Origin of the sequence: Rathayibacter festucae DSM 15932 (assembly GCF_004011135.1) — a bacterium.
Taxonomy (GTDB): Bacteria; Actinomycetota; Actinomycetes; order Actinomycetales; family Microbacteriaceae; genus Rathayibacter; species Rathayibacter festucae.
This window is the reverse complement of record NZ_CP028137.1, coordinates 3,568,836-3,625,150: the sequence shown is the minus strand read 5'-3', so window position 1 is coordinate 3,625,150 and position 56,315 is coordinate 3,568,836. Positions and strand designations below refer to the sequence as shown.

Sequence of the window (56,315 nt, the reverse complement as noted above, 5' to 3'; positions counted from 1 at the left end):
GTAGTACGCCCACTCGTCGGTGAGGGGCAGCACCAGGCGGATGCCGAGGGTGCCCGCGTAGGCGACGGCGAAGTCGATGGTGCGGAACGCCTCCTCGTTGTACTCGCCGAGGCGCGGCATCAGGGCCAGCGGGTCCTCGTCGTTCTGGCCCGTGGAGGTCATCATGTGCGAGCGGACGACGGTGACGCCCATCTGCGCGGCGGTGTCGAGGGCGTCCTTGATCCGGAAGTAGGTGGGGTAGTCGACGCCGCCGACGTTCTCGTCGAGGCCGAGCCAGTAGATGTTGGTGCCGCTGGCGCGGAACCGCTCGCCGTCGAGGGTCAGGGCGCTGCCGTCGCGCTGCACGAAGGCGGTGTTCTCGCTCGTCCAGTCGGCGGCGGCCGTCTCTGCCGAGGCCGTCGGCGCCGAGGCCGGCGCGAGGACGACGAGCGAGCCGGCCGTGACGGCCAGCAGCGCGGCTCCGGCGAGGGAGCGGCGCAACGGGACCCGCGAGAACGCGGAGGGGGTGCGGTGGGCACGTGTCATGGGTTAGCCAGGCTCCTTCGACCGGTGACGTGTCTCGGCGCCGCAGCTGATCGGGAGTCGATCACCGCGGCGACGTGCCCAGAGTCGCTGATGCTCCTGCCCCGCGTCAAGTACAAAGATTAATAATTTATGTAAAGATCGGGCATGGCGAAACAGCGTCGACGCGACCGTCCCCGAGACTCAGGCTCCGTGGGACCCGGGCTGCGCCGGTGCGCTCGTCGTGCCGCGCGCCACCACCACGACCGGCGGGCTGGCGATCGATCCGCTCGCCGACTCGGCGATCTCGCTCAGCAGCTCCTGGCCGGTCAGCATGCCGATCACCTGCACGTCGTGCGAGACCGCCGAGAGCGGCGGCTCGCTCAGCTGGCACTGCGCGGAGTCGTCCCAGGCCAGCAGCGACATCGCCCCTGGCACGTCGAGCCCGAGCTCCCGGGCCGCGTCGAGCGCGCCGATCGCCATCAGGTCGCTGTCCAGGATCACCGCGGTCGCCCGCTCCGGCTCCTCCGTCAGCGAGCGCAGCGCCCGCCCGCCGGATTCGCGCGAGTAGTCGCCCGAGCGCTCGACCGCCTCGAGGCCCCGCTCCGTGCACTCGCGGAGGAAGCACTCGCGCCGGATCCGCGTGTGCAGCAGCTCCTCCGGCCCGCCGACGTGCGCGATCCGCGCGTGGCCGAGGTCGGCGAGGAACTGCACCGCGTCGCGCATCGCGTCGTCGTCGTTCGTCCAGACCGCGCGCAGCTCGCGCGCCGCGGAGGGCGGGCCGACGATCACCGCGGGCAGCCCGAGCTCGCGCACCAGCGCCGGCCGCGGGTCGTCCACCTCGAGGTCGACGAGCACCACGCCGTCGACCTCGCCGTCGCGGGCCCAGCGCCGGTAGGTCTCGATCTCCGCGTCGCGGTCGGGCAGCACGTTCAGCAGCACCGAGTGCCCGGCCGGGCGGACCGCGTGCTCGACTCCCGCGATGAACTCGTGGAAGTACGGCTCGGCGCCCATGATCTCGGTGGCGCGGACGAGGGCGAGCCCGAGGGGCCGCGGCGGTCTCGGATCGGTCATGGCGGCTCTCTCTCGGACGGGCGGTACCAGCGTAGGCGCGGGCGCGGGCCGCGGCGCCCGGTCCCGTACGCTGGCGGTCGAGCGGTGAGGAGCAGGCATGGCGCGTCGTGAGGCGACCCCCGCGGCCCCGGGCAGCCGCGCCCTCGTCGTCGACCTGATCCGCTCCTCCGGGCCGATCAGCCGCGTCGAGCTCACCTCGGCGACCGGCCTGACCCAGCCGTCGATCTCGCTGATCGTGCGCAAGCTGCTGACCGACGGCATCGTCCGCGAGACCGGATCCACGGCCAGCGGCGGCAAGCCGCGGCAGATGCTCGAGATCAACACCCGGGCGCGGATCGGCGTCGGCGTCCAGCTCGGCTTCGAGTCGATCACCTTCGTGGCGACCGACGCCGGCGGCGGCGTGCTCGCGCGCCAGCAGATCCGCGGGGCGGCGCTCGCGGCCCCCGAGGAGGTCACCCGGCGGATCGTCGACGGCTACGCCGCGTTCGTCCGCGGCACCGGACTCGACCGCCGCACCATCGCCGGCGTCGCGGTCGTCGCCCCCGGCCCGATCGACCAGGCCGCCGGCCGCATCCTCGGCCCGCCCACCCTGCAGGGCTGGCGCGACTTCCCCCTGCGCGAGGAGCTCGGCGCCGGCTTCGGCATCCCGATCCTGCTCGACAACGACGCGGCCGCCGCCGCCATCGGCGAGTTCTGGAGCCGCGGCGTCTCGCGGCACGAGACCTTCGGCAGCATCTACATCGGCACCGGGATCGGCGCCGGCATCGTCCTCGACGGCGCGCTCTTCCGCGGCGCCAGCTCCAACGCCGCCGAGATCGGCCACATCACCATCGCCCCGGGCGGCCGGGAGTGCTTCTGCGGCAACATCGGCTGCCTCGAGCGCTACGCGGCGCCCTCCGTCGTGGTCGAGGACGCGGGAGCGGACCGCGGCTCGTTCGCCGACCTCGACCTCACGTTCGAGGTCGAGCAGAACGCCCGGGACTTCGACGTGCTGAGCCTCGCCGCGATCAACGGTCACCCCGCCGCGGAGGCGCTGCTGCAGCGATCCGCCGGGCACCTCGCCGACGGCGCCGTCACCCTCGCCAACCTCTTCGACCTCGACGCGCTCGTCCTCACCGGACCCGGCGTCGCGATCGCCGGCTCGATCTACACGCGGGCGCTGCGCTCTCGGCTGGAAGCCCGCCGCTTCGCCCGCCGCGCGCACCCGATCAGCGTCGAGCTGTCCGCGAACCCGCGCGACGCCGCGGCGATCGGCGCCTCCTCCCTCGTGCTGCAGAGCACGCTCTCGCCCGGCCACGGGCCCGTGCTGCACCAGCCGGTATGACCGAGGTCGTCACTCCGGGCGGCACGGTGCGCGGGCGGGTGATCGAGACGCCGGACGGCGCGGTGCACGCCTTCCTCGGCGTGCCGTACCTGCGGGTGGCCGAGCGCTTCCGGCCCGGCGTGGCGGTGGAGCCCTGGGCGGGTGTGCGCCCGGCGAACTCGCGCGGGCCTGTCGCGCCGCAGCCGTTCGCGGACGCGCCCGTCTCCGAGCGGGACTCGCTGCACCTGAACATCTGGACGCCCGATCCCGCCGCCCGCGACCTGCCCGTCGTCGTCTGGGTGCACGGCGGCCTGCACATCGTCGGATCGAACGCGGAGCCGCTCTCCGACGGCGCGCGCCTCGCCGCCGCAGGCCGGATGGTCGTCGTCTCCGTCAACCACCGCCTCGGCGCCCTCGGCTTCCTGACCCTCGAGCACCTGCTCGGCGCGGAGTACGCCGACTCCGCGAACCTCGCCCTGCTCGATGTCATCGGCGCGCTCCGCTGGATGCGCTCGGGCATCGCCGCGTTCGGCGGGGGCGCGTCGCGGGTGACGCTCGCCGGGCAGTCCGCGGGCGCGGTGCTGGTGTCGGCGCTGCTCGCCGCGCCCGCTGCCTCCGGTCTGTTCCGGCGGGCGGTGCTGCAGAGCGGCAATCCGGAGCGGATCGGGACTCGGGCGTACGGCGAGGGTGTCACCGCCGAGCTGCTCGCGCTCCTGGGGCTGGCGGACGACCCGTCGCGGCTGCTCACGCTGCCCTGGGAGGAGGTGGTCGCCGCCCAGCAGCGCCTGATCGAGCGGCGCTCGGCCGGGCACCCGAACCCGACGCCCGCCTTCCGCCCGAGCCTCGACGGCCGCGTGCTGCCCGCGGCGCCGGTGGACGCGGTCGCCGCCGGAGCGTCCTCGACGGTGGATCTGATCGTCGGCACGAACGTGAACGAGGGCTCCGGCTTCGTCGATCCCGGCGGCCCGGACCCGTCCCCGGAGCTCCTCGAGCGCGAGCTGGCGCTGCTCCTGCCGCACTGGCCCGCGTCGCGCGGCCGCCGGACGGAGGCGTTCGCTGCCGCCCTGCGCGCCGACCTCGGCCGCGAGGTGTCCGGCGCCGAGCTGCTCGAGGCCTGCCTCGCCGAGACGATCTACCGGCAGCCCAGCCAGCGCCTGATCGACGCCCGCGCCGGCGCCACCGGCTCCACCCGCGCGTACCTCTTCACCTGGGAGCAGCCCGCCTCGGCCGGACCGCGCCGCGCCGGCCACTCCCTCGAGCTGCCGTTCCTCTTCCGGCACCTCGACGACTCGGACGTCGCCCGCACCGAGGTCGGCGACGCCGCCCCCACGTCCCTCCGCGACACCCTCACCCGCCACTGGTCCGCCTTCGCCGCCACCGGCGCCCCCGGCCCCGACTGGCCCGAGTACGGCGCCGCCCGCGCGACCCTCCTCCTCGCAGTGTCGCCCCGCGTCGCCCACGCCCCTCGCGACGCCGTCCGCCGCCTGGCCGCGTCGTCCCGCCCGCCGACCCCCTGACCCCGCGCGCGCGGACACCCGCGTCAGAACAGGAGTCTGCAGACCCGCCCTGCGGACGACGGCGGGTCTCGATACGCCGCTGCGCGGCTACTCGACCAGCATGAGGCGGGCGGCTGACGGAAGGGCGACGCAGCCTCCGGCTGCTCCCCTCTCATGTTGATCGAGTAGCCCGCGCAGCGGGCGTATCGAGATCCCCCAGCGCCAGAAAGACGAGTCTGCAGACCCGCCCTTCTGGTGACGGCGGGTCTCGATACGCCGCTGCGCGGCTACTCGACCAGCATGTGGCGGGCGGCTGACGGAAGGGCGACGCAGCCTCCGGCTGCTCCCCCTTCATGCTGATCGAGTAGCCCGCGCAGCGGGCGTATCGAGATCCACGTGCACGAACATGAAGGGAACGCCGCCCCGCCCCTCACGCCAGCCCGGCGCCGCCGATCGCGAGCGTCACGATCACCGTGAGCACCGTCGTCCACAGTGCGATCGCGATGCCCTGCCAGAGCAGGACCCGGCCCTTCGCGACGCCGGCGCCGGCGAGCATCACCGCGGTGAAGTGGGTCGGCAGCAGCAGCGGGCCGAGCAGGCTCACGCCGGGCACGCCGTAGCGGGTGAACGCGCGCTGGAACTTCTCGCGGCGGGCCGTGGCGCGCTTCCGCGGCTTCCCGCCGGTGATCGCCGAGCGGACGCCCGCGCCGAGCAGCACGAGCAGCGCCACGCAGAGGAAGTTGCCCGCGGCGGCCGACACGGCGGCGACCACCGGGTGGATCCCGCCGATGATGCCGATCGTCGCGGCCCCTTCGCCCTCGATGAACGGCACGGCTCCGGCGAGCGCCACCACGAGCGGCTGGACGAGGTCGGGGACCTGCGCCGCGTCTCGGCGACCCGCGTCATCGTGGTCACCCGGCACGCGCGGCCCGGCGTGCTGCGCCGCGCGCTGGCCGTCGGGGTCAGCGGCTTCCTGCCCGAGTCGCGGCGGGTGGAGGACGTGGCGGAGGTGATCCGCCAGGTCGCCGCCGGCCGCCGCTACGTGGATCCCGAGATCGCCGCCGACGCTCTCGCGACCACGCGCAGCCCGCTCACCGACCGCGAGCTCGACGTCCTGAGCGCCGGCTCCCGCGGCGAGACCACCGGCGAGATCGGCAGGGCGCTGCACCTCTCCGCGGGCACCGTGCGCAACCACGTCTCGTCGATCCTGCGCAAGCTCGACGTCGACACCCGCCAGCGCGCCGTCATCGAGGCCCGCGAGAACGGCTGGATCTGACGCCTGAGCCCGGCGCTACCCCGTCCGATCTGCAGGCGATCCGCCCCTCCCGCCTCCCGCCCTCGCGCCGGTAAGCGGCTTCCGCGCCGCATCACCTGCAGAACGGAGGAGCACCTGCACAACGCGCGCACACCTGCGCACCGGACGCGCACCTGCACTGCGGAAGGCTGCTGTCCGATCTGCAGGCGATCCGCCCCTCCTGCCCCCGCCCTCGCGCCGGTAGACGGCTTCCGCGCCGCATCACCTGCAGAACGGAGGAGCACCTGCACAACGCGCGGGCACCTGCACACCGGAGGAGCACCTGCACACCGGCCCGGCACCCTCCCGGAGGGGTGCTGTCCGATCTGCAGGCGATCACGCAGGCACGAGACGCACGGACGCGGCGGAAACCCCGTTCCCGCGAGGATCGCCTGCAGATCGAACCGGCGCCGGGCTCAGAGCGCGACGACCACGCTCTTCAGCTCGCAGAACGAGCGCAGTGCCTCCTCGCCCAGGTCGCGCCCCATCCCGGACTCCCCCACGCCGCCGAACGACAGCGCCGGGTCGAAAAGGTTGTACGTGTTGACCCACACCGTGCCCGCGCGCAGCCGCCGCCCCATCCGGTGCGCCCGCGCCAGGTCGTTCGTCCACACTCCGGCGGCGAGCCCGTAGGTCTGGTCGTTGGCGAGGGACACCGCCTCGTCCTCGTCCTCGAACGGGATGATGCCGACGACCGGCCCGAAGATCTCCTCGCGCGCGATGGTCATCGTGTTCGTGACGCCCGTGAACAGCGTCGGCTCGACGTAGTAGCCCGGCCGGTCCGGCACGCCGCCGCCCACCGCGACGACCGCGCCCTCCGCCTCGCCCTGCGCGATGTAGCCGAGCACCTGCTGCCGCTGCTCCTCCGACACGAGCGGCCCGACGGTCACGCCGCCGGCCAGCCCGTCGCCGAGCGCGACCCTCCGCACCGCCGCGGTCAGGCGCTCCGTCGTCTCCTCGAGGATCGAGCGCTGCACCAGCAGCCGGCTGCCCGCCGTGCACATCTGGCCGGAGTGGCCGAACGACGCGCGCATCGCGGTCAGCACCACGGCGTCCAGGTCCGCGTCCTCGAACACGATGTTCGGGCTCTTGCCGCCGAGCTCCAGCGTCAAGCGGGTGAAGTCCTCGCTCGCGGCGCGCATCACCTTCCGGCCGACCTCGGTGCTGCCGGTGAAGGAGACCTTGCTGACCAGCGGGTGCTCGGTGAGCGCCGCGCCGACCCGGCCGTCGCCGGTGAGCACGTTGACGACTCCCGCGGGGACGCCCGCCTCCTCGCAGATCGCCGCGAGGCGCAGCATCGTCAGCGGAGTCTGCTCCGCCGGCTTCACGACGACGGTGCAGCCTGCGGCGAGCGCCGGCGCCAGCTTGAAGCTCGCCGTCATGATCGGGAAGTTCCACGGCAGGATCAGCGCCGCGACTCCGACCGGCTCGAGCGTCGTGTAGACGTGGTGCTGCGCGTCGACGGGCACGACGGTGCCGGTCAGCCGCGAGGGGGCACCGGCGTAGTAGCGGAAGACGCGGGCCGAGGTCGCGGTGTCGGCGCGGGAGCGCTCGATCGGCTTGCCGTTGTCGCGGGTCTCGAGCACGGCGAGCTCCTCGAGGCGGTCCTCGATCAGGTCGGCGATGCGGTTCAGGATGCGGCTGCGGTCGTGCGGGCTCATCCCGCTCCAGCGCGCGTCGTCGTGCGCGCGGCGGGCGGCGGTGACGGCCGCCTCGATCTCGGCGGGGCCGGCCTGCGGGACGCGGGTGAGCAGCTCCTCCGTGGCGGGATCGACGACGTCGAGCAGCTCCGCGCCCTCGGGAGCGAGCCACGCGCCGTCGACGAGGTAGGGCTCGATCGGCGCGAGCGGGGCGAGGGTGTCTCTCATGGGGTCTGCGTCTCTCTCATCGGGGGGCCTGGTCGGGGCCGGAGTCGTCGGGCCAAAGGGGCGGGGCGGTCGGTCAGAGCCGGTCGGTCACGGCCGGTCGAGCAGCCGCGCGGGCTCCTCGACGCTCATCCGCCGCAGCACGTCGTCCGCGACGCCGAGCGCGCGGAGCCCCGGCAGGACGCGCGCGCCGAGGTGGTCGAAGCCGTGCCCGCCGAAGCGGCGCAGCTGGCCCTTCGTCCAGGTGCTGTGGCCGAGCACCCAGCGGATGCCGGGGTCGGTGCCGAGCAGCTCCAGCAGCGCGTCCAGGCGCTGCGGGTCGCTCGCGTTGCGGATGCGGCCGACGTGCGCGCCCTCGTTGCCGAAGCAGAGCTCCAGCACGGCGCCGGCCCGGCCGAGGTCGCGGAGGTAGGGCAGGTCGAGGAACTCGTCGACGGTGCTGAACACGACGCGGGAGGGATCCACTCCCTCGGCGACGACGTGCGCGAGCACCTCGACCCCGTTGCGAGCGTCGGCGGCGAGCCGGACGGTGATCGCGGAGCCGGTGGCGGCGGCCGCGCGGGCCGCGGCGGTGAGGCTGATCCGCTCCTGCTCGCCCTCGGGAGTCGCGAAGGCGCCGGTCGTGCCCATCAGGCCGAGCAGACCCGCGCGGTAGGTCGTGCCGGGGATCGCCGCCGTCAGCGCGCGGGTGAGGAGCGCGGTGCGGCCGTCGACGTCGAGGGCGAGGAACCACTCGGGCAGCAGCCGCGGGAGGTAGGCGCCGTAGCCGGCGACGATCGCGACGCCCGCCTGGCCGGACAGGGCGGGCAGGCGCGCATGGTCGGGCCCGAAGCCGAGCGAGCTGAGGTCGACGGCCAGGGCGAGACCGGCCGACGCTCCCACGCGCAGCTCGTCCGCGAGCAGCTCGACGTCGTCGAGGCGGAGGTTGTCGGCGAGCGCGAGCTGGCTCCAGCGCAGGGCGGCGGCGAGCTCGGCGGTGACCGGGGCGTCGGGATCGAGCGCCTCGACGCCGGGCCGCTGCAGCGCGCTCGCGTCGGTCAGCAGGTGCTCGTGCATCGACACGACGCCTAGCGCCCCCGCCTCGACCGGGCCGAGGACCGTCTGGATGGCCATGCGCCGCCTCTCACGCGGCACGCTGCCGCTGGATCCAATATAGAGCCGGATGGATCCAGAAACGACGTGTCGGTACTCTCCCAGCCTCCGGCACTCGGACCCTGAGTAGAATCGCAGACAGCAAGGGGAGTACTCCCGACTGCGGTGAGCCCGTCATTACGGATGCGAATGAGCGTCCCGGGCCATCGGCTCCGCCACCGCCTCCGAGAGGTCGCGGCCGGAGTGGAGGAGACCTTGGTCCCTCATCGACCAACCCTCTTGGAGCACCCCCGTGCAGATCACACCCGTCATCTGGCTGATCACCATCGCCGTGACGATCGCCTTCTTCGTCTACGAGTTCTTCGCGCACGTGCGGAAGCCGCACGAGCCGACCATCGGCGAGTCCGCTCGCTGGTCGGCCTTCTACATCGGCCTCGCGCTGCTGTTCGGCGTCGGCATCGGCTTCGTCGCCGACTGGCGCTACGGCGGCGAGTACTTCGCCGGCTATCTCACCGAGAAGGCGCTGTCGCTCGACAACCTCTTCCTCTTCCTGATCATCATGACCGGGTTCGCGGTGCCGAAGATGTACCAGCAGAAGGTGCTGATGATCGGCATCGTCATCGCGCTGATCATGCGCGGCGGCTTCATCGCGGTCGGCGCGGCCCTGATCGAGAACTTCTCCTGGGTCTTCTACCTCTTCGGCGCCCTGCTCTTCGTGCTGGCCTACCAGCAGATCAAGGGCGACCACGGCGACCCCTCGAACAACGCCTTCATGCGCCTGGTGCGCCGCGTCCTCCCCGTCACCGACGAGTACCACGGCGACAAGCTGACGGTGAAGAAGGACGGCCGCCGCTTCGTCACCCCGATGCTGCTGACCATCGTCGCCATCGGCTTCATCGACCTCGTCTTCGCGCTCGACTCGATCCCCGCCATCTACGGACTGACCAACGAGGCCTACATCGTCTTCACCGCGAACGCCTTCGCGCTGATGGGCCTGCGCCAGCTGTTCTTCCTGATCGGCGGACTGCTCGAGCGCCTCGTCTACCTCAGCCAGGGCCTGGCCGTCATCCTCGGCTTCATCGCCGTGAAGCTCGTCTTCCACGCCCTGCACGTCAACGAGGTCCCGTTCATCAACGGCGGCGAGCCCCTGCTCTGGGTCCCCGAGATCCCGATCTGGTTCTCGCTCACCTTCATCGGCGCCACGATCGCCGTCGCCACGATCGCCAGCCTCCTGAAGACCCGCGGTGACCGCTCCAAGTCCGACCGCGCCACCGTCCAGGACGCCCCCCTGGAGACCCCGGCCGACGTCCCCTCCCGCCGCGAGCACTGATCCCCTCCGCGAGATGCCACTTGTGCACACGACACGCCGCAAAAGGCGTGCACAAGTGGCATCTCGCAGCAGCGCGCCGAGCCGACCGAGCCGCCCGAGCAAGGACCTCCTTTGCTGATCGAGTAGCCCGCGGAGTGGGTCCTCTTTGCTGATCGAGTAGCCCGCGCAGCGGGCGTATCGAGATCCACCACCGTCAGCAGGCAGGCCTGCCGACCCGCCCTCCCGGGGACGTCGGGTCTCGATACGCCCCTCCGGGGCTACTCGACCAGCATGAATTTCCTCCGGGGCCACTCGACCAGCATGGGTGTCCACGGACGACGTGAGTGCTCCGCGAGATGCCACTTGTGCACGCGACACGCCGTGAAAGGCGTGCACAAGTGGCATCTCGCGGCGGGCGCGTCAGAGGGTGGGCGTCCAGATGCGCATCGTGGAGGGGCCGCGGTTCGCCCAGCGGTAGTAGGGGTGGAACTCGGCGGTGAAGCGCTCGCCGAACTCCGCCGGGACGGAGTAGGGCCACGCGGATGCCGGGGCGTCTCGGCGCACGAGCGCCACCCGGGCGCCGTCGCCGACAGCGACCGGCGAGACCTCGGCGTCCACCGCCACGTGCTCCGTGTCGAGGCCGTCCGGCAGCTCGAGCGACTCCAGCGCCAGCACGAACGGCCCGCGCTCCACCGCGACCTGGCCGCGCACCGCGTCGATCCGCGGGTGCGGCGTCACGAAGCGCGCCGGCATCGGCAGCGACAGCCGCACCACGTCGCCGGCCGCGAACGCCCGCCGCACCGTCACCGTCGAGAGACCCGCGTCCACCGCCTGCCCGTCGAGCAGCGCCGTCCCGCGTGCGAACGGCGGGATCCGCAGCGTCAGCGCGAACTCCGCGTCCGCGAGGATCCGCACCGCGATCTCGCCGTCCTCCGGGTACGCGGTCTCCACCTCGAGCGACACCTCGCCAGTCGTCACCCGGTACGCCCCGTACTGGTGCAGCTGCACCCCGTCGTCCGTCGCCGTCGCGAAGCTCAGCTCGACGCTCGCGAGGGTCCGCGCGGTGTTCGTCGGGCAGCAGGACACCCAGAACCACGGCGCCCGCAGGCTCGACTGCGCCCGGTCGGTCTCGACGCTCTCGTCCGGCGCCACCCCGTCCACCCGCTGCTGCAGCGTGTTCGTGTAGAAGAAGGCGCGCCCGTCCTCGCGAGTCGCGGGCAGCACCGCGTTCAGCAGCGTCCGCTCCATCAGATCCGCATAGGCCGCGTCGTCCGAGCGCAGCAGCAGCCGCCACGACAGCATGTTCGACGCGATCGCCGCGCAGGTCTCGGCGTAGGCGCGGTCCGGCGGCAGCTCGAAGTCGGCGCCGAACGCCTCGTCCTGGTGGTGCGAGCCCATCCCGCCGGTCAGATAGGTCCGGCGCGCGACCGTCGCCGCCCACTGCCGCCCCACCGCGGCCTCGAGCTCCGCGTCGCCCGTCTCCACGGCGACGTCGAGCGCCCCCGCCGAGAGGTACAGCGCCCTCACCGCGTGCCCGCGCAGCACCTCCGCCGAGCGCACCGGCACGTCGTCCTGGAAGTACTCCGGCCCGAAGGCGATCGCCCCGAGCGTCCCCGTGCCGCGCCGCTCGACGAACAGCCGCGCCTGCTCCAGGTACCGCCCGTCGCCGGTGGCCCGCGCCAGCTCGGCGAGCGCCGGCTCGATCTCGGGATGCCCGCAGACCGCGACGCGCCCCTCCGCCCCGAACACCTCGATAACGTGATCGGCGAGACGCCGCGCCACGGCCGGCAGCAGGTCGTCGTGCCCGGTGCGCAGCCGCGCCACGGCCGCCTGGATCAGGTGCCCGAAGCAGTACAGCTCGTGCCCCCACTCCAGATCGGAGTAGCGCGCGCGCTGCCCCGGCCGGCCGAAGCTCGTGTGCAGGTAGCCGTCCTCGTCCTGGGCCCCCGCGACCCGCAGCACCAGCGCCTCGTACTGCGCGGCGAGCTCCGGATCGTCGGACCGGCCCAGCTCCCAGGCCATCGCCTCGAGCAGCTTGTAGACCTCCGAGTCGACGAACTCGATGCCCGCGTGGAGGTCGCCGCCGGCCGCCGAGGAGATCGTGCCGTTCGCCGCGCGGTCGAAGTTGCCGGCCCAGCCGACCCGCTCGATCCAGCTCAGGCAGTGGCCGATCACGGCGTCCGCGCCGAGCCGCTGGTAGTGCTGCCAGAAGCCGCCGGTCAGCCGGATCTCGTCCTGGCGCAGCGGCCGGAGCGCGCCCGCGGTCGGGGCGACGGGGCCGCCGAGGGCGACGGTGGTGGTCAGGGTCACGAGGATCTCCTAGGAGGAAGAGGGTCAGTCCTTGACGGCACCGGCGGTGACACCCGCCGAGACGTACCGCTGGGCGACGACGAGGAGGAGGGCGGCCGGGAGCGAGGCGACCACGGCGGTCGCCATGATCGAGTTCCACTCCTGGTTGTTGTTGCCGATGTACTTGTAGATGCCGAGCGTGATCGGCTGGAGCTTCCCGCCGCTGTCGAGGGTCGACGCGAAGATGAAGTCCGACCAGGCCCAGAGGAATGCGAAGAGCGACACCGTGACGACGGAGTTGCGGCTGATCGGCATGATCACCGAGGTGAAGGTGCGCCAGGCGCTCGCGCCGTCCATCCGCGCGGCCTGGGTCAGCTCGTCGGGGATGCCGGACATGAACGCGGTGAAGATCAGCACGCCGAACGGCACGGCGATGGTCGAGTCGGCCACGATCAGCCCGGGGATCGAGTTCAGCAGCCCGAGGTTGAGGTAGATGGCGTAGAAGCCCATCGCCATGATGATCGCCGGGATCATCTGCGCGATCAGGAGGACGAACGAGAGCCCCTGCCCGCCGCGCGGCCGCAGCTTCGCCAGCGAGTACGCGGCCGGAGCGGCGATCGCCACGGTCAGCAGCACCGTGCCGAGCCCGACGATCAGGCTGGTGCCGAGGTACGGCAGCTGCTCGCTCAGCACGGCCTGGTAGCCCGAGAAGGTGGGCGCGAACGGGAACCAGTCCGGCGGATCCTTCCGCATCGACCCGGTCTGCGTGAGCGAGACGTTGATCATCCAGTAGACCGGGAACAGCATGACCGCGGTGAGCAGCACGCCCACGAGGGTCAGCCACCAGGGGCGCCGGGCGCTCATGCGTCGGCCTGCTTCCGCTGGACGCGGATGTAGATCAGGCCGAAGACCAGGGCGAGGATGATCAGCAGGTTGCCGACCGCCGCGGCGGGGCCGAAGTCGGGCAGCATCGAGCCGAAGCCGAGCTGGTAGGTCCAGGTCGCCAGGGTCGTCGACGAGTCGGCCGGACCGCCCTTGGTCATGATCCAGATGATGTCGAACACCTTCAGCGTGTAGACGAGGCCGAGCAGGATCGTGATCGCCGACACCGGGCGCAGCAGCGGCAGCGTGATCCGCCAGAACTGCTGGGCGCCGGTCGCGCCGTCGAGCGAGGCCGCCTCGTAGAGGTCCTGCGAGATGTTCTGCAGCCCGGAGTAGAGGATCACCAGGTTGAACGGGATGCCGATCCAGATGTTGGCGATCAGCACCGCGATCAGCGAGGTGGACGGCGAGGTCAGCCAGTTGATCTGCCCGATGCCGAACGACTCGAGGAACGCGTTGACGATCCCGGAGTCGCTGTTCAGCATCCACGACCAGGTCGACGCCGAGACTATCAGCGGCAGCAGCCACGGCACGAGGAACAGCGCCCGGAGCGTGCTCGCGAGCGGGAAGCGCCGGTAGAAGAAGACCGCGAGCGCGAGCCCCAGCGTGAACTGGAAGATCAGCGAGACGCCCGTGAACACCGCGGTGTGCAGCAGCGCCGGGCCGAAGGTCGGGTCGCGGAAGACCTGCATGTAGTTGTCGAACCAGACGAACGGGGCGTTGCCCTGGACGAAGGAGCGGACCGTGTAGTCCTTCAGGCTCAGCTCGAGGTTGCGGTAGAGCGGGAAGGCGTAGAAGACGAGCAGGTAGACGACGAGCGGGGCGAGGAACGCCCACGCCGCCAGCTGCCCGCCCGGCCGCCGCCGCCGCCTCGGCGCCGCGGCCGCGGCAGGCGCGACCCCCGGCTCGGCCTCGCGGCGCAGCAGCCGCCCCGTCTCAGTGGCCGTCGTCATCGTTCCTCCCGAGTCAGGAGCGCCCCGGGGGCGCCCCACATGCTGGTCGAGTAGCCCCGCAGCGCCCCCTGCATGCTGGTCGAGTAGCCCCGCAGGGGCGTATCGAGACCCACCACCGCAAGAACCTCCGGCCCGCAGACCACCCCTCCGACGCCGGCAGATCCCGAGACGCCCGCCGAGCGGACTGCTCGATCAGCAACGGGCTCCACACCGCTCATCACTGCGTCGCGGACTCGGCCGCCGACTGCGCCGCCTTCAGCGCGTCGGCCGGCGACTGCGAGCCGCTCAGCGCGGTCTGCACCGCGGACCAGAGCTGCTCGGAGATCTTCGGGTACTTCGTCCCGAGGTCGTCCGAGGTGCGGCCCTTCGCGGCCTGGACGGCCTCGACCCAGGGCTCGAGGTCGGCGTTTCCGGCGACCTGCGCCTCCTGCGCCGCGGCCGTCGGGGCGATGTACGACAGCGTGTCGTCCGTCGTCACCAGATTGTCCGTCGAGGTGAGGCACTCGGCGATCGCGGTCGACGTCTCGTAGCGCGCCTCGTCCTTCTGCACGGGCAGGGTGAGGAACTCGCCGCCGGTCGGCGCGGGGGCCGAGCCGCCATCCTTCGCGGGGATGGTGAGGATGCCGTAGTCGATGCCGGAGGCCTTGGCGTTCGCGAGCTGCCAGGTGCCGTTCTCGCCGAAGGCGTACTCGCCGGTCTCGAACTCCTGCCAGCTGGTGGTCTGGGTGTTGCCGATCACGGAGTTGGGCGCGTAGCCCTTCTCCAGCCAGTCGGTCCAGAGCGAGACCGCGTCCACGGCGGCGTCCGAGTCGAGCTCGGTCAGCTCGGCGCCGGAGCCCCAGAACCAGGGCAGGAACTGGAAGGTGCCCTCCTCGGTGCCGATGCCCGAGAACGTGATGCCCTTGCCGCCCGAGGCGGTGACCTTCTCGAGCGCCGCGGTGAGGCTCGCCCAGTCGGTGATCGAGGAGACGTCGACGCCGGCCGTGGCCAGCACGGTCTTGTTGTAGTACAGCGCCAGCGTGTTCGCGCCGATCGGGACGCCGAAGGTGTCGCCGCCGACCTCGCCCGCTGCCAGGATGTTGGCGTCGATGTCGCCGGTCTCGAGGCCGTTCTCGGCCGTGGTGGTCAGGATCCCCGACTCGGCGAGCGTGGAGACGACCGGGTTGTCGACGAGCAGGATGTCCGGCGAGCTGCCCTGCTGCCCGGCGAGGAGCGCCTTGTTGGTCAGGTCGGTGGTGTCGTAGCCGGTGCGCTCGACGGTGACGCCGGCCTCGGTGCCGCAGGAGTCGATGAGCTTCGCCCAGTCGGACGACTCGTCGAACTGGGGGTACGGGTCCCAGAACGTGTAGGTGCCGCCGGCGGCGGAGGAGTCGCCTCCCGAGCCTCCCGCGCAGCCGGTCAGTGCTGCGGCTGCGGTCCCGAGCAGGACGGCGGCGGCGAGGCCCCGAGTGTGCTTCCTCTTCATCGCGGATGTTCCCTTCGTCGTTGACGGGTGGTGCTGGCCGGTCCCGGCGACCGCCGGACCGAAACTACTTTCTGCGGATTCAAAGTAGACACGGCGGGAAGGTCGAGTCAAGAGTTGTCACGTTTTCGGTGTTTTCGGTTTGCGGGATCCTGTGCGAGGATCGTCCAGGGCGCACCGGCGCCCCGCGGAAGGAGGACGTCATCGCGCCGCGCAAGCCCACGGGCACCATCACGCTGACCGACGTCGCCCGCGAGGCCGGTGTCTCGATCGCCACCGCGTCGAAGGCGCTGAACGGCCGCGACCAGGTCCGCGCCGAGACCCGCCAGAAGGTGCTCGACGCCGCCGCCGCGCTCTCCTTCACCCCGAACCCGTTCGCGCAGGCCCTCAACTCGCGCCGCACCGGCACCATCGGGATGCTCACCAACGACCTCGACAACCGCTTCGTGCTGCCCGTGCTGCTCGGCGCCGAGGACGCGTTCGGCGCCGGCTCCACCTCGGTGTTCCTCTGCGACGCCCGCGGCGACTCGATCCGCGAGCAGCACCACATCAAGAACCTGCTGGCCAAGCGCGTCGACGGGATCGTCGTGCTCGGCCGGACGACCAACCCGCGCCCGTCGATCACCGCGACGATCCCCGTCCCGGTCGTCTACGCCTACGCACCCTCCGAGGACGAGCGCGACTCCTCGTTCACGCCCGACAACACGCTCGCCGGCGTGCTCGCGGCCCGCCACCTGATCGAGCGAGGGCGCACCCGCATCGCGCTGATCAACGGCGAGCCCAGCTACACCGCCGCGCACGACCGCGCCCGCGGCGTCGAGCGCGCGCTGACGGAGGCGGGCCTCCCGCTGGTCGGCGGCGACGTGCTCTACGGCCAGTGGTCGGAGAGCTGGGGCCGGCAGTGCGCCGAGTCGCTGCTCGCCGCGCACCCCGATCTCGACGCCATCATCTGCGCGAGCGACCAGATCGCCCGCGGCGCCCTCGACCACCTGCGCGAGAGCGGCCACCCGGTGCCGCGCGACGTCGCCGTCGTCGGCTTCGACAACTGGGACCTCCTCGTCGAGGCCGCCCGCCCCCCGCTCACCAGCATCGACATGCAGCTCGAGGCCCTCGGCCGCGCCGCCGCCGAGGAGCTCTCCCACGCCATCCACGGCCGCGCGACCGCAGGCGTCCGCTCCATGCCCGTGCGCCTCGTCCCCCGCGAGTCCTCCGGCTGACGCCGGGTCTCGATACGCCGCGTCCCGCGGCTACTCGACCAGCATGCTTCCGGTCGGGCAGGCCTCTTCCTGCAGGTCGAGCAGCCCCGCAGGGGCGTATCGGGACCCACCCACCCCGACCGCTCAGAACGTGTCGCGCCTGGCCGCCGAGCGCAGCTGACCCGCATGGCATCATGCGCTGGTGAGCGCCCCCGACCTGAACGCGGATGTCCTGGCTCCGTTCCGAGACTCCGGCATCGATCGACATGTCACCCTGCTGCTCGGCGCCGGTGCATCGACGTCATCGGGGCTGCCCGGGTGGGACGAACTCGCCGTTCGGCTCCTCCTGAAGAGTGGAGCCGTCCGCTCGGAGACCGCCGCGCAGGAGCTCGTGCAGCGGCAGGATCCACTCCTCGTCGCTGAAGCCGCGAAGAGCACTCTGAACCGGTGGGACCAGGGCGTCAGGGCCGCGCTCTACCAAGGGCTGCAGGATCTGTCGCCCTCATCGCTGCATCTCGCGGCCGCCGGCCACGCCCTCGCTGGGGGAACCGACGAGACCACGGTGGCGACGTTGAACTTCGACGTCCTCCTCGAGGACGCCGTCGACATCGAAGGGACCGCGGAGGGCCGCGTCGACGACGAGGTGTCCTCGACCGCGTACGTCGTGCACCACCTGCACGGAATCGCCTCCCCTTCGCGGAGCGAGGGCGTCGTCCTCACCCTGTCCGACTACAACGAGCTGCTCGGCGACCAGGACTGCTGGCAGCAGCGCTTGCTCACGAAGGCGGCGCAGGACGGCGCCATCGTCATCGCCGGAACGTCCTACCGCGATCCGGACGTCCGGCGCTGGCTCCACGTCGCTCTCGCCGACTCGCCGAACGGCAACGCGGCGCTGGTGCTTCTCGCGCGCCAGGCCTTCGGCGTCTCGAGAGAGCGATTCGACGAGATCAAGAGCGCCCTCGCCGGGCAGTGGAGGGCTGCCGGACTGCAGCCGATCCTCCTCGAGGACTTCACCGATGCCGCGCAGATCATCCGCGAGCTCCGTCATCTGCATCGTCCTCGATACCGCTCCCCCCAGCAGCGCGCGACCGCGCTCTGGGATCTTCACGTCGACGGCTTCGACGTCCGCCAGCCGGAGTACTCCGATGCGCTCGACGACGACGCGCGGTCGCTGCGCGACGCCTTCGACGTCGAGCAGCTCGGCGTCAGCCTGTGGCTCGCGGACGGAGCAGGCAGCGTCGGACGGTACGCCTCCCAGGACCGCACCTATCGAGCAGCGACCGACATCCGCCGCGTGCCGAGCGGACACGACAGCGCTTGGGTCGCCGGCCGAACCCTCGGTGCGGAGAGCATCGTGTTCCAGAACCTCGACCCGGCCGGAACGACTCGCTGGGGCACGGTGCTCGCACTTCCGATCAGGGTCTCGTTCGAGGGCCTGCCGGACATCGCGACCGCGGTGCTGAGCGTCGGCCTTCCCGGCACCGCGGAGGCGTTCTCCACGTCGAAGGCGATGTGGTTCGACCAGGTGCTCGACATCGCGAATGCGTGGAGCGAACGGCTGAGCGACTCCCTCGTGTGAGCTGCCTCACACAACTACGATCGACAGCGGACAGGGAGACAGCGATGACGAACAGCAGCAGCAACTCGTTCCAGAGCCTCGGCAACGGCGGCTTCCGGGTCAGCGGCGCGCGGATCAGCCCGACCACCGGCCGGTACGTCACCCGCAGCAGTGCTTCCGTCGGGAAGTCGGCTGCGTCTCCCGCCCAGCCGAAGACGCAGCCGACTCCGAAGTAGCAGGGGCGGCCGTCCGCGGACGCGCGGACCCAGCCCGGCACGAACGCGACCGCCGAGCGGTCGCCGACGAAGGCCCGGAGGCCGTCAGCGCTGCGACACCGGCGAGATCACGAGCTCGTCGATGCGGACGTGGGCCGGCGAGTCGAGGACGAACTCGACCGCGCGGGCCACGTCGTCCGGCGAGAGCATCGCCGCGCGCGCGACGTCGTCCGGGACCTGCGGCCGGTGGCGGAGGAAGTCGGTCGCGACGTCGCCGGGGCAGAGGTGGCAGGCGCGGATCCCGGAGGCCGCCTCCTGCGCGTTCAGCGTGCGGGCGATCTCGGCCAGCGCCTTCTTGCTCGCGCTGTAGCCGACTCCCGCGATCGGGGCGAACGCCCAGGCCGAGTACGAGGAGACGAGCACGACCGCGCCGGCGTGCTCCCTCAGCTCGGGCAGCGCCGCGTCGATGACGCCCACCGGACCGAGCAGGTTGGTGCGCACGATCTCCTCGAGCTCGCTCAGCCGCTGGTCCCCCCAGGTCCGCCGCGGGGAGTTGAGCCCGGCCGCCAGGACCAGCGCGTCGATGCGGCCGACCGCGGCCAGCACCGCGTCCCGGGCGGCGGGCACCGCCTCCCCGTCGCTCACGTCGAGGGGGACGACGAGGGCGTCCCCACCGGCGCTCCCGATCCGCTCGGCGACGGCGTCGAGGCGCTCGCGGGACCTCCCGCTGAGCACCACCGTCCAGCCCGACGCCGCCAGTCGCTCGGCCGACGCGGCCCCGATCCCGGAGCCGGCCCCCGTGATCCAGGCGACTCTGCGAGCGACTTCGGTGTCCATGGGGCGTCCCTTCGATGCTACGGTGACGAACTATTAATCATACTATTAGGAGGTTGCCGTGCTCATCGATCTCACCGGTCTGGTCGTCGTGGTCACCGGCGGCGGGCGCGGCATCGGCCGCGCGATCGTCGACCGCTTCCTCGCCGAGGGCGCCCGGGTCGCCGCCCTCGACCTGGCCTTCCCCTCCCCCTCGGGCGACGCGCAGCAACTGGTCTGCGACGTGACGGATCCGGCATCCGTGCGGGCAGCGATCGACGCGGTGGTCGAGCGGTTCGGCCACGTCGACGTCCTGGTGAACAACGCCGGCATCAACGTCGAGGGCACCGTCGAGAGCCTCGATCCGTCGCGCTGGGACGCCGCGTTCGACGTGAACGTCCGCGGCACCTTCCTCGTGTCGCAGGCCGTCATCCCGGTGATGAAGGCGCGCAGTGGCGGTCGCATCATCAACGCCGCCTCGTTCGCGGCGATCGTCCCGAGCATCGGCGCCGCCGCCTACGGAGCGTCGAAGGCGGCCGTCGTGCAGTTCACCCGGGTCCTCGCCGGCGAGCTGGGACCGTGGGGCATCACCGTCAACGCCTACGCGCCGGGGATGATCCCCACGGCGATGAACGGCTTCGCCGACATGCCGGAGGCCGCGAAGGCACGGCTCCTCGACACGCTGACCCTGCGCCGCTGGGGCACGCCCGACGACATCGCCGACCTGCTCTGCTTCCTCTCCAGCGACGCCGCGAGCTACATCACCGGCACGCTCGTCGACATCAGCGGCGGCAAGCTCGCCACGCAGATCCCCAGCCGCGCGTACGAGGGCCTCGCGAGCCCGGAGTGATCGTCGCCGGACGATGGCGTCGCCGATCGTTCCGATTCAGATCGATCCTCCGCTGACCGACGTCGCCCGGATCTCCGCAGCGGTGTCGCGGACGAGCGTGCGCGCCGCGCTCTCCGCGCGATCGGCGTCCCCCGCCTCGATCGCCTCCGCCAGCCGCCGATGCTGGTCGACCGCACGATCGGTGGCGGCGGTGAAGGTCGGAACGCCGCTGCCGTACCTGCTGTCGAGCGCCGCGGCGATGGTGCCGAGCAGCTGGGTGAGCACCGCGTTGCCCGACCCCTCGACCAGGACCCGGTGGAAGCTCTGATCGGCGCTCGTGAAACGGGGCAGCGATCGGGCCTCGGCCGCGAGGGCGAGCTCCGCCGCCGCAGCCGACAGCTCCTGCTGTCGGGCGGTCCGGCCGCTCGACGCGAAGAGCCGGGCCGCAGCCGGCTCGACGGCCTCGCGCAGCAGAAGGAGCTCCTGCAGCTGTGTCTCCCCGGCCGGCCCGGCCGCCCGCCACTGGATCACGTCAGGATCGAGGAGGTTCCACGAGCTCTCCGGCTGGACCTGCGTCCCCGCGCGCGGCCTGGCCCGGATCATCCCCCGCGCCTCGAGAGCGCGGAAGGCCTCCCGCACCACCGTGCGCGACACGTCGTACCGGCGGCCGATCTCCTCGGGCACGATCTGCGAGTCCGCCGGCCGGACCCCCGACGCGATCTCCCGCCCGAGCCCCTCGGCGACCCGGCGTTGCAGGCGTCTCCCCGAGCCGGAGGCCTCGAGGGCGGAGTCGACGGGCATGATGCGGCTCACGATACCCGCCCGGTCCGCGCACCCCTGCCGGCCGACGAGCCGCGGAACGCGCGCTTCCTGCCCGCCGACCAGCCGCAGGCCGCGCGCTCCATCCCGGGCGACCCGCTGCAACCCGCGCACTCCATGCCGGCCGACCACCCACAGCCCCCGCGCTCCATGCCGGTCGACCAACCGCAGGCCGCGCGCTTCATGCTGGTCGAGTAGCCGCGGAACGCGGCGTATCGAGACCCACCCTCCAGACCACGGTGGATCTCGATACGCCCGCTGTACGGGCTACTCGATCAGCATTGAAGGGCCCGCCCCACGGGCTACTGGATCAGCATGCAGACGCCCGCCCCACGGGCTGCTCGGCGTCCCTACGAGCAGACGATCATCGGCAGCGTGATGCGGATGTCGTCGTTCGCGTCGGTCCTCACTCCTTTTCGTCCGGGAACGATGAAGTGCCACATGAGCTGGACCGATCCCGTGGTGTTCGCCGTCCATCGGGTGGAGTAGTCGACGAACGAGAAGTCCTTCGTCAGCTGCACGTCGCCGTACTGACTCGTGTCGGTGCTGTAGTTCAGCGAGATGGGCACGTCGTCGATCTCGAGCCGGGCGTACTGCGCGCCGCGGGTCCTGTCGTTGCCGGTCTGTGCGTACGAGCCGCCGGCCCGGTAGAGGAAGGTGTAGGTGGTCCCCGCGACGACCGGCAGCCTGGCCCCCCACCAGACCTCCAGGTCGAACCCCTCGGCGGAGCCCGAATCGTCCGCCTGCTGAAGGAAGAAGACGGCGCCGTTCTTCTCCTCGATGCCGGACGCCCCGTGATAGCCGTAGCCGTTGTCATAGCGCCGCCACTGGGCCGGATCGGTGACCGACGGGCAGGGGGCAGGAGACGCCGATGCGGCCGGAGCCGCCGTCGCCAGGGCGATGACGGGCACCGTCCATACCCCTCCGGCGACGAGTGTCCGCCGTTCTACTGTGCTTCGACCGTCGGAGGTCGTCGGCCGATCGTCGTCGTGCGCCATGAGTCCGTCTCCCGTGGTGTCGAGGTACGACCGCCGCCGCAATCGGCATCGGCGTACATGCATACCAGGGTGGGGCCCTCACACCGCACCAGAGAAATTCCGGGCGCTCCGAGCACAACGATGACGCGTTCACGTCACTGCTGACGGGATCCGTGCCCGTCGACGTCCCGAGCAGTCCAGCCGCCGCAGCGCACGCCCCTACTGGTCGAGCAGCCCCGCGGGGCCCCCTCGATGCTGGTCGAGCAGCCCCGCAGGGGCCCGTCCTCAGCAGAGCGGGTCTGCAGACTCGACCTCCGACGCTGGTGGATCTCGATACGCCCGCTTCGCGGCCTACTCGATCAGCATGCAGCAGCGGCGTCTCTTGACCCGCCCGCTCCCTACTCCGGCATCGAGAAGTCCGCGAAGTCGAAGCCCGGCGACACCAGGCAGCTCACCACCGCGTCCTCCGCCGACGGCAGCGTCCGCTGCCAGACGTCGGCCGGCACCAGCGCCTGCACCGGCAACCCCTCGAACGCGGAGCCGAGCACCACGGTCTCGCCGTCCTCCGGCTCCTCGCCGAGCCCGCCGTACTGCAGCGCCACTTGCCCGGGCCCGTTCCAGATCCACGTCTCGGCCGACGACACCCGGTGCCAGGCCGACGCCTCACCCGCCGGCAGCAGGAAGACGATCAGCGTCGCCGCCGGCCGCTCCCGCACCGAGCCGTCCGCGCCGACGAGCGTCAGCCGCTCCGGCGACTCCCACGTCCGCCGGTACCAGCCGCCCTCGGGATGCGGCTCGAGCCCCATCGCCTCGGCGAGCGCCGGCCGCCGCACCCGCTCGAGCACCCGCCCGTCGACGCTCAGCCGGTCGACGAATCCGCTCACCTCCGCGCCTGCCATCGGACCTCCCCGGAGATGATCGTGGCGAGGGCGGTCCCCTCGCCGGCCTCGACGACGGCGGCGAGCACGTCGTCGGAAGAAGAACCGGACACCTCGAGCACCGCGAGGTCGGCGAGCGCTCCCGGCACCAGCGTGCCGAACGACTCCGCCGCCCCCATCGCCACCGCGCCGCCGAGCGTCGCCGCCGCGAGCAGCCGCGCGTGCAGATCGCGCCCCGCGTACCCCTGCGCCCGCGCGATCCGGCACAGCTCGGCCACGTCCCCGAGCAGGTCCAGCGACGGCGTCGACGACAGCGAGTCCGTCCCGACCGCGATCGCGTTCCCCTCGCGCAGGTAGTCCGCGACCGGCGCCTCATCGAGCCCGATCACCGCGTTCGAGCGCGGACACAGCGCGACGGAGGTGCCGGTGCGCCGCAGCGTCGCGCGGTCGTCCGCGTCCACGTAGATCCCGTGCGCGATGTGCACGTCGTCGCCGAGCGCGCCGATCGTCTCCGCGTACGCCACCGGCCGCAGCGCGCTGCCGCCGTTGCGCAGCAGGTGGAAGCCGTCGTAGCCCCAGCGGCGCCACTGCTCCGCCAGATCGCCGCGGCCGTGCATCGTGTACTCCGCCTCCCAGGCCGACTCGGCCAGGTGCAGGTGCCGGCGCACGCCGAGCTCCTGCGAGAGCCCGGTCAGGTCGCTCAGCACCGGGGTGTCCAGCGAGTACGGCGCGTGCGGCGAGAGTCCGATGCGCGTCACGCCGGAGGTGCGCACCAGCTCCGCGGTGATCGCCCGCCCGCTGCCGCGCCAGTCGTCCTCGAGGAGGCTCATCAGCTCCCAGTAGGCGATCCCGTGCACGCGGCCGTCCTCGAGCACGCGCAGTGCGTCGAGGTCGGTGACGATGTCGGCGATCGCCGTCGTGCCGGTCGAGACCGCGATCTCGAGCCCCTCGGCGGCGGAGGCGCCCCAGTCGTGCGGCTGCTCGTAGACCTCCTGGAACGCGCGCGACCAGTCCTCGAAGCCGGCGTACCGGCCCCGGCCGACCGCGGACATGCAGGTGTACTGCAGGTGCGAGTGCGCGTTGACGAGCCCCGGGACGATCGCGCCCGGCCACTCCCGCACCGCGGGCGACTCGTCGCGGAGCCCCTCCAGCACCTCGTCCCGCGGACCGACGGCGACGATCCGCTCGCCGCGCACGGCGACCGCCCCGTCCCGCACCGGCTCGCCCGCCACGGGCAGCACCCACGGCGCGCTGTGCACGGTGAGCACCGACGTCGAGCTCCCGGCGCTCTCGCGCCCGAGCGACACCGCGCCGCTCACGGGATCCACGCCGACGGCATCAGTCCGCTGAGACTCGCCGTGCTCGCCGCGACCGCCAGCAGCACCGCCGCGCCCGTCACCGTCCAGTCGACCGGCGTGTAGCGGATCTCCCGCAGCCAGGTGCGCTTGCGCGTCCCGAAGCCGCGCAGATCGAGGGCGTCCACCGTGTCCTCCGCGTCCACGAACGACGTGATGGTGACCGGCACCATCAGCGGTGCGACCTCGCGCAGGCGCCGGATCGGATTGCGGGTCTGCGTCCGCTCGTAGCCGCGCAGCCGCTGGGCCGCGGCCGTCTCCTGCAGGTTCGAGGCCGCGCTGGGCAGGAACTTGAAGGTGAGGTCGATCCCGTAGGCGAAGCGCGCCGGCACCCCGAGTCGCGCGAACGCGACCGCGAGGTCTCCCGGGCGGATGGCGAACGCGAGCGGGAAGCCGACCGCGACCAGCGTGAGGAAGCGCAGCAGCAGGTTGACCGCGTACGACACCGCCCCCTCCGTGATCGCCAGCCCGACGACCGGCACCGTGAACAGCGTCGCGCCGGCCTCCGGCTCGCCGCTGCCGGTCGCGCCGACGATGAGCCCGTTGATCCCCGCGAAGACCAGCACGAACACGGCCACGACGGCCCAGTTCGAGCGCACCTCGCGGAACGGGATCCGCGCGCTGAGGTAGTACGCGAAGGCGACCACGGCGAGCGCCGCCATCCAGCGCAGATCGCGCACCTGGCTGGCCGTGACGACGAACATCACCGGCACCAGGATCAGCACGCGCGGATCCCGGCGGCCGAGGAAGGAGTCACCGCCGAGGTATCGAGGCGAGACCTCCATCCCGGGCGCCCGTCAGCGTCCGGCGAGGTTCTGCAGCGGCTTCCAGACCCGGTCGAGCACGGGCACCAGGATCACCGCGGTGATGCCGGTGGCGAGGATCGCCAGGAGGTAGGAGCCGAAGAACCAGTACTGGAAGGTCTGGCCGAGGAACAGGAAGTCGGTGGCGGTGAAGAGCAGTCCGACGACGACCGCGGCGACCGCGATGGCGGCGGCCCAGACGAGCTGGCGGCCGGTGGTGCGCGGCTCCTTGGCGTAGTAGCCGATCAGTCCGGCGAGCAGGCCGACGAGGCCGTTCGCGATGCTCCAGTTCCAGTAGGTGAGGAAGCCGTAGCCCATGATCTGGTCGACGATCGCGTTGCCGACGGCGCCGGTGAAGAAGCCGGCGACCGGTCCGAAGCGCAGGCCCACGAAGGGGATGATCGCGATCGCGGGACGGATCGAGATCATCGTCCCGGGGATCACGAAGCTCAGGGCGCCGAGCGCGCCGTAGAGGGCGGCGCCGACGGCACCGAAGACGATCGTGCGGGAGGAGACGGCCCAGGGGCCGGTCTTCGCGGCGGTGGAGGTGGTGGCGGTCACGGGTGTGTCCTTTCGAGGGAGGGAGAGGAGCTGCGGGGATCGGCGGTGCGTCCGGCGTCGGGGGTGCTGCCGGGGTCGTGCTGCGCACGGCGGAGGCGCCGGGCGAGGTCGAGCGGGCGCGGGAGGCGGCCGCTCGCGGGTCCGTGGCGCCGGGCGGCGCGCACGAAGTCGGTCTCGCGCAGCACCGCGCGGGAGTGGCCGGGGTCGACGCCCGGGCCGTGCCAGAGCGCCGTGTCGTGCACGACCTCGGCGGGGCTGGCGTCGGCGACGATCCCGCCGCCGTCGACGACCACCACGCGGTCGGCCCGCGCGAGCGCCATGTCGACGTCGTGGGTGATGAAGTACACGCTGTCGATCCCGTCGATCGCCCAGACCGCGTCGAGGAAGTGGCGGGAGGAGCGCTCGTCCTGCCCCGCCGTCGGCTCGTCGAGGATCAGCGTCCGCGGCCGCAGCGTGAGGGCGAGCGCGACGGCGAGCCGGCGCTGCTGCCCGAAGGAGAGCGTCCGCGGCGGCCGCTGCAGGATCCCCGGCACGTCGTCGAGCGACACGGCGCGCAGCGCGGCGTCGGCGATCGCCGGGATCTCCTCCGCCGGCACGCCGAGGTTCCGCGGCCCGAAGGCCAGCTCGGCCTCGACCGTCTCGCTGAAGAGCGCCTGGCCGGGGTTCTGGAAGAGGTAGCCGCAGGTCGAGACGAGCTCGGCCGCGGTCAGCTCGTGCACCGGCCGCTCGTCCAGCAGCACGCGGCCGCGGGTCGGCGCGACCAGGCCGACCGCCGCGCGCATCAGCGTCGACTTGCCGGCGCCGTTCCGGCCGAGGATCGCCACCCGCTCGCCCGCGTGGAAGCGGCGGTCCACGGCGGCCACGATCGTCCGCGCGCCGTAGCCGAGCTCGGCACCGTCGAAGTGCAGGCGAGCGGCACCGGCCGGAGCCGGCCGCGCCTCCTCCTCGGGCGACTCCTCCCCCGCGGCGCCGGCGAGCAGCGCCTCGAACGGCAGCTTCACCGACTCCGGCGACGCGACCTCGAGGAACCCGGCGACACCGCCCGAGTAGACGACCCGCCCCTCCTCCAGGTACACGACGCGGTCCGGCTCGAGCGCGAGCACCTCGTCGACGCGGTGCTCCACGATCACGGCTGCCCCGCCGCCGTCGACGTAGGCGCGCACCGCCCGCAGCAGCACGTCGGCCGCGTCGGGATCGAGGTTCGCCAGCGGCTCGTCGATGACGATGACCCGCGGATCGAGCACCAGGATCCCCGCGAAGGCGACGAGCTGCAGCTGCCCGCCGGACAGCTCGTGCGGGGGTGTCGCGAGCAGCGCGGTGAGCCCGAGTCGCTCGGCGACCCGGTGCGCGCGCTCGCGGATCTCGGCGGGCGGCGTCCCGCGGTTCTCCAGCCCGAAGGCGATCTCGGCGAGCACGCTGTGCCCGACGACCTGCTTGCCCGGATCCTGCAGCAGCGTGCCGACGACCTCCGAGATGTCGCGCAGGGCGAGCGGAGTCGCGTCCCGCCCCTCGACCTCGATCCGCCCGGTCACCTCGGCGCGGTAGGAGCGCGGCACCAGCCCGTTCAGCACCCGCAGCAGCGTGCTCTTGCCGCAGCCGGACGGGCCCGCGACCAGCACGACCTCGCCGCTCGACACCGAGAAGCTGGCGTCCACCAGTGACGGCTGCTCCGCATTGCGGTAGGTCACTCCGACGCCGTCCAGGCGCAGCAGCTCGGTCACGAGCGCGCTCCGTCCCGCTGCGGCGCGGCCCGGCGGCCGGTCGAGGTCCAGCTGCCGAGGAAGTCGCGCTGCGCGCTGCTCGGCGCGTCGATCCGCAGCCCGAGCGCGTCGAGCTTGGCGCGGGCGACCCGGTCGTCGACCTCGGGCGGGAGCAGGTGCACGGCCGGAGCGAGGCTCCCCGCCTCCCGCGCGAGCAGATCGACGGCGGCCACCTGGACGCCGAAGGACAGGTCCATGATCTCGATCGGGTTCCCCTCACCGGCGGTGCAGTTGATGCAGCCGCCGTCGTCGAGCACGACGATCGAGCGGCCGTTGGGCAGCGTGAAGCTCTCCAGCGCGTGGCCGATGCTCTGCCGGGTCGCGCCCGCGGCGAGCGCCGCGTCGATCGCGATCTCCTGCGCGACGCCGCCCGAGACGGCCACGGCCGCCCCCTCCGGCAGGGCGAGCAGGTGCTCCACATCGATGGTGTGCGCGATGCCCGTCGCCGAGATCAGCAGGTCGGCGCTGCCGGCCGCCGACTCCAGCGCGTCGACGTCGTAGCCGGCGAAGACCGCCTCGAGTGCGCGGACCGGGTCGACCTCCGCGATCGTCACGCGGGCGCCGAGCGCGCGGGCGTGCTGGGCGACCCCGCGGCCGACCGGTCCGAAGCCCGCGACGACGACGTGCGCGCGGTCGAGCGGAGTCGCGAGCAGGGCGAGCATGGTCAGCAGCGTCGACTGCCCGGTGCCGTGCCGGTTGTCGAAGAGGGTCTTGCAGCGCGCGTCGTTGACCGCGAGCACCGGGATCCGCAGCGCACCCTCGCGCTCCATCACCCGGAGCGGGCGCAGGCCGCTGGTGGTCTCCTCCGTCGCGCCGCGCAGGGTCTCGAAGACCGCGGGCCGGTCGGTGTGCGCGAGCCGGGTGACCGACGAGCCGTCGTCGACCAGGATGTCCGGCCGCCGGTCGAGCAGCCCGAGAGCGAACGCCCGGTCGTCGGCGGCGCTCGCGTCCGAGCGGGCGAAGACCGCGATCCCCGCGTGCTGCAGGGCGGCCGCGGTGTCGTCGTGGGTGTTGGAGGCGCCGCACATCACGCTGACGTCGGCGCCGGCCGCCGCCAGCTCGAGCGCCAGGGTCGCCGTCTTGGGCTCGAGCACGAGCACCAGCCCGATCCGCAGGCCCCGCACGGTGCCGCGCTCGCGGAGCTGTCCGGCGATCCCGCGAGTCACCGGCATGAAGCGCGCGGCCCAGTCGATCTTGTCCTGCCCCTGCCGCCAGAGCGAGGGGTCCCGGATCGGCGCGGTCATCGGAGCAGCTCCAGCGCGAGGGCGCGGTCGGCGCGCTCGTGCAGGTCGTCGGGCGACGGGTCCTGCTCCCGGGCGGCCTCGACCGCGGCCGCGAAGCGCGCGGACAGCTGCTCCGTGGTGCGGCGGGCCGAGCCGTCGGCGACGTCGCGCGCCACGAGGAGGAAGAGCTCGCGCTCGGCGTCCGCGATGCGGTCGATCCCGGGGCGGCCGGAGGAGGGGTCGGTGGAGGGGTCGGTGGCCGCGGCGACCGCCGGGCGCTCCTCCGCCGCGTCGACCAGGAGCAGCGGACCGCCGGTGCCGAGCAGCGCCGAGGTGACCGGGCTCGTCAGCTCTCCCGTCGCGAAGGCGATCGTCGCGTCCCGAAGCTCTGCCGATTCGGTCGTCTGCACCGTCAGCCCGAGCTGGGCGATCTCGACCAGCGCGACCGGGTCGTCGCCGACGACGATCACGCGAGCGCCCGTCGCGGCGGTCCTGGTCGCCAGCTCGACGGCGAGCGGCCCGGTCCCGAGCACGGCGACGCGGGTGTGCGCGAACGAGAGGTTGGAGGCCGCGGCGACCGCGCGGAGCACGGCCTGCGCCCACGCGGTACGGGTCAGCGCTCGAACGACCCGGGAGTCACCGGACGCGTCGGCCGCCGTCGCGGGCAGCGCGGCGCGGTGCAACGGGGTGAGGGTGGCGTGCATGACGCTCCAGGGGAGTCGGCGGTTCTAAGCGGTTAGCGTGACCATAGTCGCGCCCTGTTTCCCCCACCCGCCCGTTTATTACGCCCGTGTGAAACATTCCGCGCCGCCCGCGCCCATCCGCCATCGAGCACCCGCGCCGCGGGCGCCCCCCTCATCGACCGGGCACCCGCGCGGCGGGCGCCCTTACCCTCGCCGATCAAGCACCCACCAGGGGGCGCCCCTCCCCTGCCGATCGCGCCACCCGCTTAGCGGCCCCCTTCATGCTGATCGAGTAGCCCGCGCAGCGGGCGTATCGAGATCCCCGTCCGCACCCCCCTCCCATAAGCTGACCGGATGTCAGCCCGCCCCCGGCGCCCCACCCTCGCCGATGTGGCCCGCTCGGCCGGCACCTCCGCCACCGTCGTCAGCTACGTCGTCAACAACGGCCCGCGCCCCGTCTCCCCCGAGCTCCGCGCCCGCGTCGAGACCGCCATCACCGAGCTCGGCTTCCGCCGCAACACCCTCGCCGAGGCGCTCAGCGTCGGCCGCTCGAACCTGGTCGGCCTGCTCGTCCCCGACTCCTCCAACGCCTTCTTCGGCGAGCTGGCGCGCGAGATCGAGCACGAGGCCCGCCGTCGCTCGCTGCTGACCCTCCTCGGCAACACCGAGTACGACCCCGAGGTGGAGCGCGGCTACGAGCGCACCTTCGCCGACCTCCGCACCGCCGGCATCCTCCTGATCACCATCGACCCCGCCAGCACCGCCGACACCGCCCCGCGCGTCTTCCTGCACTCCGCGGCCCCCACCGACACCGAGCCGAGCGTCGTCTTCGACGACGAGCAGGGCGTGCGAGCCGCGGTCGAGCACCTGCTCTCGCACGGCCACGAGGACGTGCACTGCGTCACCGGCCCCGACGACTTCGGCCCCTCGGGCCTCCGCGCCCGCTTCTGGGCGGAGGCCATGGGAGGCGCCGCAGGCCGCCTGCACCGCGTGCCGATGGACCGCGTCTCGGCCGAGGCCGCGCTCCGCACCGTCCTGCGCACCGAGCGCCCGCGCGCCGTCTTCGCCACCACCGATGAGCACGCTCTCGCCCTCCTCCGCGCCGCCTCCCAGGAGGGGATCCGCGTCCCGGCCGAGCTCGCGATCGTCGGCTTCGACGGCATCCGCGAGGCACTGCTCGGCGGCGTCCGGGTCACCACCGTCGCCGTTCCCGTCCGCGAGATGGCCCGCATCGCCTTCGAGCTCCTCGACGAGTCCCTGGCCGACGCCCCCGTCCGCCACGTCCGCCTGCCGACCACCCTCGTCCTCGGCGAGACCTGCGGCTGCACCCCCACCCCCTGACGCCGTATCTCGATACGACCTTCCGGGCCTCCTCGGTCGGCATGGAGGCGAACCTCCAGCGGGTACCGGCAGAACTGCAGAACATGCTGGTCGAGTAGCCGCGCAGCGGCGTATCGAGACCCACCGTCCAATGAAGGCCAGGTCTGCAGACTCGTCCTTCTGGCGCTGCCGGCTCTCGATACGCCCGCTCCACGGGCTACTCGATCAGCATGGGGCGCGCCCGACAGTTCGGACCTGCAGACCATGCACCCGATCCGGACGCAGAACATCAGCCGGGAGTAACTCTCAGCGTCCCTCGGCGACGACGCACGTCCTCGGCTGACGTTCTGCCGCCGCCGACGCGCACAACATCAGCTGAGACAGGGGTCCCTCCGCTGACAGCGGAGGCCGGGTGCTCTCAGCTGATGTTGTGCGCGCAGCTCCCCTTCCCTGCCGGTCGACCGACCGCGCAGCTCCCCCTCCCTGCCGGTCGACCAATGCGCGCAGCGCCCCCTCCCTGCTGGTCGAGCAATGCGCGCAGCGCCCCCTCCCTGCTGGTCGAGTAGCCGCGCCAGCGGCGTATCGAGACCCACCGCGCCCTCAGCCGATCGCCGCCAGCCGCCCCACGACGCCCTCGCCGAGCCGCGCGACGTACCCCTCCGGGTCCGGCCCCTGCGGCGCGAGCTCGACCAGCGAGATCCCCAGCGCCGCGTACTCCTCCATCGCCCGCACGAACCCGTCCGGGTCGCCGACCGGATCCCCGCCGCCGATGATCGTCTTCGTGATCGCGTCGTAGTCGCGCCCCAGCTCGTCGCAGTGCCGGCGCAGCACATCGAGCTTGTGCGCGATCCCCTCCGCCCCGATCGCGAACAGGTTGCAGGCGTCGCCGTACTCCGCGACCAGACGCAGCGTCTTCTTCTCACCGCTGCCCCCGATGAGGATCGGCGGCCCCGGCCGCTGGATCGGCTCCGGGTGGTTCAGCGTCTCGGCCAGCTGGAAGTGCTTCCCCGTGTACGGCCCGTCGTTGTCGCTCCACATCTGCTTGCAGATCTGCAGCGTCTCCTCGAGCCGCTCGAACCGCTCCTTCAGCGCCGGATACGGCACGCCGAGCCCCAGGTGCTCCCGCTCGTACCAGGCCGCACCGATGCCGAGCATCGCCCGCCCGCCCGACAGCACGTCGAGCGTCGTCACGATCTTCGCCAGCAGCCCCGGGTGCCGGTAGGTCACCCCGGTCACCAGCAGCCCCAGCCGCAGCCGCTCCGTCCGCCCCGCGACGAAGCCGAGCGAGGTGTACCCCTCGAGCATCGGATCCTCGCTCGTCGCGAACTGCTCCATCTGGAAGTAGTGGTCCATCAGCGTGAACCACTCGCAGCCGACGTCCTCCGCCGTCCGCGCCGTGGCCCCCAGGATCGGCGCGATCCCGGCACTGCCCCCCGGCAGCGTGAAGTTCATGAAATGAATGCCGACCTGCATGCGCGCTCCTGACGTCAGTGTCCTCCGAGCCTGTCACGCAGCGCGGACCCGGTCACGCGCCCTGAGCGCTTTCGCTGCTCACTGCGCTGCGTGCCTCAGGATGAGGCGCGGACGCTCATGAGCTGAGGGCCTGGTGATGACGGAGGTCTGCGGTTCGCGCAGTCCTTTCCGGAAGGGCCGGTGCGGGACGTCGAAGCAGTGGCAGGCCACAGCAATGGACCCGTCACCGCGGCGCGTACCGCGTCAGCACCGCGCCCTCCGGCAGCGGCTCGCTGCCGAGGAAGCGCAGCTCCGGTCGGAAGCCGGCGGCGAAGTACGGCGTTCCGCTGCCGAGGACGAACGGCTGCGTGTGGAGCCGGTACTCGTCGATCAGCCCGGCCGCGCCGAGCGAGGCGGCCAGCGTCGGCCCGCTCACCTCGATCGCACCCTCGGTCTCGGCCTTGATCCGGCGGAACGCGTCGACCGCATCGGAGGCGATCAGCGTCACGCCCTCGGGCACCTCGGTCACCGTCGCAGAGAAGACGACCTTCGGAGTCGCGACCCACGCCTGCGCGAAGTCCTCGGCGACCTCGTCCCACTCCGGATCGGGCCGGCCCCAGTACGCCATCATCCGCCACATCCGGCTGCCGTAGACCGACAGGGCGGCGGCCCGCTGCCCCTCGTTGAAAACCCGGTGCAGCGCGGGCCCGGGCGCGGGGAAGCCGGAGATGTCGCCGTCCGCCGCCGCGACGAACCCGTCGATCGACACGAGCATCCCGTAGCTGACGAACCCCATCGGAGCCTCCTGACCGGCGCGACCCCGGCGTCGCACGCCCCGATGCTAGCCACGCACCCGCGGGCCGGGAAGAGGAGACGCCCGGAAGAGGAGACCTCCGGACGAGTCCTACGCCCCGACGCGGAACCGGCGCCCGCCGAACTCGACGACGTCGCCGACCGCCAGCTGCCGCCCGCGCCGCCGGTCCACCTCGCCGTTCACGCTGACGAAGCCGTCCGCGACGGCCTCCTTCACCTCGCCCCCGGAGTCGAGGATCCCCGCGAACTTCAGGAACTGCCCGAGCCGGATGCTCTCCCCGTCGAGCGCGACCTCCTCGACCTGATCCTGTGCAGCCACGAGCGTCAGACCGCCGGGATGTCCGCGAAGCGGGAGAAGTGGCCGTGGAAGCCCACGGTCACCGTGCGGGTCGGGCCGTTGCGGTGCTTGGCGACGATGAGGTCGGCCTCGCCCGCGCGCGGGTTGTCCTTCTCGTAGGCGCTCTCGCGGTGCAGCAGGATCACCATGTCGGCGTCCTGCTCGATCGAGCCGGACTCGCGGAGGTCGGAGATCGCGGGCAGCTTGTCGGCGCGCTGCTCCGGTCCACGGTTCAGCTGCGACAGCGCGATGACCGGCACCTGCAGCTCCTTCGCGAGCAGCTTCAGCGCACGGGAGAACTCGGAGACCTCCTGCTGGCGGCTCTCGACCTTCTTGCCCGAGGTCATCAGCTGGAGGTAGTCGATGACGACCATCTTCAGGCCGATGCGCTGCTTGAGCCGCCGGCACTTCGCGCGGATCTCGACGAGGGTGAGGTTCGGCGAGTCGTCGATGTAGAGCGGGGCGTCGTTGATGCGGCCGCGGGTCGAGGCGATGGTCGTCCAGTCGCGCTGGTCGACCGTGCCCTTGCGCATGTGCTGCAGCGGAACGGACGCCTCGGCCGAGAGCAGGCGCATCGCGATCTCGCTGCGCCCCATCTCGAGCGAGAAGAAGATCGTGGCCATGTTGTGCTTGATCGCGGCGGCGCGGGCGAAGTCGAGCGCGAGCGTCGACTTTCCCAGGGCCGGTCGCGCCGCGACGATGATCATCTGGCCGGGGTGGAAGCCGTTGGTGAGGTCGTCCAGGTCGGCGAAGCCGGTCGGCACACCGGTGAAGGCGCCGTCCTTGTGCGCGGCCGCCTCGATCTCGTCGATGGCGACGGTCACCGCGTCGGTCAGCGGGACGTAGTCCTCCGCCGTCTCGGACCCGGTGACGTTGTAGATCTCGGCCTGCGCCGTGTTGACGAGGTCGAGCACCTCGCCCTCGCCCTGGTAGCCCATCTGCGCGATGCGGGTGCCCGCCTCGACCAGGCGGCGCAGCAGCGCGCGCTCGGCCACGATCGACGCGTAGTAGCCCGCGTTCGCCGCGGTCGGCACCATCGCGGTGAGCGAGTGCAGGTAGTCGGCACCGCCGGCGCGCTGGAGCTCGCCCTGCTTGGTCAGCTCGTCGGTGACGGCGATCACGTCGGTCGGCTCGCCGTGCGAGTAGAGCGCCAGGATCGCCTCGAAGACGATCGCGTGCTTGGGGATGTAGAAGTCGGTCGCCTTGACGCTCTCGACGACGTCCGCGACGGCGTCCTTCGAGAGCAGCATGCCGCCGAGCGCCGACTGCTCCGCGAGCAGGTCGTGCGGAGGCGTGCGCTCGTTGCTGCGCGGGGAGTCCCCTCGGGAGTCCCGCCCGTCTCGTCCATCCGAGCCGGGAACCGCCAGGTGCGCGATCGTCATGCCTTCGCCTCCTCCTGTCGGGTGCCTCGCGGAACGGGTGGCGACACGGTCGAGCCGTCTGTCGCGAGTGCCGGACACAGGTCTACGCCCGACCTCCGACAGCGGACGCTCGGCGCCCGCCCCGCTCCCCTCGCGGGGCGCTGCGCCACACTACGGACCGCCCGCCGCCGGGGTCAAACCACCCTGTGGAGAGAACTGTGGAGAACGAGCGGGAAACGCCGCACCCGCTGTGGGCAACATGTGGACAACCCTGTGGGAACTCGACTGTCGGACAAGTTTTTTCGGCCGCCTGACCAGGCCTTTCCCCCTTTCCACAGGTGTGTGGGGAAAAGAGTCTCCAGACCACATTGAAGGTTGCCCGTCCGGGAGGGTGTATGTGGATGGAGCTGTGGACAACCGCAACGACGAAGGGCGGTGCGAGGGGACCGTGAAGTCCCGTCGCACCGCCCTCCGCGGCGTTCTCGCGGCCTTACTTGGCCGCGACCACCTGCAGCTTCACAGTGGCCTGGATGTCGTCGCGCAGACGCACCACGGCCTCGTGCTCGCCGACGTTCTTGATCGCGTTCGAGATCACGATCTTGCGCTTGTCGAGCTCGCCGTAGCCGGCCGCCGCCACCGCGGTCGCGATGTCGGAGGTCTTGACGGAGCCGAAGAGGCGCCCGTCCTTGCCGGCCTTGACGGTCAGCTTCACGCGGTTGGCCTCGAGGACCTGCTTCGTGTGCTGAGCCTCCTCGATGGTCTTGTGCTCACGAGCGGCTCGCGCCGACTTGATCTGCTCGACCTGCTTCTCGCCACCGCGGGTCCACGCGACGCCGAAGCCCTGCGGGATGAGGTAGTTGCGGGCGAACCCGTTCTTCACGTCGACGACGTCGCCGGCGGAGCCGAGCCCGTCGACCTCGTGGGTCAGGATGACCTTGGACATCTTCTACCTACCTTCCGCTGCCGGCGTAGGGCAGGAGCGCCATCTCGCGGGCGTTCTTGACGGCGCGGGCGATGAGGCGCTGCTCCTGGACGGAGACGCCGGTGATGCGACGGGCGCGGATCTTGCCGCGCTCGGAGATGAACTTGCGAAGGGTCGGGACGTCCTTGTAGTCGATGACGCCCACGCGGACCGACTTCGCGGGGGCCGCGTTCTTCGCGCCCTTGCCGCGGATCGGCTTGCGGCGGTCGCCGCTGCTCTTTCCAGCCATAGTGGTTTCCTTAGATTCTGGTTCGCGTCCGTCGGCACCCCTCTCGGGGCGGGGACGCGTGATTCAGGTGAGGGCGCGCTCGAGCCGGAGGCTCAGAACGGCGTCTCGTCGTTGTAGCTGCCCGGCGTGCTCCACACGTCGCCACCGGCCGGAGCGCTGGGCGCCCACGGCTCCTCGGCCTGGCCGCCACCGCGGTTGCCGCCGCCGTTTCCGCCGGAGCCCCCCTGGTTGCCGCCGTTGCCGCCACCGAAGCCGCCCTGGCTCGCGCCCTGGTTGCCACCGCCGCCGCCGCCGACCTGACCGCGTCCACCGCCGCCACCGGCTGCGCGCGTGACCTGAGCGGTCGCGTAGCGCAGCGAGGGGCCGATCTCGTCGATCTCGAGCTCGATGCTGGTGCGCTTCTCGCCTTCCTTCGTCTCGTAGGAGCGCTGCTTCAGGCGGCCGGTCGCGACGACACGGCTTCCCTTGGTCAGCGTCCCCGCGACGTTCTCGGCGAACTCGCGCCAGACGGAGGCCCGGAGGAACAGCGCTTCGCCGTCCTTCCAGTCGTTCGCCTGACGGTCGAAGGTGCGCGGCGTGGAGGCGATGGTGAAGTTCGCGACCGCGAGCCCGCCCTGCGTGTAGCGCAGCTCGGGGTCGGCGGTGAGGTTCCCCACCACGGTGATGATCGTCTCGCCGGCCATCAGCGTTACGCCTTGGGAGCGGCCGGAGCCTTGGCAGCCTTGCGGGCGGCCTTCTCGTCGGCGAGCTTCTTGGCGGCGGCGACCTGGGCGATGCCCTCTTCGGCGCGGAGCACCTTGGTGCGCATGACGGCCTCCGACAGCTTCAGCTGACGGTCGAGCTCGTTCGCGGCGGCCGAGGTCGACGTGAAGTCGACGATGGCGTAGATGCCCTCGGACTTCTTGTTGATCTCGTACGCCAGACGACGGCGGCCCCAGACGTCGACCTTGTCGATGGATCCACCATCGGTGCGGATGACGTTGAGGAACTTGTCGAGACTCGGAGCGACGGTGCGCTCATCGATCTCGGGATCCAGGATGACCATGAGTTCGTACTGATGCGTCACTAACCCACCTCCTTCGGACTGAACGGCCACGGTATTTCCGTGACAGGAGGGTATGTAGCATCTGCCCACTCCCGCGGACGCGAGTGCGTCTGGTCATGGACAACCTGACGACCCTACCATCCGCGGGGCTCCGAGCCCAGGGCCGATCCGGCGGGATCCGCGGTCGCCCGCCGGATCCCGCCGTCACCGGGACGCGCTACCGCTGGATGAACGCCAGCAGATCCGGGTTGATCACGTCCGCGTGGGTCGTCAGCATGCCGTGCGGGTAGCCCTCGTAGATCTTCAGCGTCGAGTCCTGCAGCAGCTCGTGCTGCTTCAGCGCCGCGTCCTGGTACGGCACGACCTGGTCGTCGTCGCCCTGCAGCACGAGCACCGGGACGGTGATCGCCTTCAGGTCCTCCGTCTGGTCCGTCTCCGAGAACGCCTTGATGCCCTCGTAGTGCGCGAGCGCACTGCCCGTCATCCCCTGGCGCCACCAGTTGTCGATCACCGGCTGCGAGACCTCCGCGCCGTCGCGGTCGAAGCCGTAGAACGGACCCGACGCGACGGCCTGGAAGAACTCGGCGCGGTTCGCGGCGAGCGCCTCGCGGAACCCGTCGAAGACGCTCATCGGCGTGCCCTCGGGGTTCGCCTCCGTCTGCACCATCAGCGGCGGCACGGAGGAGACGAGGACCGCCTTCGCCACGCGGCCCTGCGGCTGGCCGTACTGCGCGACGTAGCGCGCGACCTGGCCGCCGCCGGTGGAGTGGCCAACGTGGACCGCGTCGTGCAGGTCGAGGTGCCGCACCACGGCGTCGACGTCGCTGGCGTAGTGGTCCATGTCGTGACCGGTGCCGACCTGCTCCGAACGTCCGTGTCCCCGGCGGTCGGTCGCGATCACGCGGTAGCCGTGCGCGTGGAAGAAGAGGAGCTGCGCGTCCCAGTCGTCCGAGGACAGCGGCCAGCCGTGGTGGAACACGATCGGCTGCGCGTCCGCGGGACCCCAGTCCTTGTAGTAGATCTCGACGTCGTCGTCCGTGGTCGCATACGGCATTCTCGAACCTCCGTGCTCGGGTCGGCCCGGGGCCGGCCCGAGTCGACGTCAGGATGCGCTCTCCCGCGGAAGAAGGGGAGGAGCGGCTCCACGCTAGGCGCGACGGGTCGCGATGCGGACGGATCGCTCCGATGTTCCGACGATCGTCCAGACCTTCCCCCGCGCCGCTTGTCCGGGCCCGTGATCGCCCGTACAGTCCTCGCGATCGCACCGTCCGGCGCGTCGCGGCAGGGGGCCGCGCGGGGACCGGATCGCGGCGGCGACGGCGCGGATCGGCGGTGACGATGACGGCTTCGGACGGCGAGGAGCCGGACCTCTCCCCCGCGGACGAGCGAGCACGGGAGTCGCTGCTGCCGTGGGCCGGGCAGCCCGCCGTCCTGCTGGACCGGCACCTCCGCGTGCTGGCCGCGACCCGGCTCGCCCGCGCCCTCTCGCCCGGCTTCCGCCCCGGGGTGAACCTCGTCCGCTTCACCTTCCTCGACGCGGCCGGCCGGCAGGACTCGCCCTCCTGGCGGGCCGCGGCCGACCAGATCGCCGCTCTGCTGCGGGAGTCGCTCGATCGGCACGAGGGGGATCGCGGCTTCCCGGCCGTGGTGGGCGAGCTGTCCGCTACGAGCGCCGCGTTCGCCCGCTCCTGGGCGGGCGGTGCACCGTCGGCCTCGAGCGGCTCCGTCGACCTCCCGGACACGGCCGTCGGCAGGCTCTCCCTGGGCTACCGCCTCACCCGGCTCCTGGATGACGACAGCACGCTGGTCCTGTTCGAGCCCCTCGACGCGACGGCGCGCGAGGCCCTCCGCCGGCTGGCCGTCAGCGCTCGGAGACCACCTGCGTCCGATCGTCCCGGTCGGCCGGGTGCGGACCCCGCGGGGCGGGACGGAGCGACGTGAAGTGCTCGATCGCGGCGGCGGCGGATGATCCCTCCTCCGCGAGGTACGTCACCACGTAGTGGCCCGGCGCCGTCGACAGCTCGAGCGTCTGCATGTCGAAGTCGAGCCAGCCGAAGGGAGGGACGGCGAGCCGGAGCGAGCGTCGCGTGAACGGCCGCACCTCGTACTCGGCCCAGATCGCGCGGAACGGGCGGTGCCGCACCGAGCACTCCCCGACGATCTCCTGCAGGCGCGGGTCGTCCGGGTCGCCGTAGAACCGCAGCGCCGCGATCATCTCCCGGTAGACCGCGTCCCACGCCCGCAGCACCTCCGGCGCCTCCCCCTCCTCGAAGACGCGGGCGTGACCCTCCGCCGCGGAGAGCAGCATGTTCGTCCCGGGCAGGCCCTTCTCCGGAGCGAGGCGGAGCATCAGGTCGTTCGCGGCCAGGACATCGAGGTTGCGGTCGAAGGCGAACGCCGGGGTCATCGGCCAGTGGTTCAGCAGCGACGCCACCTGCGGCCGGTCCGCCGGCGACGCCGGATCGTGCGGCCGGGGGATCGGCCGGGCCAGCCGGAAGAGGTGCGCGCGCTCGAACGGCCCGAGGTCCAGCGCCGCGGCGAGGGCGCTCAGCACCTGGTCCGAGGGCCGGATGTCGCGGCCCTGCTCGACGCGGAGGTAGTAGTCCCGGCTGATCCTGGCGCGGTCGGCGACCTCCTCGCGCCGCAGGCCCGGCACCCTGCGCCGGCCGCCGACCGGGGTCAGCCCGACCTGCTCGGGTCGCAGCGCCGCCCGTCGCGCTCGGAGGAAGTCCGCGAGGGGGCTGGGTGCGCTCATGGTCGGCTCCAGAGCAGGGTCTGCCGGGTCGAGCGGCAGGCGGGGGGAGGTGATCCGGTGCAGTCGGGACGGCCCGACGAGCACGAGGCTATCGTCCGGACCACGGACCTGTCGTGCGCGGATGCGCGCGGATCCGGCGGCATCCGCTCTGGTGCCCGGCGGTCCCGAGGGACAGGCTGGGCGCATGACGACGCAGCAGATGATCGACCCCTCCGTCCCGCCCAGCGGCCCCGGCTGCGTCGAGTGCGAGCGGACCGCCTCCTGGTGGCTGCATCTGCGCCGCTGCGCGCTCTGCGGGCACATCGGCTGCTGCGACGACTCGCTGAACCGGCACGCGACGGCCCACTTCCACGAGACGGGCCACTCGGTCATCCAGAGCTTCGAGCCCGGCGAGGACTGGTTCTGGGACTACCGCTCCGACGACTACGCCGACGGCCCGCGCCTGACCGATCCGCAGAGCCACCCCGAGGACCAGTCCACGCCCGGTCCGGCGGATCGGGTGCCGCGCGACTGGCAGGCCGTCCTCACCGAGCGGAGCTGATCCCACCGCGGTGCCACCCGAGCCGCGGGCTGCGGAGCCCGGCCGCCGCCCTCAGTCCGGCGAGACGCCGTCCAGCGCCTCCGCCTCCGCGATGCGCAGCCGCATCTGCCGGTAGCGGTGCATCTGGTAGACCCCGTGCAGCACGGCGAGCACGATCGCGGCGAGGATCCCCGCGGGGATCGCCGCGATCTCGTCGGCACCGCCCTGGGTGAGCACCAGCGCGACCCCCGCGCCGGCGACGAGCGAGTTCACCACGGCGATCGCCGACGACATCGTGAAGAAGATCCCCCGCCAGCTGCGTCGACGGCCGATCTCGAGCAGCTCGTTGGGGGCGTGGCTGCCGCGCGGCATCGTGAAGTAGGCGCCCGCGCCGGGGAGCAGCGTGCCGTAGTAGCGGCGGATGCGCTGGATCGCGGTCAGGGCGGCGATGTCCTCCATCGAGGTCTGCACCAGCCGCTCGTAGGTCGAGACGCCCAGCAGGACGATGACGGGGATGATCACCGCCAGGAACCCCATCGCGTACTTCGTCGGCGCGAGGAAGCCGAAGGCGACGAGCGAGCTCGAGAGCATCGTCAGGTAGAGCGACGCCCGGCTGCTCGACTCCGTCACGGTGATGCCCCGCGCCGACTCCAGGACGAAGTGCTCGGTGAGCAGGGCGCTGAGGAACGCCGCCGGCCGGTCGGGCAGCGACACGGCCGACACCGCGGCATCCGGCAGTGCGGGCGAGTCGGCCGGCCGCTCCTCGTCGTCCCCCGGCACGCTCACCACGTCTCCTGCAGGTGGCGGTGCGCGAAGGTGACGGCCATCGCGCCCTCGCCGACCGCGGAGGCGACCCGCTTCACCGAGCCGCGCCGCACGTCGCCCGCCGCGAAGGAGCCGGGGACGCTGGTCTCGAGGTGGAACGGGGCGCGCCGCAGCGGCCAGTCGGGCGCCGCGTGCTCGCCGACGAGATCGGGGCCCGTGACGAGGTAGTCGGCGGAGTCGCGGACGATCGCCGTGCCCGCCGCCCACGACGTGTCCGGCTCGCCGCCGATGCAGACGAAGAGGTGCGAGGTCTCCAGCGCTCCGCGCACGCCGGTCGCCGCGCTCTCGACCTCGATCGACTCGAGGGCGTCGGCGCCGTGCAGCGCGGTCACGCGGGAGTCGAGCAGGACCGTCACGTTCGCCTGCCGCAGGACGCGGTCCGCGAGGTAGGAGGAGAGGGTGTCGGACAGCGCGGGTCCGCGCACGAGCATGGTCACCCGCCGCGCCTTCGCCGCCAGGTTCATCACCGCCTGCCCGGCCGAGTTCCCGCCCCCGACGACGACGACGTCCCGGCCCTCGCACAGCGGAGCCTCGCTCGTGCCGGCGCCGTAGTAGACGCCGGCGCCGAGCAGGTCGTCCTCCCGCGCGAGGCCGAGGCGGCGCCACTGGATGCCGGTCGCGCAGATGTTGGTCCGCGCGACGACCGTCGTGCCGTCGGCGAGCAGCGCGTGGAGGCGGCCGTCGGCGAAGCGGCCGCGGATCCCCTCCCGCATCCTCAGCAGCTCGGCGCCGAAGGCCACGGCCTGCTGCCGGGCGCGCTCGGCGAGATCGGCTCCGGCGATGCCGTGCGGGAAGCCGAGGTAGTTCTCGATCAGGCTGCTGGAGCCGGCCTGCCCGCCGATCGCCGAGCGCTCGAGGACGACCACCCGCAGGCCCTCCGACGCGGCGTAGACCGCGGCGGACAGCCCCGCCGGCCCCGCGCCGTAGATCGAGAGGTCGTACTCGGCGAACCGGGGCGCGGCGACCCAGCCGAGCCGGGCGGCGACCTCGGCGACCGTCGGATCGAAGGCGCGGCTGCCGTCCGGGAAGACGACGAGGGGCAGCCGCGCGGCGCTGAGCGGCCGCCCGGCGACCGCCAGGCACTGCTCGTCGGTGTCCAGCGCGGTCCAGGAGAAGGCGACGACGCTGCGCGAGAGGAAGTCGCGCAGCTCCCAGGCGTCGCGGCTCTCGCGCCGCCCGTACAGCCGCACCAGCGGGGTGCCGCCCTCCCCCGGCGAGCGCTCCTCGCCTGCGGATCCGATCACGACGCCCGCCGCCCCTCGAGTCCGCCGCGGAAGCGGACCAGCTTCAGGCAGAGGTGCAGGGTGCTGCGGGCGAGCCCGTCGTCCAGCGCGTCCCGGACCGCCTCGGGGAGGTTCTCGAGCCGGTAGTAGAGCGTGGTGCGGTGGATGTGCAGGATCTCGCAGGCCTCCCGCACGCTGCCGCGCACGTCGAGGTAGGCCTCCACGGTCCGCCGCTGCACGTCGTCGCCCCGTTCGAGCAGCGTCGCCGCCGCGGGCGACAGCGTGCCGAGCTGCGAGGTGTCCGCGCCGACCGAGGCCAGGAGCACCCAGGTGCCGAGGTCCGCGATGTCGCCGCCGCCGGCGCCGTCCGGCAGCGAGTGCACGATGCTCGCGGCGAGCACGGCGCGCCGGGCGGTCGGCAGGAGGTCGTCGTCGCGGCGGTCGTGCCGCGCCGTGCCGACGGCCTGCACGCTCAAGCCGCGGCTCCGGGCCTCGGCGCGCAGCAGCGCGTCCGTCTCGGCGCCGAGCGGCGACCCCGGCGCCTCGGTGCTCGCGAAGAGCAGCGCGCCCTCCCGATCGCCGAGGAACACCAGCCCCGAGCGGGGGCTCGCGTCGAGCCCGCGAGCGAGCGCCCGGTGCCGGAGGGATCCCGCGGCGGGATCGAGCCGCACCGCGCGGACGACGGTGTGCGGGTCGCGGCGCAGCCAGCCGTGCGCGGCCGCCGCGGCGAGGGCTGCGCGCCGCCTCGGGGCGTCCTCCGCCAGCAGCCCCGCGAGGACGTCCGCGCGCCGCAGGGCGACGTCCTCGACGACGTCCGGCGCGGTCATCGGCGGGTGCTCGGGTCGGAGGCCATGCCGCGATCCTCGTGCAGCGGTGCCCTCCTCAGCGTGACCCTCGCAGGCCCCCCTTCCGCGGCCGGTCCCGGGAACCCGAGGACCCGCGGCGCCGGCCGCCCGTCAGCGCGCCGCCCACCACTCCTTCAGCCGCCGGGCGGCCTCCTCCTCGCCGAGCGGTCCCTCCTCGAGCCGCAGCTCGAGCAGGAACTTGTAGGCCAGCCCGACCTCGCGCCCCGGCGGGAGATCCAGGATCGCCATGATCTGCGTGCCGTCGAGGTCGGGCCGCTTCGAGGCGAGCTCCTCCTTCTCGGCGAGCTCCGCGATCCGCTGCTCCAGGTCGTCGTAGGCGTGCGCCAGCCGGTCGGCCTTGCGGGTGTTGCGGGTGGTCACGTCGGCCCGGGTCAGGATGTGCAGCCGCTCGAGCAGCGGGCCGGCGTCGGTGACGTAGCGGCGGACGGCCGAGTCGGTCCAGGCGCCCTCGGTGTAGCCGAAGAAGCGCAGGTGCAGCTCGATCAGCCGGGCGACGTCCGCGATGGTCTGCTTGTCGAACTTCAGCGATCGCAGCCGCTTGATCGCCAGCTTCGAGCCGACGAGGTCGTGGTGGTAGAAGCTGACCGCTCCGCCCGGCTCCAGCCGCCGCGTCGCCGGCTTGCCGATGTCGTGCAGCAGCGCCGCGATGCGGAGGGTGACGTCCGGCGCCGCGCCGGGGTTCCGCTGCTCCTCCAGCGCGATCGCCTGCTCCAGCACCGTGAGGCTGTGCACGTAGACGTCCTTGTGATGGTGGTGCTCGTCCTGCTCCAGGCGCAGGGCCGGCAGCTCGGGGAGGAAGTAACCGGTCAGACCGGTGTCGACGAGCAGCTCGAGTCCGGCCCGGGGCGAGGCGGTCGCGAGGAGCTTCCGCAGCTCCTCCTGAATCCGCTCCGCGGAGACGTCGTCGATGCGCGGGGCCAGCTCGGCCATCGCCCACTCGACCTCGTCGGTCGTCCGGAAGCCGAGCTGCGAGGTGAACCGCGCGCCGCGCAGCATCCGCAGCGGGTCGTCGCCGAAGGAGAGGTCGGCGGCGGCCGGCGTGCGCAGCCGGCCGGCGAGCAGGTCCTCCACTCCCCCGGACGGATCGACGAGCACGATCTCGGGCAGCCGCAGCGCCATCGCGTTGACGGTGAAGTCGCGGCGCACGAGGTCCCCCTCGAGGCTGTCGCCGAACTCGACCTCGGGCTTGCGGCTGACGCCGTCGTAGCTGTCGCTGCGGTACGTGGTGATCTCCACCGTCTCGCCCGCGACCCGCGCGCCGATCGTGCCGAACGCGCGGCCGATGTCCCAGTGCGCCTCGGCGATCGGAGCGACGATCCGCACGATGTCGTCCGGCCGCGCCGAGGTGGTGAAGTCGAGGTCGTGCACGCCGTGGCCGAGGAAGGCGTCGCGGACGGGGCCGCCGACCAGTGCGAGCTCGTGGCCCTGCGCGGCGAACGCCTCCGCGAGCCGGGCCACCGTCGGCGTCGCCGCGAGAGCTCGGAGGGTCTCGAGGGCGGTCTGGACGCTGTGCATCCGGCAGATCCTACCGGGGAGGCGTGACCGGGCCGCGGTGCGCGCCGGGCCGCAACCGGCTCGACCGGTTACGGCTGCTGAGCGACTCCGCAGCGCATCCCGCGGTCGATCAGCCGACCGCCGGGGGGCCTGCCCGTAGAATCACCCGCATGGAGGCCGAGTGAGTTCGATGCGTCGGCACGACCTCACCCCCTCCGATCGTCCCCGCCCCCGGCGAGCGGTCCCGCAGCTGCTCCGCTCCGCCGGTGCCGCTGCGCTGTCGATCGCGCTCCTCGGCGGCGCCCTCCCCGCGGCGGCCGCCGCCGCTGAGCGCACGGCCCTCGAGTCCGGGCAGGCCACCGTCACCGCGACGGTCGGCGCCGCGAACGACGGCGTCCTCCTCCCCGGCCAGGACCTCCAGCTCGCGATCTCGGTGCGCAACGGCACCACCGAGTCGATCGACGGCGCGCGGGTCGAGGTCGCGATCGACGAGGACACCCTCGACTCCCGGGCCGAGCTGGCGGAGTGGCTCGACGGCGAGGCCGAGGACGAGGGGACGAGCACGGGCGACGGCGCCGACGTGCGGCTGCTGCCCTCCAGCTCCGCCCAGGTCGGCGTCACCGTGCCGGCCGCCTCGCTCCCCTTCTCCATGGACTTCGGCCGCGACCCCGAGGCCTTCGGCAGCCACGCGATCTCGGTGACCGTCACCAGCCCCGGCGGCACCGTCGCGACCGCCCGAGGCGTCGTCGAGCTGACGACCGGCTTCCCGAGCGAGCAGGAGACCGGCGTCAGCGTCCTCGTGCCGCTCACGGTGCCCGACACCGCCGACGGCCTGCTCTCGGCCGAGACGCTGCAGGACTACACCCAGACCACCGGCACGCTCTCCCGCCAGCTCGACAGCGTCGACGGCCGCGCCGTCACTCTCGGCGTCGACCCGCGCATCCTGGCGTCGATCCGCGTCCTCGGCGACACGGCACCGGAGTCGGCGACCGCCTGGCTGGAGCGGCTCCAGTCGGTGCCGAACGAGGTCTTCGCCCTGCCCTACGCCGATGCGGACGTCGCCGCCCAGGCCCAGGCCGGCCTCTCCACGCTCCTCGCGCCGACCTCGTTCGAGTACGCGCTCGATCCCGCGCTCTTCGCGCCGACGAGCACGGGCACGCCGACCCCCACGGCCGTGCCCGACGACTCGACCACGCAGGACCTCCCCGACCGCCCGACGACGGAGTCGCTCCTCGCCTTCGACTGGTCGCCCACGGTCGGCAGCATCGCCTGGCCGGACGACGGCACGGTCCGTGCGGCGGATCTGGGCGTGTATGCCACGGGCGGCATGACCCGCACGGTCGTCTCCTCCGCAGGCCTCGTCCTGCCCGACGGCGTCTCGACCACCACCCGCGCCACGGTCGACGACCACGACGTGATCGTCGCCGACAGCGCCCTCTCCACCGCCTTCGACGCCGCCGTCAGCGCGAGCACCGACTCGGAGTGGCGCGCGAGCATGGCCGACCTCACCGCCGACCTCGCGCAGGTGCAGCGGGAGGACGAGTCGCCCGACGTGGTCCTCGCACTCGATCGCGGCGCGGCGATCGACGGCGTCCGCCTCGCCCAGACCCTCGACGCCGTCGACGCCCTGCCCTGGGCCGAGGGCTCGTCCCTCGCCGCCGCCCTCACGTCGCCGGCCACGGAGGACGCGACGGTCGTCGACTCCCCCGAGTCGGAGCAGCGACTCGAGGGCGTCTCGGACCTGCTGACCGCGGCCGCCCGCGTCGAGTCGTTCTCGGCCGTCCTCACCGAGCCGGAGCTGCTCAGCGGCAAGCGCCGCAACGACCTCCTGGCCCTGCTCGCCGTGACCTGGCGCGAGGACGCGACCGGCTGGCAGGAGGCGGTGACCGCGAGCCGTGAGCAGGCCGACACGACGCTCTCCTCCGTCGCCATCGAGAGCTCCGACAGCGTCACCCAGCTCTCGCGCGACTCGAGCATCCCCGTCTACGTCCGCAACGACCTGCCCTGGCCCGTGACGGTCCGCATCCAGGCCTCGACCTCGAACGCGGTCCTCGACATCGACGAGTCCTCGGTCGAGCCGACCGCGATCGACGCCCGCTCCCAGGGCCGCGTCCTCATCCCGGTGAAGGCCCGCGTCGGCAACGGCGAGACCGAGCTGCGCATGCAGCTCACCGCGCAGGACGGCACGCCCATCGGCACTCCCACCGGCATCGTGACCAACGTCCGCGCCGACTGGGAGACCGTCGGCACCCTGGGCATCGGCATCCTCCTCGTCCTCGTCTTCGGCGCGGGCATCCTCCGCAACATCCGCCGGCGCCGCCGCGGCGACACCCCCGGGGAGGACGAGGAGGACCCGAACGCCCCCCTCGCCGTCCAGCCGGGCCTCGACGACGATCGAACGGATCCCCGTGGCTAGCTTCTCCCTCGGTCGCGCGAGCGCCGTCCTCGCCTCCGGCACGATGGTCTCGCGGGTCCTCGGCTTCGTGATGTCGATCGTCCTCGCGCAGACGATCGGCGCTGCGGTCGCACCCGGCGCGGACGCCTTCACTGTCGCGAACCTGCTGCCGAACACGATCTACACGATCATCGCGGGCGGTGCGCTCAACGCGGTCCTCGTCCCGCAGATCGTCCGGGCGGGCCTCCACGCCGACGGTGGCCGTGGGTACATCAACAGTCTCCTCACCCTGACACTCGGGCTCCTGGTGGTGACGACCGTCATCGGGACCCTCCTGGCCCCCGTGCTCATCCGCCTGTACGCACCTGCCTACGGCCCGGAGCAGTACGACCTGGCGGTGTCGTTCGCCTACTGGTGCGTCCCCCAGGTCTTCTTCTACGGGCTCTTCACGATCCTCGGCGAGGTCCTCAACGCGCGCGGATCGTTCGGCCCCTTCACCTGGGCACCCGTGCTCAACAACATCGTGGCTCTGGGCGGCCTGATCGCCTTCAACATCCTGTTCGGCTCGGATCCGAGCGGCGACCGCCCCGTCGACTCGTGGTCGCCCGGCATGGTCGCTCTCCTTGCAGGAAGTGCGACCCTGGGCATCGTCGCTCAATCGACCTTCCTCATCTTCTTCTGGCGCAGGGTCGGCCTCAGCTACCGACCAGCACTGAACCTCCGCGGTCTCGGACTCGGTACCGCGGGCCGGATGTCGCTGTGGTCCTTCGCGACGGTCCTGCTCACGATCGGAGCGGGGCTCGTGGAGAGCCGCGTGGCCTCCCCCGCGTCCGGTGAGGGCGCTTCCGCGGCAGCCCTGCAGAAGGGGTGGCTGATCTTCATGCTGCCGCACTCCGTCATCGCGATCTCGATCGCCGTGGCGTACTTCACCAAGATGAGCGGCCACTCCGCGCGGGGCGAGATGAAGGAGTTCCGCTCCGACATCTCGACATCCCTGCGGCTCGTGCTGATGATGCTGGTCTTCTCGAGCGCGGCGATCGTCGTCGTGTCCGTCCCCTTCGGTTCGGTCTTCACCGACACCTTCGCCGACGCCCAGGCCATCGGAGCTATCGCCGTCGCCTACGTCGTCGCGCTCCCGCTCTTCTCCTCGATCGCGATCATGCAGCGGGCGTTCTACGCCCTGAGCGACGGAGCCCGTCCGTTCCTCTTCACCCTGGTCCAGGTCGTCGTCGCCGTCATCGGCTACCAGCTGGTCAGGCAGCTGCCGCCGGAGCAGACGGCGATCGGCATCGCGGCCTCCACCTCCGCCGGCATCATCGTCCAGGCCCTCGTGGCGGCCTTCCTGCTGCGCCGCAAACTCGGGGGCACCGGCGGTGCCAGGATCGTCCGCCGTCTCAGTCAGTACGCCCTCGCGGCCGTCCCCTCGGCCGCCGCGGGGTTCGGAGTGCTCGTCCTGCTCGGAGGGACACGTCCCGGCGGATTCGCCGTCACGAACTACGTCGAGCCGCTCGTCTCCATGGCGGCCATCGGAACCGTCATGGCCCTCGTCTACTTCGGCCTGCTCTGGGTCCTCCGCGTCCCGGAGCTGCGCGCGATGGCAGCGCCGCTGCTCCGCCGCCTCGGCCGCTGACGCGGCACGGGGCGCCCGAGCGTTCCTGAGAGCCCCCGTCGCGACACTGGGACGTCACCGGACCGGTGGTGCGCCCTCGGGCGCGACGTGGAAGGGTGGGGGCGTCCTCCGGCAGAGCCGCCTCCCCCACCCCCCTCCCGCCGATCCGGAAGGCGCGATGCGCTCCACCTTCGTCCTCCTCCGCGTGCTCGTCGCGGCCGCCGTCCTCACCGCGACCACGGTGAGCTTCCTCGACTCCCACGCCTTCTGGGTCGAGGCCCGCTTCCGCGACCGCGCGACGCTCGCCGCCAACTTCTTCAGCTACATCACCGTCGAGGTCTGCCTGCTCGCGGTGGTCGTCCTGCTGATCGGCGCCGTCGTGCTTGCGCGCGGGGCGCTCCCGGAACCGCGCTGGTTCGCCTGGCTGCGGGCCGGAGTCGTCACCTACATGGTCGTGATCGGAGTGGTCTACAACCTGCTCCTGCGCGGCACGGTGGTCACCGGCGCCGGGGCCGGCCAGGACTGGACCAACGAGGTCATGCACGTCGTGGCGCCGCTCGCCCTGATCCTCGACTGGCTCTTCGCGCCCGGCCGGCGCCGCCTCTCCTGGGCTGTCGTCCCGGCGCTGCTCGCCTTCCCGGTCGCCTGGTTCGTCTACACGATCATCCGGGCGCCCCTCGTCTACGACCAGATGAAGCACGAGCAGGTCTGGTACCCGTACCCGTTCCTCGATCCGCGCCTGGCCGATCCGCCGATCGTCCCCGGCGGCATGATCGCGGTGGTGTTCTACGTCGTCGCGATGACGGCGGTCTTCGCCTCGGCCGGCTGGCTGACGGTCCTGATCTCGCGGCGGTCGATCGGGCAGCGCGGCACTCCCGCGGTCTCGGCGGAGAAAGAGCCGGTCAACGCCGCTTTCTGAGCCGTCTCGCGGAGAGCCGTCCGGCGACCCTGACCGCGGGCCGAGTGCCCCGGACGCCACGGAATAGCCCCCGCCTAGGATGTGTTGTAGCCCCTGGAGCCCGGGAACGACAGAGCGAGCGGGACCGGCTCCGCGGATCCGCTCCCAGCACCGGATCCGGGCAGACCACCCCCTCCGGCGGACCGCCGGTACAGCCCCGCTCAGCACAGACCTCGAGGAGTTGCCGTGCGCGACATCGTCATCATCGGATCCGGCCCCGCAGGCTGGACGGCCGCCATCTACGCGGCGCGCGCCGATCTGCACCCGGTGGTCGTCGCCTCGTCCGTCGAGATCGGCGGCGACCTGATGAACACCACCGACGTCGAGAACTTCCCCGGCTTCCCGGACGGCGTCCTCGGCCCGGAGCTGATGACGGCCATGCAGAAGCAGGCCGAGAAGTTCGGCGCGGACACCTTCTACGACGACGTCGTCTCCCTCGACCTCGAGGGCGAGACCAAGACGATCCACCTCGGCTCCGGCGAGAGCATCGAGGCCAAGACCGTCGTCGTCGCCACCGGCTCCGCCTACCGCAAGCTCGGCCTGCACGACGAGGACCGCCTGTCGGGACACGGTGTCTCATGGTGCGCCACCTGCGACGGCTTCTTCTTCAAGGGCAAGACCATCGCCGTCGTCGGCGGCGGCGACTCCGCGATGGAGGAGGCGACCTTCCTCACCAAGTTCGCCGAGAAGGTCTACGTCATCCACCGCAAGGACTCGCTCCGTGCCTCCAAGGTCATGCAGAAGCGCGCCCGCGACAACGAGAAGATCGAGTTCGTCTGGAACACCGAGGTCACCGGCATCACCGGTGAGAACCACGTGAACGGCGTCAAGCTGCGCAACACGGTCGACGGCACCGAGTCGAAGCTCGAGCTCGACGGCCTCTTCATCGCGATCGGCAACGACCCGCGGACCCACATCGTCCACGGCAAGCTCGACCTGACGACCGACGGCACCATCGCCGTCACCGGCCGCTCGTCGCAGACCTCCGTGGCGGGCGTCTTCGCCGCCGGCGACGTGATCGACCCGACCTACCGTCAGGCCGTCACCGCCGCCGCGTCGGGCACCGTCGCCGCCCTCGACGCCGAGCACTACCTCGCCGCCCTCACCGATGGCATCGCCAGCACCGAGGGCACTCCGGCCGCCGAGCTCCTCACCCTCTAGTCCTCCCACCACCCCAGCACTCGAGTCGGCGCCGCCGGCTCACGAAGGAGAAAATCGTCATGTCCACCGCGAAGAGCGTCACCGACGCATCGTTCCAGGCCGATGTCCTCGACTCCGAGAAGACCGTCCTGGTCGACTTCTGGGCCGAGTGGTGCGGCCCCTGCCGCATGGTCGCCCCGATCCTCGACCAGATCTCGGCCGAGCACGGCGACAAGATCGAGATCGTCAAGCTGAACGTCGACGAGAACCCGCAGATCGCCGCGAAGTACCAGATCACCTCGATCCCGGCGATGAAGGTCTACCAGAAGGGCGAGGTCGTCAAGACCGTCATCGGCGCCAAGCCGAAGCCCGCCCTCGAGGCCGACCTCGCCGCGTTCCTCTGAGTTCGACTCCCGACGGTTCGACCGTCTGACGAAGCCCCTGCGCCCCTCTGGCGCGGGGGCTTCGTCGTTGCCGGCCGCTCCTCGTGTTTCACGTGAAACGGCCGCAGAAGGCAGGCCACGGGCCGCGCAGTGGCGTCCCGCTCCCCCCGTCCTCCCGGACCCCGCCGAGTAGTCTGGATCGATCCGGCTGACGGTCGGAGACCCTGTCCATCGAGCGGAGCGACAACACCGTGATCAACGCCGGCACCAATCTCGATCCCTGGTACGACTCCTACGCGGAGCGCACGGCCGGCCTCGCGGCCAGCGAGGTCCGAGCACTGTTCGCCGTCGCCTCCCGCCCCGAGGTGGTCTCGCTCGCCGGCGGTATGCCGTTCGTCTCCGCCCTCCCCCAGGACCTCGTCACCGATGCGATGGCGACCGTCATGCGTGAGCAGGGACCCGTCGCGCTGCAGTACGGCTCCGGTCAGGGCGTCCCGGTGCTGCGCGAGCAGATCCTCGAGGTGATGGCGCTCGAGGGCATCTCCGCCAGCGCGGACGACGTCGTGGTGACCACCGGCTCGCAGCACGCCCTCGAACTCGTCTCGAAGCTGTTCCTCGATCCGGGCGACGTCGTCCTCTCCGAGGGCCCGAGCTACGTCACCGCGATGGTGATCTTCCGCTCCTACCAGGCCGAGATCGAGCACGTGGCGATGGACGAGCACGGCCTGATCCCCGAGGCGTTGCGCGAGCACATCGCCCGCGTGCGCGCCGCGGGCAAGCGGATCAAGTTCCTGTACACGATCCCGACCTTCCACAATCCCGCGGGCGTCACGCTGAGCTGGGACCGGCGTGTCGAGATCCTCGAGATCTGCAAGAGCGAGGGCATCCTCGTGCTCGAGGACAACCCGTACGGCCTGCTCTACTTCGAGGACGTGCCGCCGAAGGCGATGCGCTCCCTCGAGGAGGACGGCGTGATCTACCTCGGCACCTTCTCGAAGACCCTGGCGCCCGGCTTCCGCATCGGCTGGGCGCTGGCACCGCACGCCATCCGTGAACGGCTGATCCTCGCGAACGAGGCGGCGGTGCTCAGCCCCTCGTCCTTCAGCCAGCTCGTGATCTCGCAGTACCTCTCGACGGCGGATTGGCGTGCGCAGATCGACACCTTCCGCGGGGTCTACCGCGAGCGCAAGGAGGCGATGATCCGCGGGCTCGAGACGCACCTCCCCGGGCTCACCTGGACGAATCCGAACGGCGGGTTCTACGTCTGGGTCACCCTCCCCGAGGAGCTCGACTCGAAGGCGATGCTGCCGCGCGCGGTGAAGGAGCTGGTCGCCTACACGCCCGGCACGGCCTTCTTCGGCAACGGCGACGGCCGGCAGAACATCCGGCTGTCCTTCTGCTACCCGACCCCTGAGCGCATCGGCGACGGCATCCGCCGCCTCGCGACGGTGATCAACGGCGAGCTCGACCTGCTGTCCACCTTCGCCGACGCCCGAGTGCGGAGAAGCGCCGACGTCGATCGCCGCGACGCCGTCCTCCCGCCCCAGATCTCCTGACTCCGTGATCCGCGAACGACAGAAGGCCCGGTCATGACCGATTTCTCCACCCTGGACCGCACCCTCGACATCGTCGTGATCAGCGGCGGCATCAGCCACGAGCGCGATGTCTCGCTGCGCTCCGGCCGCCGCGTCGCCGACCGACTCTCCGCGATGGGGCACCGCATCACCCGCCGCGAGCCCGACGCCGGTCTGCTTGCCGCGCTGCTCGACCAGCGTCCCGATGTGATCTGGCCTGCGGTCCACGGAGCGAGCGGCGAGGACGGTGCGCTGCTCGGCCTGCTCGAGGCGGCCGGCTTCCCCTACGTGGGCTCTCGCACGGACGCCGCCCGCCTCGCCTGGTTCAAGCCGACCGCGAAGACGCTCGTCGCGCGGGCCGGCATCGCCACTCCTCGCTCGATCACCCTCCCCCGCGAGACGTTCCGCGAGCTCGGCGCCGCAGGCATCCTCGACCGGGTCCGCGCGCACCTCCCCGGCCCTCTCGTCGTCAAGCCGGCGCAGGGCGGCTCCGCCCAGGGCGTGAGCATCGTGACGGAGACCGACGAGCTCCCGCGTGCGATGGTCGACGCCTACACCTACGGCGAGGTCGCGCTGATCGAGCAGCAGATCGGAGGCACCGAGGTCTCCGTCGGTGTCCTCGACCTCGGCGACGGCCCCCTCGCCCTCCCCCCTGTCGAGATCGCCCCGGTGGCGGGCCGCTACACCTTCGAGGCCCGCTACAACGCGGGCGAGACCCGCTTCTACACCCCGGCCCGCCTCTCGGACGAGGCCCTCGCCGAGGTCTCCCGCGTTGCGGTCGCCGTCCACGAGCTCCTCGGCCTCCGCCACCTCTCCCGCATCGACCTCATCGTCGACCCCGACGGCCTCCCCTGGTTCTTCGACGCCAACGTCCTCCCCGGCATGACCGAGACCTCCCTCGTCCCCCAGGCGATCGAGGCCTCCGGCCGCTACCTCGGCGACGTCTACTCCACCCTCGCCCGCCTGGCCCTCACCCCCTGACCTCCGTTTCACGTGAAACACTCCGAGTCACCGCTTCGTCACGTGGAACATCGGCCACACCGCCGTTTCACGTGAAACGCTCCATGCTGGTCGAGTAGCCGCCTCCGGCGGCGTATCGAGACCCACCCGCCTCGATCCAGCTACCGCCAGCAGCAGCGGGCCCGGTCTCGATACGGCGCTCTGCGCCTACTCGACCAGCATGCTGCCGCCTGCGGAGTACCGCACGAGTCCAGGCTCTTCCTCAGGCCTCGGTCCTGCTGAACATGCTGGTCGAGTAGCCGCCCACGGCGGCGTATCGAGACCAACCTCCTGACAACAGTGGCCACCAGCGTCAGCGGACCGCTCTCGATACGGCGCTGCACACCTACTCGACCAACATGTCGCTGACCGCAGTGAGCCGCCGACTGACAGACTCCTGCCCGGACTTCCGCCGACCGTACGTCCTGATCACCCGAGTATTGGAGGCAACAACATGCTGGTCGGGCGGCCGCCACCGGCGGCGCATCGAGCGGAGGGGGCGCCTTCGGCGCCAGCGCAGGGCGGGGAAGAGACCACGTCCTTGGGGTGGGAGGGTCTCGATACGCCCCTGCCGGGCTACTCCACCAGCATGCCTGCGGGTTTCTCTTCCAAGTAGACCCGCCCGCCGCGCTGCAGCATCCGCTGCAACTGATAACTCGGTCTCGATGCGTCGCTACGCTCCTACTCGACCAGCATGTGCATGCTCTCGGGCAGCCAACCGGGGGAGACGTCAGCGCCCCACGCACGTGCATCCCACCACCATGCTGGTCGAGTAGCCGCCCACGGCGGCGTATCGAGACCCGACCCGGCACTCACACCGTTTCACGTGAAACGGCCGCGCACCCTACGGCGCCAGCGACACCTCGGTCGGCTCGCCGATCTCCGCGAGGATGCGGTTCAGATCGTGGATCGTCGCGAAGTCGATGACCACCTGCCCCTTGCGGGCTCCGAGCGTCACCTTGACCCGCGTGTTCAACCGGTCGCCGAGGTGGTCCGCCACCGTGCTGAGGTGCCCGGCATGACCGCCCTGCTCCTCCTCCGGCTCGCGCGCACTGGCCTTCGGAGCCTTCATCTGCGCGGCAGCCGCCTCAGCGGCCCGCACCGACAGGTCCTCGTTGACGATCTTGTCCGCGAGCCGGCGCATGAGCTCCGGCGTCTCCACGGACAGCACTGCGCGCGCGTGCCCCGCGCTGAGCACGCCGGCCGCCACCCGTGCCTGCACGTCGGCGGGGAGCCGCAGCAGGCGCAGCGTGTTGGAGATCTGCGGCCGCGATCGCCCGAGGCGCGTCGCCAGTGCCTCTTGCGTGATGCCGAAGTCACTCAGCAGCTGCTGGTAGGCCGACGCCTCCTCCAGCGGGTTGAGCTCGGCGCGGTGCAGGTTCTCCAGGAGCGCGTCCCGGAGCATGTTCTCATCGGCCGTGTCCTTGACCACCGCGGGGATGGTCTTCAGGCCGGCAGCCTTAGAGGCGCGGAAGCGCCGCTCCCCCATCACCAGCTCGTACTTCGCGCCCTTGCGCCCGGTGACGGGCCGCACCACGATCGGCTGGAGCACCCCGAACTCGCGAATGCTGTGCACCAGCTCGGCCAGCTCGTCCTGGTCGAAGACCGACCGGGGCTGCGCCGCGTTCGGCACGATCTCCGACAGCGACAGCTGAGCGAGTCGTGCGCCGGGAACCTGCAGCAGCTCGTCCTCGGCGTTCGCCGCACCGACCTGATCAGGGAAGAAGACGTCGACGGGTCGCGAGCGGGTGTCGTCGCTGACCGGGATCAGGGCGCCGATGCCCCGGCCGAGTCCTGTGCGCTTGGTCGCCATCAGCGATCCTCTCCATCGTTCGTCGCCGCCGGGGTCTTGGGTACGCCGCGGCGCGCGATCTCCGCCGCCGCCTCGAGGTACGCGAGCGAGCCGGATGACTGCGGGTCGTAGCTGATCACGCTCTGCCCGTAGGACGGCGCCTCCGAGATCCGCACGTTCCGAGGGATCACGGCGCGCAGCACCTCCTTCGGGAAGTGCTCGCGCACATCCGCCGCGACCTGGTTGGACAGGTTCGTCCGCCCGTCGAACATCGTCAGCAGGATCGTCGAGACCGCGAGGTTCGGATTGAGGTGCCGCTCGATCAGGTCGATGTTCTTCAGCAGCTGGCTGAGACCCTCGAGCGCGTAGTACTCGCACTGGATGGGAATCAGCACCTCGCGCGCCGCGACGAAGGCATTGATCGTCAGCAGCCCCAAGGACGGCGGGCAGTCGATGAAGACGTAGTCGAACGGCTCGTCCATCCCCTTGAGCATCCGGTCCAGCGCCCGGCGGAGCCGCTGCTCGCGCGCGACAAGGGAGACCAGCTCGATCTCGGCGCCGGCGAGGTGGATCGTCGCCGGAACCCCGTAGAGCGAGGCGAACTCCGGACTCTTCTGCACGACGTCGGCCAGGGGCGTGTCGTTGACGATGACGTCGTAGACGCTCGCCGTCTCGGCCCGGTGCTCGATCCCGAGCGCCGTCGATGCATTGCCCTGCGGGTCCAGGTCGATGACCAGGACCTTCGCGTCGCCTCGAGCGAGCCCCGCGGCCAGATTGACGGTGGTCGTGGTCTTGCCGACGCCGCCCTTCTGGTTGGAGATCGTGATGACGCGGGTCGTCTCCGGCTTCGGCAGCGGCTGCGCGTTGAGCAGCGCGCGCCGACGCGTCATGTCCGCGATCTCGCGAGCGAGCGGGGTCGAGGCGTCGAATCCTCCGGTCAGTCCGGCGGGGTCGGATCGTTTCACGTGAAACCTTCGCTCAGCGGGTGGAAGTGGGGCAGCACCGAGGAACCGACAGTCGAGGATTCAGGGGATCGCGTGCGACGTCGTGGCG

General features: G+C 72.0%; 53 protein-coding genes (1 of these 53 only partly in view). 18 read left to right on the top strand and 35 right to left on the bottom strand.

What is annotated here, in order from left to right:
- Both C1I64_RS16535 and C1I64_RS16530 read right to left on the bottom strand, forming a co-directional pair.
- Positions 1–525, bottom strand: the 5' end (the start) of a protein-coding gene (locus tag C1I64_RS16535) for a carbohydrate binding domain-containing protein (RefSeq protein WP_127887949.1). The gene continues 2,718 nt to the left of window position 1, outside the view; 525 of the gene's 3,243 nt are visible here — the first part of the coding sequence; the start codon lies at positions 523–525; its stop codon lies off the left edge, out of view.
- A 180-nt stretch (positions 526–705) separates the two neighbouring features.
- Positions 706–1,575 carry a LacI family DNA-binding transcriptional regulator gene (locus C1I64_RS16530; protein ID WP_164874573.1) on the bottom strand — a complete coding sequence of 290 codons (870 nt, stop codon included), beginning with the start codon at positions 1,573–1,575 and terminating at the stop codon, positions 706–708.
- A gap of 97 nt (positions 1,576–1,672) precedes the next feature.
- On the opposite strand from C1I64_RS16530, the gene C1I64_RS16525 reads away from it, so the two are divergent.
- Complete coding sequence (locus C1I64_RS16525; protein ID WP_127887947.1) at positions 1,673–2,899, top strand: ROK family transcriptional regulator; 1,227 nt, start codon at positions 1,673–1,675, stop codon at positions 2,897–2,899.
- On the top strand, positions 2,896–4,395 hold the full coding sequence (locus tag C1I64_RS16520) for a carboxylesterase family protein (protein ID WP_127887946.1): 1,500 nt from the start codon (positions 2,896–2,898) through the stop codon (positions 4,393–4,395). The genes C1I64_RS16525 and C1I64_RS16520 overlap by 4 nt, the downstream gene beginning before the upstream one ends.
- Positions 4,396–4,804: 409 nt before the next feature.
- Here the strand turns inward: C1I64_RS16520 and C1I64_RS20635 are convergent, their stop codons facing one another.
- Positions 4,805–5,296, bottom strand: coding sequence for a small multidrug efflux protein (locus C1I64_RS20635; RefSeq protein ID WP_244209510.1), 492 nt, complete (start codon positions 5,294–5,296; stop codon positions 4,805–4,807).
- Here C1I64_RS20635 and C1I64_RS20630 point away from each other — a divergent pair.
- Complete coding sequence (locus C1I64_RS20630) at positions 5,282–5,650, top strand: response regulator transcription factor (RefSeq protein ID WP_482822408.1); 369 nt, start codon at positions 5,282–5,284, stop codon at positions 5,648–5,650. The two genes, C1I64_RS20635 and C1I64_RS20630, sit on opposite strands and share 15 nt — an antisense overlap.
- A 434-nt stretch (positions 5,651–6,084) precedes the next feature.
- Here the strand turns inward: C1I64_RS20630 and C1I64_RS16510 are convergent, their stop codons facing one another.
- Positions 6,085–7,536, bottom strand: coding sequence for an aldehyde dehydrogenase family protein (locus C1I64_RS16510; RefSeq protein WP_127887944.1), 1,452 nt, complete (start codon positions 7,534–7,536; stop codon positions 6,085–6,087).
- A gap of 87 nt (positions 7,537–7,623) precedes the next feature.
- The gene (locus tag C1I64_RS16505; RefSeq protein WP_127887943.1) at positions 7,624–8,646 is read right to left on the bottom strand and encodes a phosphotriesterase family protein; all 1,023 of its coding nucleotides are present in this window, start codon (positions 8,644–8,646) and stop codon (positions 7,624–7,626) included.
- Between the two features lie 271 nt (positions 8,647–8,917).
- On the opposite strand from C1I64_RS16505, the gene C1I64_RS16500 reads away from it, so the two are divergent.
- Positions 8,918–9,955 (top strand): TerC family protein, encoded by a 1,038-nt coding sequence (locus C1I64_RS16500; protein WP_123447304.1) that lies wholly within the window; start codon positions 8,918–8,920, stop codon positions 9,953–9,955.
- Between the two features lie 399 nt (positions 9,956–10,354).
- On the opposite strand, the gene C1I64_RS16495 is transcribed toward C1I64_RS16500, so the two are convergent.
- From C1I64_RS16495 to C1I64_RS16480, 4 genes are all read right to left on the bottom strand, one after another.
- Positions 10,355–12,244 carry a glycoside hydrolase family 127 protein gene (locus C1I64_RS16495; protein WP_127887942.1) on the bottom strand — a complete coding sequence of 630 codons (1,890 nt, stop codon included), beginning with the start codon at positions 12,242–12,244 and terminating at the stop codon, positions 10,355–10,357.
- A gap of 24 nt (positions 12,245–12,268) precedes the next feature.
- Positions 12,269–13,087: a carbohydrate ABC transporter permease gene (locus C1I64_RS16490; RefSeq protein WP_123447302.1), complete on the bottom strand. Its 819-nt coding sequence runs from the start codon at positions 13,085–13,087 to the stop codon at positions 12,269–12,271.
- Positions 13,084–14,058, bottom strand: coding sequence for a carbohydrate ABC transporter permease (locus tag C1I64_RS16485; protein ID WP_127887941.1), 975 nt, complete (start codon positions 14,056–14,058; stop codon positions 13,084–13,086). Before C1I64_RS16485 ends, C1I64_RS16490 begins: the two co-directional genes overlap by 4 nt.
- A gap of 217 nt (positions 14,059–14,275) precedes the next feature.
- The gene (locus C1I64_RS16480) at positions 14,276–15,523 is read right to left on the bottom strand and encodes a sugar ABC transporter substrate-binding protein (RefSeq protein ID WP_123731468.1); all 1,248 of its coding nucleotides are present in this window, start codon (positions 15,521–15,523) and stop codon (positions 14,276–14,278) included.
- Between the two features lie 128 nt (positions 15,524–15,651).
- Here C1I64_RS16480 and C1I64_RS16475 point away from each other — a divergent pair, with 128 nt between their 5' ends.
- The 3 genes from C1I64_RS16475 to C1I64_RS20210 all read left to right on the top strand — a co-directional run bounded on the left by C1I64_RS16475 (position 15,652) and on the right by C1I64_RS20210 (position 18,510).
- Positions 15,652–16,737: a LacI family DNA-binding transcriptional regulator gene (locus C1I64_RS16475; protein WP_341867836.1), complete on the top strand. Its 1,086-nt coding sequence runs from the start codon at positions 15,652–15,654 to the stop codon at positions 16,735–16,737.
- Between the two features lie 541 nt (positions 16,738–17,278).
- Positions 17,279–18,295 carry an SIR2 family protein gene (locus C1I64_RS16470; RefSeq protein WP_164874572.1) on the top strand — a complete coding sequence of 339 codons (1,017 nt, stop codon included), beginning with the start codon at positions 17,279–17,281 and terminating at the stop codon, positions 18,293–18,295.
- Positions 18,296–18,339: 44 nt separating this feature from the next.
- A complete protein-coding gene (locus C1I64_RS20210; protein WP_159423922.1) occupies positions 18,340–18,510 on the top strand; it encodes a hypothetical protein in 171 nt (56 codons plus the stop codon).
- Between the two features lie 84 nt (positions 18,511–18,594).
- Here C1I64_RS20210 and C1I64_RS16465 read toward each other — a convergent pair whose 3' ends face one another.
- Positions 18,595–19,326 carry an SDR family oxidoreductase gene (locus C1I64_RS16465; protein WP_127887938.1) on the bottom strand — a complete coding sequence of 244 codons (732 nt, stop codon included), beginning with the start codon at positions 19,324–19,326 and terminating at the stop codon, positions 18,595–18,597.
- A gap of 58 nt (positions 19,327–19,384) precedes the next feature.
- Between C1I64_RS16465 and C1I64_RS16460 the strand changes: the two genes are divergently transcribed.
- Positions 19,385–20,152: an SDR family NAD(P)-dependent oxidoreductase gene (locus C1I64_RS16460; protein ID WP_127887937.1), complete on the top strand. Its 768-nt coding sequence runs from the start codon at positions 19,385–19,387 to the stop codon at positions 20,150–20,152.
- A gap of 36 nt (positions 20,153–20,188) precedes the next feature.
- On the opposite strand, the gene C1I64_RS16455 is transcribed toward C1I64_RS16460, so the two are convergent.
- The 9 genes from C1I64_RS16455 to C1I64_RS16415 all read right to left on the bottom strand — a co-directional run bounded on the left by C1I64_RS16455 (position 20,189) and on the right by C1I64_RS16415 (position 29,211).
- Complete coding sequence (locus C1I64_RS16455) at positions 20,189–20,932, bottom strand: FadR/GntR family transcriptional regulator (RefSeq protein ID WP_127887936.1); 744 nt, start codon at positions 20,930–20,932, stop codon at positions 20,189–20,191.
- A 368-nt stretch (positions 20,933–21,300) separates the two neighbouring features.
- A complete protein-coding gene (locus C1I64_RS16450) occupies positions 21,301–21,861 on the bottom strand; it encodes a hypothetical protein (protein WP_208645150.1) in 561 nt (186 codons plus the stop codon).
- 464 nt (positions 21,862–22,325) lie between these two features.
- Entirely contained in the window at positions 22,326–22,811 is a 486-nt protein-coding gene (locus tag C1I64_RS16445; RefSeq protein WP_243585718.1) for a cupin domain-containing protein, read from the bottom strand.
- A complete protein-coding gene (locus C1I64_RS16440) occupies positions 22,808–24,133 on the bottom strand; it encodes an amidohydrolase family protein (protein WP_341867835.1) in 1,326 nt (441 codons plus the stop codon). Before C1I64_RS16440 ends, C1I64_RS16445 begins: the two co-directional genes overlap by 4 nt.
- A complete protein-coding gene (locus tag C1I64_RS16435) occupies positions 24,121–24,945 on the bottom strand; it encodes an energy-coupling factor transporter transmembrane component T family protein (RefSeq protein ID WP_123706136.1) in 825 nt (274 codons plus the stop codon). Before C1I64_RS16435 ends, C1I64_RS16440 begins: the two co-directional genes overlap by 13 nt.
- Before the next feature lie 12 nt (positions 24,946–24,957).
- On the bottom strand, positions 24,958–25,524 hold the full coding sequence (locus tag C1I64_RS20205; protein ID WP_123447291.1) for an ECF transporter S component: 567 nt from the start codon (positions 25,522–25,524) through the stop codon (positions 24,958–24,960).
- Positions 25,521–27,245, bottom strand: a complete 1,725-nt coding sequence (locus tag C1I64_RS16425; protein WP_127887933.1) for an ABC transporter ATP-binding protein — start codon at positions 27,243–27,245, stop codon at positions 25,521–25,523. Before C1I64_RS16425 ends, C1I64_RS20205 begins: the two co-directional genes overlap by 4 nt.
- Complete coding sequence (locus C1I64_RS16420) at positions 27,242–28,528, bottom strand: adenosylhomocysteinase (protein ID WP_127887932.1); 1,287 nt, start codon at positions 28,526–28,528, stop codon at positions 27,242–27,244. Before C1I64_RS16420 ends, C1I64_RS16425 begins: the two co-directional genes overlap by 4 nt.
- Positions 28,525–29,211, bottom strand: coding sequence for a hypothetical protein (locus tag C1I64_RS16415; RefSeq protein WP_127887931.1), 687 nt, complete (start codon positions 29,209–29,211; stop codon positions 28,525–28,527). Before C1I64_RS16415 ends, C1I64_RS16420 begins: the two co-directional genes overlap by 4 nt.
- A 333-nt stretch (positions 29,212–29,544) precedes the next feature.
- On the opposite strand from C1I64_RS16415, the gene C1I64_RS16410 reads away from it, so the two are divergent.
- Positions 29,545–30,531, top strand: coding sequence for a LacI family DNA-binding transcriptional regulator (locus C1I64_RS16410; RefSeq protein WP_127887930.1), 987 nt, complete (start codon positions 29,545–29,547; stop codon positions 30,529–30,531).
- Between the two features lie 579 nt (positions 30,532–31,110).
- On the opposite strand, the gene C1I64_RS16405 is transcribed toward C1I64_RS16410, so the two are convergent.
- From C1I64_RS16405 to C1I64_RS16365, 9 genes are all read right to left on the bottom strand, one after another.
- Complete coding sequence (locus C1I64_RS16405) at positions 31,111–31,983, bottom strand: LLM class F420-dependent oxidoreductase (protein WP_127887929.1); 873 nt, start codon at positions 31,981–31,983, stop codon at positions 31,111–31,113.
- A 223-nt stretch (positions 31,984–32,206) separates the two neighbouring features.
- Positions 32,207–32,758, bottom strand: coding sequence for a dihydrofolate reductase family protein (locus tag C1I64_RS16400; protein WP_127887928.1), 552 nt, complete (start codon positions 32,756–32,758; stop codon positions 32,207–32,209).
- 108 nt (positions 32,759–32,866) lie between these two features.
- Entirely contained in the window at positions 32,867–33,094 is a 228-nt protein-coding gene (locus tag C1I64_RS16395; RefSeq protein WP_127887927.1) for an RNA-binding S4 domain-containing protein, read from the bottom strand.
- 5 nt (positions 33,095–33,099) lie between these two features.
- Complete coding sequence (gene dnaB / locus C1I64_RS16390) at positions 33,100–34,494, bottom strand: replicative DNA helicase (RefSeq protein WP_127887926.1); 1,395 nt, start codon at positions 34,492–34,494, stop codon at positions 33,100–33,102.
- Between the two features lie 469 nt (positions 34,495–34,963).
- Positions 34,964–35,416: a 50S ribosomal protein L9 gene (gene rplI / locus C1I64_RS16385; RefSeq protein ID WP_123447282.1), complete on the bottom strand. Its 453-nt coding sequence runs from the start codon at positions 35,414–35,416 to the stop codon at positions 34,964–34,966.
- A gap of 7 nt (positions 35,417–35,423) precedes the next feature.
- Positions 35,424–35,684 (bottom strand): 30S ribosomal protein S18, encoded by a 261-nt coding sequence (gene rpsR, locus C1I64_RS16380; protein ID WP_056039813.1) that lies wholly within the window; start codon positions 35,682–35,684, stop codon positions 35,424–35,426.
- A gap of 92 nt (positions 35,685–35,776) precedes the next feature.
- Positions 35,777–36,367 carry a single-stranded DNA-binding protein gene (locus C1I64_RS16375; RefSeq protein ID WP_123447280.1) on the bottom strand — a complete coding sequence of 197 codons (591 nt, stop codon included), beginning with the start codon at positions 36,365–36,367 and terminating at the stop codon, positions 35,777–35,779.
- A gap of 5 nt (positions 36,368–36,372) precedes the next feature.
- A complete protein-coding gene (gene rpsF / locus C1I64_RS16370; RefSeq protein ID WP_123447279.1) occupies positions 36,373–36,750 on the bottom strand; it encodes a 30S ribosomal protein S6 in 378 nt (125 codons plus the stop codon).
- A 196-nt stretch (positions 36,751–36,946) separates the two neighbouring features.
- Positions 36,947–37,783, bottom strand: a complete 837-nt coding sequence (locus C1I64_RS16365) for an alpha/beta fold hydrolase (RefSeq protein WP_127887925.1) — start codon at positions 37,781–37,783, stop codon at positions 36,947–36,949.
- 284 nt (positions 37,784–38,067) lie between these two features.
- Between C1I64_RS16365 and C1I64_RS16360 the strand changes: the two genes are divergently transcribed.
- The gene (locus C1I64_RS16360; protein ID WP_244209596.1) at positions 38,068–38,670 is read left to right on the top strand and encodes an MmyB family transcriptional regulator; all 603 of its coding nucleotides are present in this window, start codon (positions 38,068–38,070) and stop codon (positions 38,668–38,670) included.
- On the opposite strand, the gene C1I64_RS16355 is transcribed toward C1I64_RS16360, so the two are convergent.
- Positions 38,591–39,484 (bottom strand): helix-turn-helix transcriptional regulator, encoded by an 894-nt coding sequence (locus C1I64_RS16355; RefSeq protein ID WP_164874571.1) that lies wholly within the window; start codon positions 39,482–39,484, stop codon positions 38,591–38,593. The genes C1I64_RS16360 and C1I64_RS16355 overlap by 80 nt on opposite strands.
- A gap of 184 nt (positions 39,485–39,668) precedes the next feature.
- Between C1I64_RS16355 and C1I64_RS16350 the strand changes: the two genes are divergently transcribed.
- Positions 39,669–40,025 carry a UBP-type zinc finger domain-containing protein gene (locus tag C1I64_RS16350; RefSeq protein ID WP_127887922.1) on the top strand — a complete coding sequence of 119 codons (357 nt, stop codon included), beginning with the start codon at positions 39,669–39,671 and terminating at the stop codon, positions 40,023–40,025.
- A 51-nt stretch (positions 40,026–40,076) separates the two neighbouring features.
- Here the strand turns inward: C1I64_RS16350 and C1I64_RS16345 are convergent, their stop codons facing one another.
- The 4 genes from C1I64_RS16345 to C1I64_RS16330 all read right to left on the bottom strand — a co-directional run bounded on the left by C1I64_RS16345 (position 40,077) and on the right by C1I64_RS16330 (position 44,433).
- On the bottom strand, positions 40,077–40,790 hold the full coding sequence (locus C1I64_RS16345; RefSeq protein WP_127887921.1) for a hypothetical protein: 714 nt from the start codon (positions 40,788–40,790) through the stop codon (positions 40,077–40,079).
- The gene (locus C1I64_RS16340) at positions 40,787–42,073 is read right to left on the bottom strand and encodes an NAD(P)/FAD-dependent oxidoreductase (RefSeq protein ID WP_127887920.1); all 1,287 of its coding nucleotides are present in this window, start codon (positions 42,071–42,073) and stop codon (positions 40,787–40,789) included. The genes C1I64_RS16345 and C1I64_RS16340 overlap by 4 nt, the downstream gene beginning before the upstream one ends.
- Positions 42,070–42,879: a helix-turn-helix domain-containing protein gene (locus tag C1I64_RS16335; protein WP_127887919.1), complete on the bottom strand. Its 810-nt coding sequence runs from the start codon at positions 42,877–42,879 to the stop codon at positions 42,070–42,072. Before C1I64_RS16335 ends, C1I64_RS16340 begins: the two co-directional genes overlap by 4 nt.
- 129 nt (positions 42,880–43,008) lie before the next feature.
- Entirely contained in the window at positions 43,009–44,433 is a 1,425-nt protein-coding gene (locus tag C1I64_RS16330; RefSeq protein ID WP_127887918.1) for a CCA tRNA nucleotidyltransferase, read from the bottom strand.
- A gap of 169 nt (positions 44,434–44,602) precedes the next feature.
- Between C1I64_RS16330 and C1I64_RS16325 the strand changes: the two genes are divergently transcribed.
- The 7 genes from C1I64_RS16325 to C1I64_RS16295 all read left to right on the top strand — a co-directional run bounded on the left by C1I64_RS16325 (position 44,603) and on the right by C1I64_RS16295 (position 53,452).
- Positions 44,603–46,828: a DUF6049 family protein gene (locus tag C1I64_RS16325; protein WP_244209595.1), complete on the top strand. Its 2,226-nt coding sequence runs from the start codon at positions 44,603–44,605 to the stop codon at positions 46,826–46,828.
- The gene (gene murJ / locus C1I64_RS16320; protein ID WP_244209509.1) at positions 46,821–48,437 is read left to right on the top strand and encodes a murein biosynthesis integral membrane protein MurJ; all 1,617 of its coding nucleotides are present in this window, start codon (positions 46,821–46,823) and stop codon (positions 48,435–48,437) included. The genes C1I64_RS16325 and murJ overlap by 8 nt, the downstream gene beginning before the upstream one ends.
- 157 nt (positions 48,438–48,594) lie before the next feature.
- A complete protein-coding gene (locus C1I64_RS16315; RefSeq protein WP_127887916.1) occupies positions 48,595–49,335 on the top strand; it encodes a Pr6Pr family membrane protein in 741 nt (246 codons plus the stop codon).
- Positions 49,336–49,560: 225 nt separating this feature from the next.
- Positions 49,561–50,535, top strand: coding sequence for a thioredoxin-disulfide reductase (gene trxB / locus C1I64_RS16310; RefSeq protein WP_123736143.1), 975 nt, complete (start codon positions 49,561–49,563; stop codon positions 50,533–50,535).
- Positions 50,536–50,594: 59 nt separating this feature from the next.
- On the top strand, positions 50,595–50,918 hold the full coding sequence (trxA, locus tag C1I64_RS16305; RefSeq protein ID WP_123447267.1) for a thioredoxin: 324 nt from the start codon (positions 50,595–50,597) through the stop codon (positions 50,916–50,918).
- 230 nt (positions 50,919–51,148) lie between these two features.
- A complete protein-coding gene (locus tag C1I64_RS16300) occupies positions 51,149–52,453 on the top strand; it encodes an aminotransferase-like domain-containing protein (RefSeq protein ID WP_425272920.1) in 1,305 nt (434 codons plus the stop codon).
- 33 nt (positions 52,454–52,486) lie between these two features.
- Positions 52,487–53,452, top strand: a complete 966-nt coding sequence (locus C1I64_RS16295; RefSeq protein WP_127887915.1) for a D-alanine--D-alanine ligase family protein — start codon at positions 52,487–52,489, stop codon at positions 53,450–53,452.
- 862 nt (positions 53,453–54,314) lie between these two features.
- Here C1I64_RS16295 and C1I64_RS16290 read toward each other — a convergent pair.
- Positions 54,315–55,283 carry a ParB/RepB/Spo0J family partition protein gene (locus C1I64_RS16290; protein ID WP_127887914.1) on the bottom strand — a complete coding sequence of 323 codons (969 nt, stop codon included), beginning with the start codon at positions 55,281–55,283 and terminating at the stop codon, positions 54,315–54,317.
- The gene (locus tag C1I64_RS16285; protein ID WP_123447537.1) at positions 55,283–56,152 is read right to left on the bottom strand and encodes a ParA family protein; all 870 of its coding nucleotides are present in this window, start codon (positions 56,150–56,152) and stop codon (positions 55,283–55,285) included. Before C1I64_RS16285 ends, C1I64_RS16290 begins: the two co-directional genes overlap by 1 nt.
- Positions 56,153–56,315 lie beyond the last annotated feature (163 nt).

Excerpts from the sequence above, each read along its gene's own strand:
- C1I64_RS16505 (WP_127887943.1), bottom strand. The coding sequence starts at position 8,646 with ATGGCCATCCAGACGGTCCTCGGCCCGGTCGAGGCGGGGGCGCTAGGC.
- C1I64_RS16510 (WP_127887944.1), bottom strand. The coding sequence starts at position 7,536 with ATGAGAGACACCCTCGCCCCGCTCGCGCCGATCGAGCCCTACCTCGTC.
- C1I64_RS16350 (WP_127887922.1), top strand. The coding sequence starts at position 39,669 with ATGACGACGCAGCAGATGATCGACCCCTCCGTCCCGCCCAGCGGCCCC.
- C1I64_RS20210 (WP_159423922.1), top strand. The coding sequence starts at position 18,340 with ATGACGAACAGCAGCAGCAACTCGTTCCAGAGCCTCGGCAACGGCGGC.
- C1I64_RS16435 (WP_123706136.1), bottom strand. The coding sequence starts at position 24,945 with ATGGAGGTCTCGCCTCGATACCTCGGCGGTGACTCCTTCCTCGGCCGC.
- C1I64_RS16405 (WP_127887929.1), bottom strand. The coding sequence starts at position 31,983 with ATGCAGGTCGGCATTCATTTCATGAACTTCACGCTGCCGGGGGGCAGT.
- C1I64_RS16410 (WP_127887930.1), top strand. The coding sequence starts at position 29,545 with ATGTCAGCCCGCCCCCGGCGCCCCACCCTCGCCGATGTGGCCCGCTCG.
- C1I64_RS16360 (WP_244209596.1), top strand. The coding sequence starts at position 38,068 with ATGACGGCTTCGGACGGCGAGGAGCCGGACCTCTCCCCCGCGGACGAG.
- C1I64_RS16485 (WP_127887941.1), bottom strand. The coding sequence starts at position 14,058 with ATGACGACGGCCACTGAGACGGGGCGGCTGCTGCGCCGCGAGGCCGAG.
- C1I64_RS16295 (WP_127887915.1), top strand. The coding sequence starts at position 52,487 with ATGACCGATTTCTCCACCCTGGACCGCACCCTCGACATCGTCGTGATC.
- trxA (WP_123447267.1), top strand. The coding sequence starts at position 50,595 with ATGTCCACCGCGAAGAGCGTCACCGACGCATCGTTCCAGGCCGATGTC.
- C1I64_RS16365 (WP_127887925.1), bottom strand. The coding sequence starts at position 37,783 with ATGCCGTATGCGACCACGGACGACGACGTCGAGATCTACTACAAGGAC.
- C1I64_RS16400 (WP_127887928.1), bottom strand. The coding sequence starts at position 32,758 with ATGGGGTTCGTCAGCTACGGGATGCTCGTGTCGATCGACGGGTTCGTC.
- C1I64_RS16315 (WP_127887916.1), top strand. The coding sequence starts at position 48,595 with ATGCGCTCCACCTTCGTCCTCCTCCGCGTGCTCGTCGCGGCCGCCGTC.
- C1I64_RS16480 (WP_123731468.1), bottom strand. The coding sequence starts at position 15,523 with ATGAAGAGGAAGCACACTCGGGGCCTCGCCGCCGCCGTCCTGCTCGGG.
- C1I64_RS16325 (WP_244209595.1), top strand. The coding sequence starts at position 44,603 with ATGCGTCGGCACGACCTCACCCCCTCCGATCGTCCCCGCCCCCGGCGA.
- C1I64_RS16465 (WP_127887938.1), bottom strand. The coding sequence starts at position 19,326 with ATGGACACCGAAGTCGCTCGCAGAGTCGCCTGGATCACGGGGGCCGGC.
- C1I64_RS16525 (WP_127887947.1), top strand. The coding sequence starts at position 1,673 with ATGGCGCGTCGTGAGGCGACCCCCGCGGCCCCGGGCAGCCGCGCCCTC.
- C1I64_RS16420 (WP_127887932.1), bottom strand. The coding sequence starts at position 28,528 with ATGACCGCGCCGATCCGGGACCCCTCGCTCTGGCGGCAGGGGCAGGAC.
- C1I64_RS16375 (WP_123447280.1), bottom strand. The coding sequence starts at position 36,367 with ATGGCCGGCGAGACGATCATCACCGTGGTGGGGAACCTCACCGCCGAC.
- C1I64_RS16530 (WP_164874573.1), bottom strand. The coding sequence starts at position 1,575 with ATGACCGATCCGAGACCGCCGCGGCCCCTCGGGCTCGCCCTCGTCCGC.
- C1I64_RS16455 (WP_127887936.1), bottom strand. The coding sequence starts at position 20,932 with ATGCCCGTCGACTCCGCCCTCGAGGCCTCCGGCTCGGGGAGACGCCTG.
- rpsR (WP_056039813.1), bottom strand. The coding sequence starts at position 35,684 with ATGGCTGGAAAGAGCAGCGGCGACCGCCGCAAGCCGATCCGCGGCAAG.
- C1I64_RS16415 (WP_127887931.1), bottom strand. The coding sequence starts at position 29,211 with ATGCACGCCACCCTCACCCCGTTGCACCGCGCCGCGCTGCCCGCGACG.
- C1I64_RS16330 (WP_127887918.1), bottom strand. The coding sequence starts at position 44,433 with ATGCACAGCGTCCAGACCGCCCTCGAGACCCTCCGAGCTCTCGCGGCG.
- dnaB (WP_127887926.1), bottom strand. The coding sequence starts at position 34,494 with ATGACGATCGCGCACCTGGCGGTTCCCGGCTCGGATGGACGAGACGGG.
- C1I64_RS16290 (WP_127887914.1), bottom strand. The coding sequence starts at position 55,283 with ATGGCGACCAAGCGCACAGGACTCGGCCGGGGCATCGGCGCCCTGATC.
- C1I64_RS16520 (WP_127887946.1), top strand. The coding sequence starts at position 2,896 with ATGACCGAGGTCGTCACTCCGGGCGGCACGGTGCGCGGGCGGGTGATC.
- rplI (WP_123447282.1), bottom strand. The coding sequence starts at position 35,416 with ATGTCCAAGGTCATCCTGACCCACGAGGTCGACGGGCTCGGCTCCGCC.
- C1I64_RS16285 (WP_123447537.1), bottom strand. The coding sequence starts at position 56,152 with ATGACGCGTCGGCGCGCGCTGCTCAACGCGCAGCCGCTGCCGAAGCCG.
- C1I64_RS16355 (WP_164874571.1), bottom strand. The coding sequence starts at position 39,484 with ATGAGCGCACCCAGCCCCCTCGCGGACTTCCTCCGAGCGCGACGGGCG.
- C1I64_RS16335 (WP_127887919.1), bottom strand. The coding sequence starts at position 42,879 with ATGACCGCGCCGGACGTCGTCGAGGACGTCGCCCTGCGGCGCGCGGAC.
- C1I64_RS16490 (WP_123447302.1), bottom strand. The coding sequence starts at position 13,087 with ATGAGCGCCCGGCGCCCCTGGTGGCTGACCCTCGTGGGCGTGCTGCTC.